The 56,517-nt window shown below is 64.9% G+C and carries 53 protein-coding genes and 1 pseudogene (2 of these 54 running past the window's edge); 35 read left to right on the forward strand and 19 right to left on the reverse strand.

From position 1 onward, the window contains the following. A protein-coding gene (locus tag J2W49_RS21515) for an acyl-CoA-binding protein (protein WP_310320971.1) crosses the window boundary here: on the forward strand, positions 1-163 show its 3' portion. Its footprint begins 92 nt before the window's first position; 163 of the gene's 255 nt are visible here — the last part of the coding sequence; its start codon lies off the left edge, out of view; its stop codon occupies positions 161-163. A 49-nt stretch (positions 164-212) separates the two neighbouring features. On the opposite strand, the gene J2W49_RS21520 is transcribed toward J2W49_RS21515, so the two are convergent. Genes J2W49_RS21520 through J2W49_RS21530 form a run of 3 tightly spaced genes read right to left on the reverse strand, consistent with a single transcriptional unit; the run spans position 213 to position 3,725 of the window. Then, positions 213-548 (reverse strand): polyhydroxyalkanoic acid system family protein, encoded by a 336-nt coding sequence (locus tag J2W49_RS21520; protein WP_310320974.1) that lies wholly within the window; start codon positions 546-548, stop codon positions 213-215. A gap of 22 nt (positions 549-570) precedes the next feature. Beyond that, a complete protein-coding gene (locus tag J2W49_RS21525; protein WP_310320976.1) occupies positions 571-1,680 on the reverse strand; it encodes an aminopeptidase in 1,110 nt (369 codons plus the stop codon). After that, entirely contained in the window at positions 1,680-3,725 is a 2,046-nt protein-coding gene (locus J2W49_RS21530; RefSeq protein ID WP_310320979.1) for a molybdopterin-containing oxidoreductase family protein, read from the reverse strand. Before J2W49_RS21530 ends, J2W49_RS21525 begins: the two co-directional genes overlap by 1 nt. Positions 3,726-3,861: 136 nt before the next feature. Between J2W49_RS21530 and J2W49_RS21535 the strand changes: the two genes are divergently transcribed. From J2W49_RS21535 to J2W49_RS21545, 3 genes are all read left to right on the forward strand, one after another. Next, positions 3,862-5,013 (forward strand): ABC transporter substrate-binding protein, encoded by a 1,152-nt coding sequence (locus J2W49_RS21535; protein WP_310320981.1) that lies wholly within the window; start codon positions 3,862-3,864, stop codon positions 5,011-5,013. 118 nt (positions 5,014-5,131) lie between these two features. Then, the gene (locus J2W49_RS21540) at positions 5,132-6,349 is read left to right on the forward strand and encodes a M20 aminoacylase family protein (RefSeq protein WP_310320983.1); all 1,218 of its coding nucleotides are present in this window, start codon (positions 5,132-5,134) and stop codon (positions 6,347-6,349) included. Beyond that, complete coding sequence (locus J2W49_RS21545; protein ID WP_310320986.1) at positions 6,346-7,446, forward strand: M14 family metallopeptidase; 1,101 nt, start codon at positions 6,346-6,348, stop codon at positions 7,444-7,446. Before J2W49_RS21540 ends, J2W49_RS21545 begins: the two co-directional genes overlap by 4 nt. 132 nt (positions 7,447-7,578) lie before the next feature. On the opposite strand, the gene J2W49_RS21550 is transcribed toward J2W49_RS21545, so the two are convergent. The 4 genes from J2W49_RS21550 to J2W49_RS21565 form a co-directional block, all read right to left on the reverse strand. Next, positions 7,579-8,343 carry a tetratricopeptide repeat protein gene (locus tag J2W49_RS21550; RefSeq protein WP_310320988.1) on the reverse strand — a complete coding sequence of 255 codons (765 nt, stop codon included), beginning with the start codon at positions 8,341-8,343 and terminating at the stop codon, positions 7,579-7,581. A 12-nt stretch (positions 8,344-8,355) separates the two neighbouring features. Next, complete coding sequence (locus J2W49_RS21555; RefSeq protein WP_310320991.1) at positions 8,356-9,015, reverse strand: TetR/AcrR family transcriptional regulator; 660 nt, start codon at positions 9,013-9,015, stop codon at positions 8,356-8,358. Position 9,016: 1 nt separating this feature from the next. Then, positions 9,017-10,282 carry a patatin-like phospholipase family protein gene (locus J2W49_RS21560; RefSeq protein WP_310320994.1) on the reverse strand — a complete coding sequence of 422 codons (1,266 nt, stop codon included), beginning with the start codon at positions 10,280-10,282 and terminating at the stop codon, positions 9,017-9,019. A gap of 121 nt (positions 10,283-10,403) precedes the next feature. Continuing rightward, complete coding sequence (locus tag J2W49_RS21565; protein ID WP_310320997.1) at positions 10,404-10,925, reverse strand: phasin family protein; 522 nt, start codon at positions 10,923-10,925, stop codon at positions 10,404-10,406. A gap of 219 nt (positions 10,926-11,144) precedes the next feature. On the opposite strand from J2W49_RS21565, the gene J2W49_RS21570 reads away from it, so the two are divergent. The 4 genes from J2W49_RS21570 (at position 11,145) to J2W49_RS21585 (ending at position 17,651) form a co-directional block, all read left to right on the forward strand. After that, positions 11,145-13,130 (forward strand): SDR family oxidoreductase, encoded by a 1,986-nt coding sequence (locus tag J2W49_RS21570; RefSeq protein ID WP_310321000.1) that lies wholly within the window; start codon positions 11,145-11,147, stop codon positions 13,128-13,130. 146 nt (positions 13,131-13,276) lie between these two features. Beyond that, a complete protein-coding gene (gene trkA, locus J2W49_RS21575; protein ID WP_310321002.1) occupies positions 13,277-14,668 on the forward strand; it encodes a Trk system potassium transporter TrkA in 1,392 nt (463 codons plus the stop codon). Positions 14,669-14,684: 16 nt separating this feature from the next. Next, positions 14,685-16,157, forward strand: coding sequence for a TrkH family potassium uptake protein (locus J2W49_RS21580; RefSeq protein WP_310321006.1), 1,473 nt, complete (start codon positions 14,685-14,687; stop codon positions 16,155-16,157). 33 nt (positions 16,158-16,190) lie between these two features. Continuing rightward, positions 16,191-17,651, forward strand: coding sequence for a TrkH family potassium uptake protein (locus J2W49_RS21585; RefSeq protein ID WP_310321009.1), 1,461 nt, complete (start codon positions 16,191-16,193; stop codon positions 17,649-17,651). Between the two features lie 159 nt (positions 17,652-17,810). Here the strand turns inward: J2W49_RS21585 and J2W49_RS21590 are convergent, their stop codons facing one another. Beyond that, entirely contained in the window at positions 17,811-18,515 is a 705-nt protein-coding gene (locus J2W49_RS21590) for a glutathione S-transferase N-terminal domain-containing protein (protein WP_310321011.1), read from the reverse strand. Positions 18,516-18,696: 181 nt separating this feature from the next. On the opposite strand from J2W49_RS21590, the gene J2W49_RS21595 reads away from it, so the two are divergent. The 3 genes from J2W49_RS21595 to J2W49_RS21605 are packed head-to-tail and all read left to right on the forward strand — an operon-like array spanning position 18,697 to position 20,237. Beyond that, positions 18,697-19,134: a rhodanese-like domain-containing protein gene (locus tag J2W49_RS21595; protein ID WP_310321013.1), complete on the forward strand. Its 438-nt coding sequence runs from the start codon at positions 18,697-18,699 to the stop codon at positions 19,132-19,134. Beyond that, positions 19,134-19,538 carry a YchJ family protein gene (locus J2W49_RS21600; protein ID WP_310321014.1) on the forward strand — a complete coding sequence of 135 codons (405 nt, stop codon included), beginning with the start codon at positions 19,134-19,136 and terminating at the stop codon, positions 19,536-19,538. Before J2W49_RS21595 ends, J2W49_RS21600 begins: the two co-directional genes overlap by 1 nt. A gap of 42 nt (positions 19,539-19,580) precedes the next feature. Further along, entirely contained in the window at positions 19,581-20,237 is a 657-nt protein-coding gene (locus J2W49_RS21605) for an HAD family hydrolase (protein WP_310321016.1), read from the forward strand. Between the two features lie 99 nt (positions 20,238-20,336). Here J2W49_RS21605 and J2W49_RS21610 read toward each other — a convergent pair whose 3' ends face one another. Together J2W49_RS21610 and J2W49_RS21615 are read right to left on the reverse strand one after the other, a co-directional pair. Continuing rightward, on the reverse strand, positions 20,337-20,801 hold the full coding sequence (locus J2W49_RS21610) for an SRPBCC family protein (protein ID WP_310321018.1): 465 nt from the start codon (positions 20,799-20,801) through the stop codon (positions 20,337-20,339). Positions 20,802-20,931: 130 nt separating this feature from the next. Further along, complete coding sequence (locus J2W49_RS21615; RefSeq protein WP_405001064.1) at positions 20,932-21,960, reverse strand: AraC family transcriptional regulator; 1,029 nt, start codon at positions 21,958-21,960, stop codon at positions 20,932-20,934. Between the two features lie 135 nt (positions 21,961-22,095). On the opposite strand from J2W49_RS21615, the pseudogene J2W49_RS21620 reads away from it, so the two are divergent. The 20 genes and pseudogenes from J2W49_RS21620 (at position 22,096) to J2W49_RS21715 (ending at position 40,559) form a co-directional block, all read left to right on the forward strand. Continuing rightward, positions 22,096-23,826, forward strand: a pseudogene (locus J2W49_RS21620) (AMP-binding protein). Positions 23,827-23,863: 37 nt separating this feature from the next. Continuing rightward, positions 23,864-25,486 (forward strand): carboxyl transferase domain-containing protein, encoded by a 1,623-nt coding sequence (locus J2W49_RS21625; RefSeq protein ID WP_310321020.1) that lies wholly within the window; start codon positions 23,864-23,866, stop codon positions 25,484-25,486. 42 nt (positions 25,487-25,528) lie between these two features. After that, positions 25,529-25,816, forward strand: coding sequence for a type II toxin-antitoxin system VapB family antitoxin (locus J2W49_RS21630; protein ID WP_310321022.1), 288 nt, complete (start codon positions 25,529-25,531; stop codon positions 25,814-25,816). Further along, positions 25,813-26,214, forward strand: coding sequence for a type II toxin-antitoxin system VapC family toxin (gene vapC / locus J2W49_RS21635; protein WP_310321024.1), 402 nt, complete (start codon positions 25,813-25,815; stop codon positions 26,212-26,214). The genes J2W49_RS21630 and vapC overlap by 4 nt, the downstream gene beginning before the upstream one ends. Further along, entirely contained in the window at positions 26,202-26,717 is a 516-nt protein-coding gene (locus J2W49_RS21640; RefSeq protein ID WP_310321026.1) for a DinB family protein, read from the forward strand. Before vapC ends, J2W49_RS21640 begins: the two co-directional genes overlap by 13 nt. A 31-nt stretch (positions 26,718-26,748) precedes the next feature. Beyond that, positions 26,749-27,885, forward strand: coding sequence for an acyl-CoA dehydrogenase family protein (locus J2W49_RS21645; protein ID WP_310321028.1), 1,137 nt, complete (start codon positions 26,749-26,751; stop codon positions 27,883-27,885). Positions 27,886-27,887: 2 nt separating this feature from the next. Further along, on the forward strand, positions 27,888-28,682 hold the full coding sequence (locus J2W49_RS21650) for an enoyl-CoA hydratase/isomerase family protein (protein ID WP_310321030.1): 795 nt from the start codon (positions 27,888-27,890) through the stop codon (positions 28,680-28,682). Continuing rightward, on the forward strand, positions 28,679-29,305 hold the full coding sequence (locus J2W49_RS21655) for a DUF4126 domain-containing protein (protein WP_310321032.1): 627 nt from the start codon (positions 28,679-28,681) through the stop codon (positions 29,303-29,305). Before J2W49_RS21650 ends, J2W49_RS21655 begins: the two co-directional genes overlap by 4 nt. After that, positions 29,302-30,636 (forward strand): adenosylmethionine--8-amino-7-oxononanoate transaminase, encoded by a 1,335-nt coding sequence (bioA, locus tag J2W49_RS21660; RefSeq protein WP_310321034.1) that lies wholly within the window; start codon positions 29,302-29,304, stop codon positions 30,634-30,636. The genes J2W49_RS21655 and bioA overlap by 4 nt, the downstream gene beginning before the upstream one ends. Then, positions 30,626-31,855 (forward strand): aminotransferase class I/II-fold pyridoxal phosphate-dependent enzyme, encoded by a 1,230-nt coding sequence (locus J2W49_RS21665; protein WP_310321037.1) that lies wholly within the window; start codon positions 30,626-30,628, stop codon positions 31,853-31,855. The genes bioA and J2W49_RS21665 overlap by 11 nt, the downstream gene beginning before the upstream one ends. Then, the gene (gene bioD / locus J2W49_RS21670; protein WP_310321040.1) at positions 31,852-32,538 is read left to right on the forward strand and encodes a dethiobiotin synthase; all 687 of its coding nucleotides are present in this window, start codon (positions 31,852-31,854) and stop codon (positions 32,536-32,538) included. The genes J2W49_RS21665 and bioD overlap by 4 nt, the downstream gene beginning before the upstream one ends. Positions 32,539-32,557: 19 nt before the next feature. Next, positions 32,558-34,600 carry an acetyl/propionyl/methylcrotonyl-CoA carboxylase subunit alpha gene (locus tag J2W49_RS21675; RefSeq protein ID WP_310321042.1) on the forward strand — a complete coding sequence of 681 codons (2,043 nt, stop codon included), beginning with the start codon at positions 32,558-32,560 and terminating at the stop codon, positions 34,598-34,600. A 48-nt stretch (positions 34,601-34,648) separates the two neighbouring features. Continuing rightward, positions 34,649-35,569, forward strand: coding sequence for a 2-hydroxyacid dehydrogenase (locus J2W49_RS21680; protein WP_405001067.1), 921 nt, complete (start codon positions 34,649-34,651; stop codon positions 35,567-35,569). Positions 35,570-35,746: 177 nt separating this feature from the next. Next, on the forward strand, positions 35,747-36,097 hold the full coding sequence (locus J2W49_RS21685; protein WP_473092265.1) for a DUF3592 domain-containing protein: 351 nt from the start codon (positions 35,747-35,749) through the stop codon (positions 36,095-36,097). Between the two features lie 34 nt (positions 36,098-36,131). Further along, positions 36,132-37,040: a hydroxymethylglutaryl-CoA lyase gene (locus tag J2W49_RS21690; protein ID WP_310321047.1), complete on the forward strand. Its 909-nt coding sequence runs from the start codon at positions 36,132-36,134 to the stop codon at positions 37,038-37,040. A gap of 16 nt (positions 37,041-37,056) precedes the next feature. Continuing rightward, positions 37,057-38,058 (forward strand): Ldh family oxidoreductase, encoded by a 1,002-nt coding sequence (locus J2W49_RS21695; protein WP_310321050.1) that lies wholly within the window; start codon positions 37,057-37,059, stop codon positions 38,056-38,058. Between the two features lie 134 nt (positions 38,059-38,192). Continuing rightward, positions 38,193-38,843, forward strand: a complete 651-nt coding sequence (locus tag J2W49_RS21700) for a LysE family transporter (protein WP_310321052.1) — start codon at positions 38,193-38,195, stop codon at positions 38,841-38,843. Positions 38,844-39,038: 195 nt separating this feature from the next. After that, complete coding sequence (locus J2W49_RS21705; RefSeq protein WP_310321054.1) at positions 39,039-39,590, forward strand: YbaK/EbsC family protein; 552 nt, start codon at positions 39,039-39,041, stop codon at positions 39,588-39,590. After that, positions 39,583-39,834 carry a DUF1289 domain-containing protein gene (locus J2W49_RS21710; RefSeq protein ID WP_310321056.1) on the forward strand — a complete coding sequence of 84 codons (252 nt, stop codon included), beginning with the start codon at positions 39,583-39,585 and terminating at the stop codon, positions 39,832-39,834. The genes J2W49_RS21705 and J2W49_RS21710 overlap by 8 nt, the downstream gene beginning before the upstream one ends. A gap of 50 nt (positions 39,835-39,884) precedes the next feature. Continuing rightward, on the forward strand, positions 39,885-40,559 hold the full coding sequence (locus J2W49_RS21715; protein WP_310321332.1) for a 2-hydroxychromene-2-carboxylate isomerase: 675 nt from the start codon (positions 39,885-39,887) through the stop codon (positions 40,557-40,559). Positions 40,560-41,035: 476 nt separating this feature from the next. On the opposite strand, the gene ehuA is transcribed toward J2W49_RS21715, so the two are convergent. The 9 genes from ehuA to J2W49_RS21760 form a co-directional block, all read right to left on the reverse strand. Next, the gene (gene ehuA, locus J2W49_RS21720; protein ID WP_310321059.1) at positions 41,036-41,863 is read right to left on the reverse strand and encodes an ectoine/hydroxyectoine ABC transporter ATP-binding protein EhuA; all 828 of its coding nucleotides are present in this window, start codon (positions 41,861-41,863) and stop codon (positions 41,036-41,038) included. Continuing rightward, positions 41,860-42,537 carry an ectoine/hydroxyectoine ABC transporter permease subunit EhuD gene (ehuD, locus tag J2W49_RS21725; RefSeq protein ID WP_310321061.1) on the reverse strand — a complete coding sequence of 226 codons (678 nt, stop codon included), beginning with the start codon at positions 42,535-42,537 and terminating at the stop codon, positions 41,860-41,862. The genes ehuA and ehuD overlap by 4 nt, the downstream gene beginning before the upstream one ends. Before the next feature lie 130 nt (positions 42,538-42,667). Further along, positions 42,668-43,297, reverse strand: a complete 630-nt coding sequence (gene ehuC, locus J2W49_RS21730; protein WP_310321334.1) for an ectoine/hydroxyectoine ABC transporter permease subunit EhuC — start codon at positions 43,295-43,297, stop codon at positions 42,668-42,670. A 271-nt stretch (positions 43,298-43,568) separates the two neighbouring features. Continuing rightward, positions 43,569-44,426: an ectoine/hydroxyectoine ABC transporter substrate-binding protein EhuB gene (gene ehuB / locus J2W49_RS21735; protein ID WP_310321063.1), complete on the reverse strand. Its 858-nt coding sequence runs from the start codon at positions 44,424-44,426 to the stop codon at positions 43,569-43,571. Between the two features lie 21 nt (positions 44,427-44,447). Next, positions 44,448-45,371, reverse strand: a complete 924-nt coding sequence (gene thpD / locus J2W49_RS21740; protein WP_310321065.1) for an ectoine hydroxylase — start codon at positions 45,369-45,371, stop codon at positions 44,448-44,450. Positions 45,372-45,394: 23 nt separating this feature from the next. Continuing rightward, a complete protein-coding gene (locus tag J2W49_RS21745; RefSeq protein ID WP_310321067.1) occupies positions 45,395-45,784 on the reverse strand; it encodes an ectoine synthase in 390 nt (129 codons plus the stop codon). A gap of 38 nt (positions 45,785-45,822) precedes the next feature. Beyond that, positions 45,823-47,088, reverse strand: a complete 1,266-nt coding sequence (ectB, locus tag J2W49_RS21750) for a diaminobutyrate--2-oxoglutarate transaminase (protein WP_310321068.1) — start codon at positions 47,086-47,088, stop codon at positions 45,823-45,825. Between the two features lie 82 nt (positions 47,089-47,170). Further along, positions 47,171-47,710, reverse strand: coding sequence for a diaminobutyrate acetyltransferase (gene ectA, locus J2W49_RS21755; RefSeq protein ID WP_310321070.1), 540 nt, complete (start codon positions 47,708-47,710; stop codon positions 47,171-47,173). Positions 47,711-48,139: 429 nt separating this feature from the next. Then, positions 48,140-49,210 (reverse strand): substrate-binding domain-containing protein, encoded by a 1,071-nt coding sequence (locus tag J2W49_RS21760; protein WP_310321072.1) that lies wholly within the window; start codon positions 49,208-49,210, stop codon positions 48,140-48,142. A 103-nt stretch (positions 49,211-49,313) separates the two neighbouring features. On the opposite strand from J2W49_RS21760, the gene J2W49_RS21765 reads away from it, so the two are divergent. The 4 genes from J2W49_RS21765 to J2W49_RS21780 form a co-directional block, all read left to right on the forward strand. After that, positions 49,314-51,089, forward strand: a complete 1,776-nt coding sequence (locus J2W49_RS21765; protein WP_310321074.1) for an NAD(P)H-dependent oxidoreductase subunit E — start codon at positions 49,314-49,316, stop codon at positions 51,087-51,089. Further along, positions 51,086-53,926, forward strand: coding sequence for a formate dehydrogenase subunit alpha (gene fdhF / locus J2W49_RS21770; protein WP_310321075.1), 2,841 nt, complete (start codon positions 51,086-51,088; stop codon positions 53,924-53,926). Before J2W49_RS21765 ends, fdhF begins: the two co-directional genes overlap by 4 nt. Before the next feature lie 96 nt (positions 53,927-54,022). Then, the gene (locus tag J2W49_RS21775) at positions 54,023-54,463 is read left to right on the forward strand and encodes a universal stress protein (protein WP_310321078.1); all 441 of its coding nucleotides are present in this window, start codon (positions 54,023-54,025) and stop codon (positions 54,461-54,463) included. 135 nt (positions 54,464-54,598) lie between these two features. Then, on the forward strand, positions 54,599-56,517 hold the 5' portion of the coding sequence (locus J2W49_RS21780) for a DUF1800 family protein (RefSeq protein WP_310321080.1). It continues 73 nt past the right edge of the window; 1,919 of the gene's 1,992 nt are visible here — the first part of the coding sequence; the start codon lies at positions 54,599-54,601; its stop codon lies off the right edge, out of view.

The following is a 56,517-nucleotide window of genomic DNA, read 5'->3' on the forward strand; positions in this document are numbered from 1 at the left end:
CGCGCTCTACAAGCAGACGACCGCTGGTGACAACGCCGACAAGAAGCCCGGCTTTGGTGACATGGTGGGGCGCGCCAAGTGGGATGCCTGGAACGGGTTCAAGGGTGTGTCCAGTGAGGACGCCATGCAGCAGTACGTGGACCTGATCGAAAGCCTCAGCTGATCACCCGCACCAGATAGCGCGCTCCGCACAAAGGGCCACCGAGACCATCTCAGGTGGCCTTTTTCTTGGCAGCGGCCTTTTTGGCGGCAGGCTTTTTCGCGGCCAGCAAGGCGTCGAGGTTCTTCACGATCTCGTCCTCGATCCGGTCCTTGAACGCCCCCAGCAGGAAGCCCAGCCGGGCATCCAGTTCGAAGTGGTCGTTCGACACCTTGAGCGTACCGGTGACGCCGGAACGGGTGAACTGCACCTCGTCGCAGGTGTCGCTCTCTTCGTAGGTGCAGCTCATGTCGAATTGCTCTTCGGCCTGCTCGGCCCATTGCCAGGCCACCTTGCGGGCGCCGGTGAGGCCAAGGTGGTGGTTGCGCCGGATGTGGATGTCTGCCATGGGTGCGTCCTGTGTGGCTGGGTCAGAGGTTGGGGTCCGGTAGCGTGGCTGCGGTCTTCAGCGCGGCTGCAGCCATGCGCTTGAGTTGTGCGTGCCGCTCATCCATCGGTTGTTTGCTCAGCGCGCGAACCGCATCGTAAAACCGCGCGAAGTCGCGCCCTTCGCGTTCGAACAACGCCTCGAATCCGGGCACGAGTTCGTCGTAGGCGGCCTGGGTGGCGAACATCGCGTTGTTGGCGCGGGCCACCCAGGCGTCGTAGCCGGGGTAGCCGCCCCAGCGTTGCTTGGTGGCTTCGTATTCCTGACGAAAGTGCGACATGGTCGCCATTTTCTGCCGAAGTTTGGCCGCGTCGTCCAGCGTCGGGTCCGTGTAGATGGCCTGCAGACGCGCGCGTGCTGCGAGGGTCAAAGCGCGGAATTCCCGGCGACGGGCATCGAAGGTGGCGTACTCGGCTTTCGCCTGCTCGCCGGCCTGCTGCGACAGCCAGCGCGCGCCGCCCAGCCGCTCCACCGCGGTGGCGAACGACTCGTTGAACATGGTGTCGTTCTTCGCATACACCACCTGATGGGCCAGCTCATGAAACACAATGCGGGCCAGCTCGCCTTCCGGGTAGCCAATGAAGGTGTTGAGCAAAGGATCGCCACCGGCCCAGTTCATCCAGCCCAGGGTGGAATACGCCGGAACGGGGTAGATGGCCACGTCCAGTTCGCGTGGCAGGCTGTCGGCAAAGGCCCGGGCATCGGCCTCGCTGTAATAGCCCCGGTAGCCCACACACCCCACCACGGGAAAGCACCAAGTGTTCAGGCTGAGTTCCAGCGCAGGCGCTGCGACCACGTTGTAGACTGCGGCACGGCGTTGCAGGTCGGCGTAGCGGCGGTAGCTGGCGTTGTCGGGCAGGGCCAGCTCATGGGCCGCAAATTCCCGGATGCGTTGTGCGGTGGCCAACCGTGACCTGAGTGCTGCAGGCGTCTGTTCGTCATCGATCCAGGTCTGCACCGGCCGCGCGGCCCGCATCAGCTGAAGGTGACCCGTGACCGACTGCCAGTAGTAGCCCACGCCGGTGGTGGGGCTGGCGCAGCCCCCCAGGCTGGCGCTGAGCAACATGGCGGCCAGCACCCGGGGCACGATCATCAGGCAGACTCCGTAAGCGGTTGGACCTCGACCGCGCAGTCGTAGAACACCGGTCCACGGCCCAGGTCGGTGAGGCGCTGGCTGGTGACCTCGTTCACATTGGTGCCGAAGGCACCGAGCTTGCGCCACCAGATGCCCAGGCCATTGACCACGCCCGGGCGCGCCCGGCGCGACACCTCGGCCTTGCAGCGGTATTCGCCCCGGTCGTTGAAGATGCGCACCATGGCGCCGGACGCGATGCCCCTGGCCAGGGCATCGTCGGCGTGCATTTCCAGCACGGGTTCGCCTTCGATGTCGCGCAAGCTCGTCACGTTCACGAAGCTGGAGTTGAGGAAGTTGCGCGCCGGGGGCGAGATCATGGCCAGCGGGTAGGGGTCGCTGGCGGTCGGTGTTTCGTAGTTGGGCAGATGGTCCGGCAGGCCATCCAGGCCTTGGGCTGCCAGGCGTTCACTGAAAAATTCGCAGCGACCCGACGGGGTGGGGAAGTTGCCGTGTGTGAAGGGGGCATCAGGCACCGGCAGCGTGACAAAGCCGGTGTGGAGCAACTGGTCGAAGTCGACCACATCGCCGAACGCCGTGCGGCACAGCGTGAGGTCGTCTTCTTCAAAGCAGGGGTCGTCAAAACCCATGCGCCGGGCCAGGGCGCGGAAGATGTCGGTGTTGGTGCGGGCTTCGCCCAGCGGCTCGACGGCTGGCCGGTTGAGCAGCACGTCGGTGTGGCCATAGCTGGCATGGATGTCCCAGTGTTCGAGCTGGGTGGTGGCCGGCAGGATGTAATCGGCGTGGTCGGCGGTGTCAGTCTGGAAGTGTTCGAGCACCACGGTGAACAGGTCCTCGCGAGCAAAACCCTGGACGACCTTGGATGACTCGGGCGCCACCGCCACCGGGTTGCTGTTGTAGACGATCAGCGCTTCGATCCTGGGGCCGAAGGTCGGCGAGGCTTCGCGCAGCAGATCGTCGCCGATTGTGCTCATGTTGATGGTGCGCGGGGTGCGACCGGCCAGCAGATCGGGGCGCTGCAGCGCCGCGCGCCGGATCGGGAAAAACCCCGAAGACGACAGCAGCAAGCCGCCCGCACGGTGCCGCCAGGCGCCCACCAGGGCCGGCAGGCAGGCGATGGCGCGCACGGCGTTGCCGCCTCCGCGCACGCGCTGCATGCCGTAGTTCAGGCGAATGGCGGCCGGCCGGGTGGTGCCGTAGGCCTGGGCCAGGTCCTTGATCTGTTGCACCGGCACGCCGCAGATGTCGGCCGCGCGCTGCGGCGGCCATTGCAGGGCGCGCTCGCGCAGCCGCTCCCAGCCCAGCGTGTGGCGGCTGATGTAGTCGTGGTCTAGCCAGTCGTGGGTGATGAGTTCGTGCATCACGGCCAGCGCCAGCGCAGCGTCGGTGCCGGGCTTGAGCGCGATGTGCTCGTGGCACTTGTCGGCGGTTTCGCTGCGGCGCGGGTCGATGCAGATGAGGCGCGCGCCGTTGCGCTTGGCTTGCTGCGCGTGGCGCCAGAAGTGCAGGTTGCTGGCGATCGAGTTGCTGCCCCAGATCAGGATCAGGCCGGCCTCGGCGAAATGCTCCACCTTCATGCCGACCTTGCCACCGAGGGTGTGCACCAGGCCTTCGCCGCCGGCATTGGCGCAGATGGTGCGGTCCAGCAACGAAGCGCCCAGGCGGTGAAAGAAGCGCGCCGCCATGCCTTCGCCCTGCACCTGGCCCATGGTGCCGGCGTAGCTGTAAGGCTGGATGGCTTCAGGGTTCCGTGCCGCAATGGCCTGAAGTTTGGAGGCGATGTCGTTCAGTGCGGTGTCCCAGTCCACCCGTTCGAACTGGCCACTGCCCTTGGCGCCCGTGCGGCGCAAGGGGTGCAGCAGCCGCTCGGGGTGGTAGGTGCGTTCGGTGTAGCGCGAAACCTTGGTGCACAGGGCACCGTCGGTATGCGCGTGTTCAGCGTTCCCCTGCACGCGCACGGCCACGCCGTTCTCCACGGTGGTGATCAGGGCGCAGGTGTCGGGGCAATCGTGGGGGCAGGCGCCACGGACGGCGAGGGTGTTCATGGTGGACGTCGGATCGTTGTCGCCGGAGGTCGGGAAAGTGGGGTGGCTCGCGGTTCTTATGTTATATGCTGCATAGGAAACGCCCTTGGGGCGCCCGCGATTCAACAGCTGGAAACCAGCATATCAGGAGATTGCCATGCAGCGTCGTCAAGCGCTTTCCACGGTGTGCAAGCTGGTCGGATCATCGGCGCTGGGCGCATGGACAGGGGCAGCGGTGGCTCAAAGCGCGGGTGTGAGCGACACCCGCATCCTGCTCGGGCAGTCGGCCCCGTTTTCCGGGGCTGCGGAGCAACTGGGTCTGCAGTTCTATCTGGGCGCTCAGCTCTACTTCGAAGCCCTCAATGCCAAGGGTGGCGTCAATGGACGAAGCATTGAAATCAAGCGGCTGGACGATGGGTACGAGCCGGAGCGCTGCGTAGCCAATACCCGTCAGTTGATCGATGAGGGGGTGTTCGCGCTCTTTGGCTACATCGGCACGCCCACGGGCGTGGTCGCGTTGCCACTGGCCACCGAAGCCAAGGTGCCGTTTTTTGCACCGTTCACTGGTGCCGAGGCGCTTCGAACGCCGTTCAACCGTTATGCGATTCACGTGCGTGCGTCGTACTTCGATGAAACTGCCGCCATCGTCCGCCAGACCACATCGACCGGCATCAAGAAGATCGCTGTCTTCTACCAGAATGACGCCTACGGCAAGGCGGGGCTGGAAGGTGTGACCCGCGCCCTGAAAGAGCTGAATTCGGAGCCTGTGTCCACTGGTACGGTCGAGCGCAACACCACCGACGTTGAAAAGGCGGTGAACGACATCATGGCCCAGCGCCCCGAGTCCATCGTGCAGATCAGCGCCTACAAGTCTTGCGCGGCGTTCATCCGCCTGGCCCGCAAGCGTGGGTTTGTTGGCAACTTCTACAACGTGTCTTTCGTGGGCACACAGGCCTTGCTCGACGAACTGGGCGCGGACGCCAGGGGCGTGGTGGTCAGTCAGGTCATGCCATTTCCCTACGCGCCGCTCTCGCCCATTGCCGGTGAGTACCTGGCTGCCTTGAAGGCCAAGACCGGGCAGACACCCAACTACTCCAGCATGGAGGGGTTTGTGGCGGCCAAAGTGTTCACGGAAGGTGTGCGCCGAGCCGGCCGCAACCTGAACCGGGAAGGCTTCATTGGTGCGGTGCAGAGCATCCGCAACCTGGACCTCGGGGGCTTCCCTGTCGACTTTGGCCCCAACAAGCACACCGGGTCCAAGTTCGTGGATCTCACGTTGCTGACCGCCGATGGCCGGATTCGCCGCTGAGGGCTGACACGCCCCAATGTCGGAGGGGTTGTCGCCGAAGAGGCGCCGAGCAAGTGGCCGGGTTGGGTACCATGGGTGATTCTTTATCGCAACTGGCGCTGGTGTGCCGGGAGACCCCATGCAACTCATTGACTCCATCCTGACCCAGGCCGCGTCCATTGCGGCCGTCCGACGTGACATTCACGCCCACCCTGAACTCTGTTTTCAAGAGGTACGCACCGCCGACGTGGTGGCGGGCAAGCTGACCGAATGGGGTATTGAGGTGCATCGCGGGCTGGGCACCACCGGCCTGGTGGGCGTGGTGCATGGCCGCGACGGCGGTGCCTGCGGCCGCGCCATTGGCCTGCGTGCCGACATGGATGCCTTGCCCATGCAGGAGCACAACACCTTCGCCCATGCCAGCCAGCATGCTGGAAAAATGCACGCCTGTGGCCACGACGGCCACACGGCCATGCTGCTGGCCGCCGCACAGCATTTCGCCAGGCACCGCAACTTCGATGGCACGGTGTACCTGATCTTCCAGCCGGCCGAAGAGGGCGGTGGCGGTGCCCGCGAAATGATCAAGGATGGGCTGTTCGACAAGTTTCCGGTGGAGGCGGTGTTTGGCATGCACAACTGGCCCGGCATGCCGGTGGGCACTTTTGCCGCCAGCCCGGGCCCGGTCATGGCGTCGAGCAACGAGTTCCACATCGTGATTCGCGGCAAGGGCGCGCATGCCGCGTTGCCACACAACGGCATCGACCCGATTCCGGTGGCCTGCCAGATGGTGCAGGCCTTCCAGACCATCATCACGCGCAACAAGAAGCCGGTGGATGCCGGGGTGATCTCGGTCACCATGATCCACACCGGCGAGGCCACCAATGTGGTGCCCGACAGCTGCGAGATTCAGGGCACGGTGCGCACCTTCACTTACGAGGTGCTGGACCTGATCGAAAAGCGCATGAAGGAAATCGCCGAACACACTTGCGCCGCCTTCGACGCCACGGTGGAGTTCAAGTTCAAGCGCAACTACCCGCCCACGATCAACCATGCCGTGGAAACCGCCTTTGCGCGCGAGGTGATGGCCGAGATCGTGGGTGCCGATAAGGTGGTCGACCAGGAGCCGACCATGGGTGCCGAAGACTTTGCCTACATGCTGCAGGCGCGCCCCGGCTGCTACGCCTTCATTGCCAACGGCGATGGCGCGCACCGCGAAATGGGGCACGGCGAAGGACCCTGCATGCTGCACAACCCGAGCTACGACTTCAACGACGATCTGATCCCCCTGGGTGCCACCTTCTGGGTGCGCCTTAGCGAGAAGTGGTTGGGCCAGCCACGTGCCGGTGGCGCTGCATGATGGATCTGCACAAAGCGTTCGCCGCTTCGTACGCCCGCGCCCGCGTGCAGTTCCTGGAAGCTGCTGCCACCGCTGGCATGGCCATCACCAGCCACAACCACCCCCTGACCGGGCGCGACGGCGAGGTGCTGGCCATGGACGTGGCGCTGGATGGCTCGCCTGAAGCCGAGCGCCTGCTGGTGATCAGCAGCGCCTGCCATGGCGTGGAAGGCTACTGCGGCTCCGGCGTGCAGGTGTTCGCCGCACACGACGCCGAATGGCGAGCCAAGACCCGCGAAGCTGGCGTGGCGGTGCTCTACATCCACGCGCTGAACCCGCACGGCTTTTCCTGGGTGCGCCGCGTGACCCACGAGAACGTCGACCTGAACCGCAACTTCCAGGACTTCGCCCAGCCCCTGCCGGAGAATCCTGCGTACGCAGAACTGCACCCGTTGCTGTTGCCGGAAACCTGGCCCCCCAGCGAGGCGAACGAGGCCGCCATTGGCCGTTTCATTGCAGAGCGCGGAATCGACCAGTACCAGGCAGCGGTGTCGCAGGGGCAGCACGCCTTTGCCGACGGCCTTTTCTATGGGGGCACCGCGCCCACCTGGAGCAACGGTACGTTGCGCAAGGTGTTGCGCACCCACGGTGCCCGCGCCCGCCACATCGCCTGGATCGACCTGCACACAGGCCTGGGCGAGAGTGGGCTGGGCGAGCGCATTTTTGCCGGTGAGGACGACGCCCTTGCCGTGGCCCGTGCCCGCGCCTGGTGGGACGGCGGCGGTCAGACGCCGGTCACTTCCATCTACGACGGCTCTTCCACCTCAGCCAGACTGACCGGCCTGATGTGGAGCGCGATGCCGCAGGAATGCCCGCAGGCCTCGTACACCGGCATCGCCATGGAGTACGGCACGGTGCCCATCACCGAAGTGGTGAACGCTTTGCGCGCCGACCACTGGCTGCACCTGCACCCCGAGGCCCCCGAGCCCTTGAGAACGGCCATCAAGCAACAGATGCTGGCCGCCTTCTACGTGGACACCGACGAATGGCGCGCCCAGATCATCACCCAGGCCCGCCAGGCCATGTTTCAGGCGGTGGATGGCCTGGCCAGCAGCTGAGCGCGCGCCAGAAAGTGAATAGCGGGCCGAACTGGCGGAGCGAAGTGCCTTCGTCCAGCAACACCCAGGATCCGGCTTTGCCGGTCCGAAGGTGTGCCCCCCTGGGGGGGTGACGCGAAGCGGCGCGGGGGGTCAATCCAATCGCGCAGTCTCCAAATAGAGCTGTTCCATCGCATCCAAGGGTTCGATGGAAGCCGCCCTGTCCTGAAGCTCCGTGGCCGTGCTCAGTTGGCGTCTGCCTTCCAGCATGAGCAAGCCTCTGGCGTGTTCGGTCAGGGTGATGGCGGAGTCCGGGTTGAGGCTGTGTGCTTGCTGGAACAAGGCAAGTCCCGCTTCGGCGGTCGCGCCGTAGGTGATCCGCGCGATCATGCGGCCCACCTTGTCGATCACTTCGGCGTGGAACGTTCCGAGGGCGAGATGGGCATCCGCATGCTGCGGCGCGCGCTCGATCGTCTTTTCCAGTGCGCTCTTGATACGCGCACCGAGCCCGTTGGCCAGTGCCTTGGCCACGCTGATGCCCTGGCTGTACCGCCCCAGCGCATAGGCTTGCCAGTACCAGGCGCCCGGGTTGTCGGGCTGGCGCAACTGCAGCGCCTGCGCCCGGGCGGCGGCCTCCAGCAACAGCGACTCCCGACGCTGCTCGCGCGGTTCGAGGTAGGTGGCGTAGATGCAGGTGGCCTTGTTGGCCAGGTTCATTCCCGCGTCACCCAGCAGCAGACCCGCCTGCGTCGCGCGTTGGAATTCGCCGTTGTGGAAGAGCACCCAGGCTTGCAGCAGATCCGGATCGGTGGGCATCGGTTCGGCATCGCCTTTGTGCAGGCGTTCCCAACTGGCGCTCAGTCGATCGGCGTCGAACCGGACCGGCAAGGGGTGGGGGCAGTCGATCCAGTCGCTCATGGTGGGCAGGCCCTAGTCAGGCGTCTGGTAGGCGCCGGTGAGCTGGAGCAGGTGCTGGCGCTGGCTCTTTTCCAGGTAGGGTGCCAGCAGGTTCAGCACATGTTGCGCGCCACGCAGCAGCGCCTGCTGTGCGTTGTCGGGTTCCAGGGCGTTGCGTGGGTCGCGCACGTATTCGAAGCTCAGCCAGTAGGTCAGCACCACCACCATGCAGTTGGCCGTGGGCTCGACTTCCCGTGCGTCGATGTCCACCGCGCCGCCTCGACTCATGCCCGCAAGCAATTGGCGGATGGCACGTGTCTTGTTTTTCAGAACCGTCTGGAAGTGCATCTCCAGCATCCGGTTCTTGGAGAGCAGGTCGTTCAGGTCGCGGTAGAGGAACCGGTAGCTCCAGATGATTTCGAACAGCGAGTGAAGAAAAAACCAGGCGTCTTCGATGTTGCGAACGTTGTCGCTGGCGCTGAGCAACTCGCCCAGGGCGCGCTCGTACCGCTCGAACAAGGTGTTGATGAGCTCGTCCTTGGCCGGGTAGTGGTAGTAGAGGTTGCCCGGACTGATGCCAAGCTCGGCCGAGATCAGCGTGGTGGAGACATTGGGCTCGCCGAACCGGTTGAACAGCTCCAGCGTGACTTCCAGGATGCGTTCGGCGGTGCGCCTGGGGGCTTTTTTGGCCATGTCAGGTGCCGGCGGGTGAAATGGTCAGGCGGTGCTGCAGTTCGTCCAGCGTGGCGTGAAGGCGCTCCATGGCCTGCATCGATGTTTCGACAGGCAAGTGCTTGTCCGGTGGCAGCAGATGCATGACCTTTGCCAGCGTGGCTTCCCTGTCCAGCGTCACGCCATGCCGTTTCAGGGCAGGTGTCAGTTCATGTGCTCGGGTGCGCAGGGTGACTCGCGTCTGCTGGTAGGCATGCTCGGCCAGCTCGCGTCGCTGGCGGTAGCTGAAGGTGTTGGCAAAGAACAGCTCGGCGTCGCGCTGGTCGGGTTCGATCAGCACGATGTCGGTGTTCGGGTAGACCTGCTCGTAGTGCTTGAAACCCAGCTCCAGGCGCGAATGAATCATCGAGCGGAAAGTCTGGCTCATCACGGTGGGCAGCCCGCCCTCCACCAGCGAGGGGATGCGGTGCCGTTGCCGGGCCAGCGGATCTGCATGAAAAGGCACCAGCGGGTTGAGGCACAGCAGCAGGTCCAGGCCTTCCTCGAGCGCGACGGTGGCGTGAAGGGTTTTCTTCAGGGCGCCGTCGACATAGTGTTTGCCGTCGATCTGGACCGGCGGAAACAGGCCGGGCAGGGCGGCGCTGGCCTGCAGGGCACGCGAGATGGGCACATGATCCCAGCCCGGGCGACCAAAAGGGGCGGCATCGCCGGTGTCAAGCTCGGTGGCGACGAGCGTGAGCCGCGCACGGAGCTGGCGGAAGTCGTTGGTGCGTCCTTCGCGGGCAAACAGCTGTTCGATCTTGCGGTGGATGTCGTCGTTGTCGAAGACGCCGGTGGGCAGGGCGGCGCCCACGCGCTCGAACGCATGGGCCAGTGGCTTGCGCTGCACACCCCAGGCCCACAGCGCGCTGCCCAGCAGCCCGGGCAGGCGCTGAACCCGGCCGCCGATTTCCTGCCAGGCGGGCTTCATCAGCCAGGACGGGTCGAAGTTTTCTTCGGTGGGCCGGTCTTCAATAAAAGCTTCGCAGAGCTGCCTGGGTGTCAGGCCATTGGCCAGTCCGGCGGCGATGAAACCGCCAGCCGAGACGCCCACGTAGTGATCGAGGTCGTTGAAGTCCAGTCCCTTCAGGCACTCGCTGAGTGCACACAGGGCTCCGATTTCATAAATGGCACCGAGCGGTCCGCCACCCGCCAGCGCCAGTGCGATGCGTGGGCGACGGGGTGAGGGGGTGCGCCGTTTTTTTTCTCGACCGGCGCCGCCGCCGGGGATGGAACTCGGTGATCTCATGTGTTCGAGTGTAGACCGGTCAGTAGCTGGCAACTGCTGCATTGCAGCATCCACGGCAGGCACAAAAAAGGGGCGTCAAGCGCCCCTTTTTTGATCTCCCGGCGCAGCGCCATGCGGAGGATCAGGCCGCCTTCGCGCGGCTGGTCTTGCGCGCGGCGGGCTTGGCTGCGGCCTTGGCAGGTGCTGCCTTGCGGGGAGCGGCCTTGGCTGCGGCGACCGGTTTGCCACTGAGGCGCTGCACATGCTGGCTCAGCTCGTCGATGCGGGCGATCAGGGCATCGACGTCGCGGGCGGAAGGCACGCCCAGCTTGTTCAGCGCCTTGGCGACGCGCTCTTCAAACAGGTTCTCCAGCTTGTCCCACTGGCCGGTGGCCTTGGAAGAGATCTCGGTGGCCATGCTGCTCATGCGGCTGGAGGCCTCGGAAATGCGTTCCTCTGCCACCGCCTGCGTCTTGCGCTGGATCGACAGGCCTTCCTTGACCAGCGATTCGAAAGCCTTGCCGCCTTCTTCCTGCGCCTTGGAGAAGGCGCCCAGGCCGGCCAGCCAGATCTGCTGTGCCGAGTCCTTAATGGCGCCTGCCAGAGGAGACGCGGAAGCTGAAGCCTTGGACGAGGCGGTGGATTTCTGGACTTTCTTGACCATGATGTTTCCTTTGAGAGACAGAGGGATGAAGGGACGCACCTGGGTGCAGGCGCGCCAGCGAATCGATGAGGGCAATGTACGGGGATCCATGGGGGCCTGTGTAGGGGCAGACGACTAAAGCGGGCAAACCCACGGGTTTGTGCGGAATGGGTGAGGCGCGAGGCTGGTGAAGAATGCGAAATCGTTTTCACCCGCACTTTTCAACAAAAGGAGATCTCCATGCACTACTTCGTCACCGGTGCGACCGGCTTCATCGGCAAGCGGCTTGTCAAGAAACTGCTGGAGCGCAAGGGGGCGGTGGTGCACTTCCTGATTCGACAGGAAAGCGAAGGCAAGGTGGCGGATTTGCGCAGCTACTGGGGCGTGAGCACGGCGCGCGCGGTGCCGGTGTTCGGTGACCTCACCGCCAAGAAACTCGGCGTGAGTGCCGATGCCACCAAGGCATTGAAGGGCCAGATCGATCACTTCTACCACTTGGCCGCCGTGTACGACCTGGAGGCGGACGCGGAGAGTCAGATCGCCGTGAACGTGGACGGCACACGCAACACCGTGGACTTCGCCAAAGCCATTGGCGCGGGGCATTTCCACCATGTGTCGTCGATTGCAGCGGCCGGTCTGTACGAAGGCGTGTTCCGCGAAGACATGTTCGACGAGGCCGAGGGCCTGGACCACCCGTATTTCATGACCAAGCACGAGAGCGAAAAGATCGTGCGCCAGGAAAGCAAGCTGCCCTGGACGGTGTACCGACCGGCCGCCGTGGTGGGCGACAGCAGCACCGGCGAGATGGACAAGATCGACGGGCCTTATTACTTCTTCAAGCTGATCCAGCGGTTGCGCCAGATCCTGCCGCCCTGGATGCCCAGCGTGGGTCTGGAGGGGGGGCGCATCAACATCGTGCCGGTGGACTTCGTGGTCGACGCCCTCGACCACATCAGCCACCAGAAACGCAGCGGCGGCGCCTGCTTCCACCTGGTGGACCCGATGGGCTACCGCGTGGGCGACGTGCTCGACATCCTGAGCAAGGCGGCGCACGCGCCCAAGATGAACCTCTTCGTGAATGCCGCGCTGATGGGCTTCATCCCCAAAAGCGTGAAGAAGGGACTGATGGCGCTGGCGCCGGTGCGCCGCGTGTACAAGGCCATCATGCAGGATCTCGGTTTGCCCGAGGACATGATGACCTTCGTCAACTACCCCACGCGCTTCGACTGCCGTGAGACGCTGGCCGCGCTCAAGGGCAGCGGCATTGCCTGTCCCAATTTCAAGGACTACGCGTGGCGGCTGTGGGATTACTGGGAACGCCACCTCGACCCCGACCTGCACATCGACCGCAGCCTCAAAGGCACGGTGGCGGGCAAGGTGGTGCTGGTCACGGGCGGCAGTTCCGGTATCGGTCTGGCGGCGGCACACAAGTTTGCCGAGGCAGGCGCCGTGACCATCATCTGCGGGCGCGACCAGGACAAGCTTGACGAGGCCTGCGCAGAAGCCAAGGACAAGGGCTATCAGTTCATCGCCTACCCGGCCGACATCGCCGACATGGCCGACGCCGACCGCTTCGTGAAGCTGCTGATCGACAACCACGGTGGCGTGGATTTCCTGATCAACAACGCTGGCCGCTCGATCCGCCGCGCCATCGAGGGCAGCTACGACCGCTTTCACGACTTCGAGCGCACCATGCAGCTCAACTACTTTGGCTGCCTGCGCGTGACCATGGGCCTGCTGCCCGGCATGGTGGCCAAGCGCAAGGGCCATGTGGTCAACATCAGCTCCATCGGTGTGCTGACCAACGCGCCGCGTTTCAGCGCCTATGTGGCCAGCAAGGCCGCGCTCGATGCCTGGACACGCTGCGCCAGCAGTGAGTTCGCGGACCAGGGCATCAGCTTCACCACCATCAACATGCCGCTGGTGCGCACGCCCATGATCGCGCCCACGCAGATCTACAAGAACGTGCCCACGCTCGCCCCCGAAGAAGCCGCCGACATGATTGCACAGGCCTGCATCTTCAAGCCGGTGCGCATCGCCACCCGCCTGGGCGTGACCGGCCAGGTGTTGCACGCCTTTGTGCCGCGCGTGGCGCAGATCGTGATGAACACCAGCTTCCGCATGTTCCCGGACTCATCCGCCGCCAAGGGGGAGAAGGGTGCCAAGCCCCAGCTGTCAGCCGAGGCCGTGGCCATGCAGCAGATGATGCGTGGCATTCACTTCTGATCGCGGCGTTTCGGCGCGGCAGCCTGGATTGGCCGTGCCTGATCGCGGGCCTGCCCCAGGCTGGTAACAGCGATGATGCATGCCGGACTGCGGGAAGCCTGTCTGGCGCGGACACCGCATGCCGGCAGGCGTATGATTCCGCGACCATGAACATCATCATCCTGGGCGCTGGCCGTGTGGGCGAGAGCGTCGCCGAGAGTCTGGTTTCTGAGCAGAACGACATCACCGTCATCGATCACGACCCTGCGCGGTTGCGGTTGCTGGAAGACCGGCTGGATCTGCGGGGCGTGGTGGGCAATGGCATTCAGCCTTCGGTGCTGCGCGAGGCCGGGGCCAAGGACGCCGACATGGTGATCGCTTGCGCCGCCAACGACGAAGCCAACCTCGTGGTCTGCAAGGTGGCGCACGACATCTTCAACGTGCCCAGCACCATCGCTCGCCTGCGTTCGCCCGAATTCGTGGAAGGCGACGAACTGCTGGGCAAGAACGGCTTCGCGGTGGACCATGTGATCTGCCCGGAAGAGTCGGTCACGCGCTACATCCACCAGCTCATCAGCTACCCCGAAGCCCTGCAGGTGCTGGAGTTTGCCGACGGCCGCGCCAGCCTGATTGCCATGCGAGCGGCCTATGGCGGTGCGCTGGTGGGACACACCATCGGTGAATTTCGCGACCGGTTCCCGCATGCCGAGATGCGCGTGGTGGCACTGTACCGGCTCGATACCGAGATGGAAGCCACCAAGACCACCCGCATCCTCGCGGGTGACGAAGTCTTCGTGCTGGCCGACACACAGAAGATCCGCTACGTGCTCGGCGCCATCCACAACATCGACAAACCGGTGCAGCGCGTCATGATCACAGGCGGTGGCAAGGTGGGCTTGCGACTGGCGCGCAGCCTGGTGGGGCAGTGCGAGGTGAAGATCATCGAGCGCGACAAGAAGCGCTGCGAATACCTGGCCAGCCAGTTGCCGTCGAGCATGCTGATCCTCAGCGGCGACGGTGCCGACGAAGACCTGCTGCTGGAAGAGAACGTCGGCCAGATGGACCTGTTTCTGGCTCTGACCAACGACGACGAAGACAACATCATGTCGGCCATGCTGGCCAAGCGGCTGGGTGCGGGCCGGGTCATGGCGCTGATCAACCGCCGCGCTTATGCCGACATGATGCAGGGCAGCACCATCGACATTGCCATCTCGCCATCGCAGACCGTGATCGGCGAACTGCTCACTCACCTGCGCCGCGGCGACGTGGCGGCGGTGCACAGCCTGCGCCGGGGTGCGGCCGAAGCGCTGGAAGGCATTGCGCGCGGCGATGTGAAAACCAGCAAACTCGTGGGCCGCAAGGTGGAAGAGCTCAAGCTGCCCAAGGGCGCGCGCATCGGCGCCATCGTGCGCGGCGAGGGACGCAAGTCCGAGGTGCTCATGCCCCACCACGACACGGTGATTGAAACCGATGACCACATCATCATGTTCATCCCGAACAAGCGCCTGGTGCGCGAAGTTGAAAAGCTCTTCCAGGTGAGCGCCACGTTCTTCGGCTGACCTGATCAGGTTTTTCATGCCTTTGTTGCGCGTCTTCCCGGTGCTCGGGGTCATCGTGATGGTGTTTTCCGCAACCATGTGTGTGCCGCTGGCCGTGGCCTGGCTGATGCAGGACGGTGCGGTGCGTGCCTTTCCGCTCGCCATCGCCGCCACCTTCGCATTGGGCCTGGCGCTGCGCAGCGCCGTGTTCGTCGTGGGACGCAATGTGGAGTTGCAGACGCGCGACGGCATCTTGCTGGTGGGGCTGGTGTGGACCCTGCTGCCGTTTTGCGCGAGTTTTCCCTTGCTGATCCACTTTGCCCAGGAGGGCACACACTTCAGCTTCACTGATGCCTACTTCGAGGCCATGTCGGGCCTGACCACCACCGGTGCCACGGTGCTCACCGGGCTGGACGCATTGCCGGGGTCGATCAATCTGTGGCGCTGTTTCCTGCAGTGGCTGGGCGGCATGGGCATTCTGGTACTGGCAGTGGCGATCCTGCCGATGCTGGGCGTGGGCGGCAGCCAGGTGTTCCGCGCCGAAGCCACCGGCCCCATGAAGGAAGCGAAGCTCACGCCCCGCATCACCGAGACCGCCAAAGGGCTGTGGAGCGTGTATTGCGGCCTGTCGCTCGCCTGCGCGCTGGCGTATTGGCTGGGTGGCATGTCGGCGCTGGACGCCTGGGCACACATGTTCACGACCATGAGCCTGGGAGGGCTGTCCACGCACGACAACAGCTTCGGGTACTTTGCCTCGCCCACGCTGGAATGGATCGCCATCGTGTTCATGCTGATCGCCAGTGGCAACTTCGCCCTGTACTTCGTGGCGGTGGCCAAGCGCAGCCCGGCCCGCATCGTGCACGATCAGGAGTGGCGTGGCACCCAGGTGCTGCTGGTGGGGGGAAGTGTGTTCGTTGCAATTTTGCTGCTGGCCAGAGGGGTGATCACCGATCCGCTGGACGCATTGCGCACCGCGCTGTTCAATGTGGTGTCCATCGGTTCCACCACAGGCTATGCCACCCTCGACTACACCACCTGGCCGGTATTCGCTCCACTTTTCATGATTCTGTTGTCCGGCATTGCCACCAGCGCGGGCTCCACCGGGGCTGGCATCAAGATGGCGCGCGTGCTGCTCCTGCTCAAGCAGGCACGGCGGGAAATGTCGCGCAGCATTCACCCGCGCATGGTGCGGCCGGTGATGCTCAGTGGCCATGCGGTGGACAACGGCACGCTGTTGTCCGTGCTGGGTTTCATGCTGCTCTATGGCGGCACCATCATCGGCTTGACCATGACGTTGTTGCTCTCCGACATGCCTTTCGACACGGCGTTTTCCGCCGTGGTGGCCAGCGTCAACAACATGGGCCCTGGCCTGGGACCTGTGGGGCCGGCCGGCAACTTTCAGGGTCTGAGCGATTTTCAGACCTGGGTCTGCACCCTCGCCATGCTGCTCGGGCGACTGGAAATCCTTTCTTTTCTAGTGCTGTTCACCCCGGGGTTCTGGCGGCGCTGAGGCCGTCACTCCCCGGAAGGATCCCCTTCTTTCATGTACAGCCTGCTTCCGGTTCTGGCGATTTTTTCCCGCATCCTGCTGGCGTTCTCGCCGGCCTTTTTGGTGCCTCTGGTGTGGGCCTGGTTCCAGGACGCGCAGCAACAGGTGATCATCTGGGCACTGGGGTTCGGATTCACCGCCGCCAGTGGGCTGGTCATCTGGCAGCTCACCCGGCAGTACCGCCGCGAGCTCATGCCCAAGGACGGTTTTCTGCTGGTCAACCTGGTGTGGCTGCTGATGCCGGCCTACGCGGCCGCGCCGCTGATGTTCACCGTGCCGGACATCACCTGGACCAAGGCCTACTTCGAGTCCATGAGCGCACTCACCGCCACCGGATCGACCGCGCTTTCGGGGCTTGATGCGCTGCCGCTGTCGGTCAACATCTGGCGCTGCTTCCTCCAGTTGCTGGGTGGCTTGGGCATCATGCTGCTGGTGGTGGCGGTGCTGCCTCTGCTGGGGCTGGGCGGTGTGCAGCTGTACCGCGCCGAGACGCCCGGGCCCATGAAGGACACCAAGTTCACCCCGCGCATTGCCGAAACGGCGCGCGGCCTCTGGGGGGTGTATGTGCTGTTTTCGGTGGCCTGCATGCTGGCGTACCGCTGGGCCGGCATGAGCTGGGCCGATGCCTTCATGCACATGTGCAGCACCATGGGCCTGGGCGGTTTTTCGTCCCATGATGCGAGTTTTGGTTTCTGGAACTCGCCACAGATCGAGGCGGTGTCCACCGTGTTCATGGCGCTGGCCGGCGTCAGTTTCATGCGCTATTTCATCGTGCTGCGCAGCCGCTCGCTCAAGCCGCTCACTGGTGATCGAGAAATCCGGACCTACGTGAGCGTGCTGCTGGCCTCGATCACCTTGGTGACCGTGTTGCTGATGGGCCATGGCGTGTACGGCACCTGGCTCGAGGCCTTGCGCTCCAGCGCCTTCCATGTGGTGTCGCTGGCCACCACCACAGGCTATGCGTCCACCAACTACGCGGCCTGGCCGGTGTTCGCGCCGGTGCTGCTGATGTTTCTGGGGTGCTTCGTGTCGTGTGCCGGTTCCACGGGGGGCGGCATCAAGCTGGTGCGCATGGTGTTGCTGATCAAGCAGGCACGGCGCGAACTGGTGCGCATCATCCACCCACGTGTGGTGAACCCGGTGACGCTGGGCGGTGCGGTCATGCCCCTGCCCGTGATGACGGCGGTGCTGGGCTACATGCTGATCTATGGCGCCACCACCATGGGGTTCACCATGCTGATGCTGTTCACAGGCGTGGACATCGTGACCGCGTTTTCAGCGGTGGTGGCCACCGTGAACAACATCGGTCCCGGCCTGGGGGAGGTGGGTCCCGCCAGCAATTTTGGCGTGCTGACCGATGTGCAGATCTGGGTACTGACTTTTGCGATGTTGCTGGGGCGGCTGGAGCTGCTGACTGTGCTGGTGCTGTTCACGGGGCATTTCTGGAGGAAGTAGGGGCTCCCCCCTGCGCCGCTTCGCGGCTTCCCCCCTCTCTTGCGCGCCTTCGGCGCTTGGAGGGGGGACGGCAGCTTGGGCCGGCGGAGCCGTCCCTTTCTGCCCCTTGATCAAGACGCCTCGCGCCGGAGGGCGCTCAGAGCTTTCCCCTTTTTCGAACTAACTGCGCGCGGGGATGTTCAGGCCGCGTTGTACGGCGGGTCTGGCTTCGAAGGTTTCCAGTACCCGTTTCAGTTCCGGGAAGTCCTGGAAGCCCACGAGGTCGCCGGCGCCGTAGAAGCCGACGAGGTTGCGGACCCAGGGCCAGGTGGCTATGTCGGCCACGGTGTAGTCGTCGCCCATGAGCCAGGTGCGGCCGGTCATGCGCTGGTTGAGGACGTTGAGCAGGCGCTTGCTTTCGCTCACGTAGCGGTCGCGGGGGCGTTTGTCTTCGTAATCCTTGCCGGCGAATTTGTGGAAAAAGCCGAGCTGGCCGAACATGGGGCCCACGCCGCCCATCTGGAACATCAACCATTGCAGGGTTTCGTAGCGCTGTGCCGGGTCGGCAGGCAGGAACTGACCAGTCTTTTCTGCAAGGTAGATCAGGATGGCACCGGATTCGAACAAGGCCAGTGGCTGGCCGCCCGGGCCGTTGGGGTCGAGGATGGCCGGGATTTTGTTGTTGGGGTTGAGTGACAGGAAGGCCGGCGAGGTCTGGTCGTTCTTCTCGAAACTCACCAGGTGGGGCTCGTAGGGCAGGCCGGTCTCTTCCAGCATGATGGACGCCTTCACGCCGTTCGGCGTGGGCAGTGAGTAGAGTTGCAGGCGGTCCGGATGTTGGGCGGGCCACTTTTGCGTGATCGGAAAAGCAGACAGGTCGTTCATGAGGGCTCCTGGGTGGTGGTGCGTCGTGCGTCGCAGAGGCCTCCATTGAACACCGGCGCGAAATGCCCCTTCGTTGGCAAGTTCATGCGAATCGGCGTATCCAGCCCTTTCCTTGAACGAACTTCTGCCTACCCGATGCTGCGGATAATGGACGCTCATTGTGAGTTCAAAGGAGAACCCCATGCCCATTTCCAAAGGTTCCGCCGCGCTGGTGGCCGAGGCCAACGCCCAGATCACCACCTACAGCGTGGCCCAAGTGCGCGAGCGCCTTGAAAGCGACACCCGCTTGCAGTTGGTGGACATTCGTGACGTACGCGAGCTTGAACGCGAAGGCACGGCGCCCGGCGCGGTGCATGCGCCGCGCGGCATGCTGGAGTTCTGGGTGGACCCGGCGTCACCGTACTTCAAGCCGGTGTTCGGGGACGAAAGCAAGGAGTTCGTGCTGTTCTGCGGCGCCGGCTGGCGCAGCGCGCTGGCCACCAAGGCACTTCAGGACATGGGCATGAACAATGTGGCGCACATCGAAGGCGGTTTCACCGAGTGGCTCAAGCAAGGCGCGCCCACAGAAACACTGGAAGCACACAAGGCGCGTGCTGCGGCCGCCAGGCCCAAGGCCTGATGGGCGCGCTGCCTGAGGCCTGCCCGTGCGGGCAGAGCGATCAGCGGGGGCGTCATCTGGCCTTTGATGCCTGCTGCGGCCGGTACATTGATCAGGGCCTTGTTGCACCCGATGCAGAACACCTCATGCGTTCGCGCTACAGCGCATTCGTGCGAGAGCGTGCCGACCACCTGCTAGCCACCTGGCACCCCAGCACCCGCCCGAGCGACCTCACGCTGGACGCTGGCGTGAAGTGGCTGGGGCTGCTGGTGAAAAGCCATCGCCAGATCGATACAGATCACGCCGAGGTTGAGTTCGCTGCCCGCTCGCGCGTCGGTGGGCGTGGGCAGCGCCTGGAAGAGCGCAGCCAGTTTGTGCGTGAGGACGGGCGCTGGTATTACGTTGATGGAGAGATCAAGTCATGAAGCAGATGAAGCCTTGTGGGCAGGCGCAGCGGAGCGGCTCCGATGTTTAGCGCCGTCTTGTTCGATTGCGATGGCGTGCTCGTGGACAGCGAGCCCATCACCAACGGCGTGCTGCGCGAGGTGCTGAATGAAGCCGGCTGGGCCTTGACCCAGGCCGAGTGCATGCAGATCTTCATTGGCAAGGCCGTGCGCGACGAGCGCGTGCGCATCGAGCGCGAAACCGGCCGGCCCCTGACAGATGAATGGATGCAAGCCTTTTACGCTCGCCGAGACCAACGCCTGCGTGCCGAGTTGCAGACGGTGGCGGGTGCGCTCGGCGCGGTGATGGCCGCCCACGCCCACACCGAAGGCCGCATCGCCTGCGCCTCCGGCGCCGACCGACCCAAGGTGGTGATGCAGATCGAAATGGCAGGCATGTCTCCGTACTTTGGCGATCGCATCTTCAGCGGCCATGACCAGCCGCGCTCAAAGCCCCACCCCGACGTGTACCTGGCTGCCGCCGCCCACCTCGGTGCTGAACCGTCGCGCTGCCTGGTGGTGGAGGACACCGCTACCGGTGCCATGGCCGGTATTGCAGCCGGGGCGACCGTCTGGGGTTACTGCCCGGAAGGGCATGGGCGAGCGTTTGAGGGATTGCCGGTGGCGAGGGTGTTCCGGCACATGGACGAACTGGCGGTGGCGCTGCCTGCGCTTCTGTAAACGCCCACCGCAACGGGTCGCCTCCGAGGTGGATCCGTCGACCTCTTGCCCACGCGATGATCTGGGCCGGCTGCGGTGCCGTCCTTTTATGGACGGTGATCACCGGGGGCAGCCGTCAGGAAACTGGTCGGTCACCAGATTCAGAACCACGCCATGCTCCAGCCATGCCTTCAGGCCGGCCAGTACCATGGTGAATCCACCTTTTGAATCAATCGCTTGCGCCAGCACCTCGTCGTCGCTGCCACGAAAGCCCCAGTTCGATATCCTCACCAGGCTTGCCTGATGTCCACGTGGCTCAAATTGCCATTCAACCGGACACGGTGGGTCATCCCATTCAATGAGTATTCGCTTGTCTTGTTCGATGGCCTTGACATGGACTTCAGTGCCGACGCCGAACATTTCCCAATCCCAGCGGATGTCCTTTCCCGTCTCCAGCCGTCCACTGCTTCTGGTGAACCAGAATCTGGTGGTCGTCTCGGGTTCGATGAAAGCCTCAAAGACCTCAGCGACAGGTCTGTGGATGAGCATTTGCGCCGTAACGGTTGGCGCACTTGGCGTCTGCATTGCCTACCTCCTTGTTGATGGTGGAGCACGGGCGTCTGGAAGCACCACTTTGACGATGCGGCAAACGATGCGAGGCCACCTTTTGATTTTGCCCAGTAAAGACCACTCTGATCAATGCGTCCGCATCGAATCAGCGTGACGCCCGCCATTCCCCAGGCGCCACACCCGTCCAGCCCTTGAACGCGCGGATGAAGCTCTTCTCATTCAAGAACCCGGCCGCCTCAGCCACTTGTTTGATGGGCTTGGCCGTGCGCTGCAGCAGGTCCAGTGCGCGGTCTCGGCGCACCTCGTCTTTCAACGCCTGTAGCGAAGCGCCCTCCAGTTTCAGCTGGCGGTGCAGGGTGCGGGCTGACAGGTTCAGCAGCGCGGCGAGGTCGTCGGCGTTGTGTGCGCCCAGCGGCTGACTCAACAGCACCTGGCGCACGCGCTGCACCAGCAGGCGGTCGCGGCGGTAGGAGCGCACGGTCAGTGGCAGTGCGCGCTGCAGCAACTGGGTCATGGCGACTTCGTCGCGCTGCACCGGCAGGGCCAGGTAGCGCACGTCGAATTCGATGACCGCGTGCCCTGCGTCGAACGTGCACGGGCCGTCGAACAGCACCCGGTAGGCATCCAGGTGCGGCGGCGGCGGGTAAGAAAACTGTGCCCCTTTGAGCGGAATGCGCGAGTCGATGTACCAGCTGGCCAGGCCGTGGATGTTGCGCAGCACAGAGACCACGCAGAATTCCGAAGGCGCTTCCGGGTGGCGGTGCGGGCGCAGCGCGATGCGCGCGGTCTCGCCTTCGGTTTCCACCGTCAGGGCAATGTCGTCCGTCAGCAGGCCGTGGTGACGGCACCAGCGGTGCAGCGCCAGGCCCAGCTGCGGTGCGCTGAGCGAGGCGCGGGCCAGCATGCCGTAGCTGCCCCAGGGCAGGCGGCGGCTGAAACAGCCCAGGCCTTCATCATCCAGCTCGCGCATGGCGGCGTCCGAGATGCGCTCCATCTGCCAGGCGGTGATGCGCGCGTTGGGCCGATGCAATTGAGATGGCGCAATCTGTGCCAGGGCCAGGGCCTTGGCAGAGTCCATGCCACGCTGCTGGTAAGCCAACACCATGGCGCGAACAAAGGCCATGGGGGTGATGGCGGGCGCAGTGGTGGTCGGTGGTGGCGGCAGGGAGGACACGGGGATCAGTGTGCCTGAACACTGGCACGATTTGCAACCAATGTGGCAACCATCCGCAGGCCCATGCTCCTATGCTTGTGCCCTGGTCAGCCACCGGCCACAGGGCGTACGGAATAACCGCAGGAGACAACACTCATGAGCACCGCTAGCATCGCCGCGCCGTTGACACAGAGCCTGGCCGTTGGCGCCACCGACGTGGCGCTGATCGAGCTGACCATCGGCGCGCATTTTGATTCGGTGGTGGCGCAGCGGCCTGATCACGAAGCCCTGGTCAGCGTACACCAGGGCCTGCGCTTCACCTACCGCAGCCTGCAGGCGCAGGCCAACCGCCTGGCCAGCGCACTGCTGCGCCAGGGCTTGCAGCCCGGCGACCGCGTCGGCATCTGGTCGCACAACAACGCCGAATGGGTGCTGATGCAGTTGGCCACAGCCAAGGCCGGCCTGGTGCTGGTCAACATCAACCCGGCCTACCGCACCAGCGAAGTCGAATACGCGCTCAACAAGGTGGGCTGCAGACTGCTGGTGACCATGGCCTAGTTCAAGTCCAGCGATTACCTGGGCATGCTGCGCGAGCTGGCGCCCGAATGGGCCAGCTCAGCGCCCGGTCAGCTGCAGGCGAAACAGCTGCCCAGCCTGCACACCGTGGTGTGGATCGACGGCCCGGCAGACGCGCCTGAACTGGAGACCGCCGGCCTGATGCCGTTTTCTGCGTTGCTGGCACAGGGCGATCAACACGACCCACGCGTGGCGGAAGTGGGCACCACGCTCAAGGCCACCGACCCCATCAACATCCAGTTCACCAGCGGCACCACCGGCTTCCCCAAGGGCGCCACGCTCACGCACCGCAACATCCTCAACAACGGCTTCTTCATCGGCGAATGCATGAAACTCACACCGGCCGACCGGCTCTGCATTCCCGTGCCGCTGTACCACTGCTTCGGCATGGTGCTGGGCAATCTGGCCTGCTTCACACACGGCGCCACCGTGGTGTACCCGAACGACGGATTCGACCCACTCACCGTGCTGCAGACGGTGCAGGCCGAAAAATGCACCGGGCTGCATGGCGTGCCCACCATGTTCATCGCTGAGCTGGACCACTCGCGTTTCAAGGAATTCGACCTGTCCACCCTGCGCACCGGCATCATGGCCGGCTCGCCGTGCCCCATCGAGGTGATGAAGCGCGTGGTCAGCGACATGCACCTGTCCGACATCACCATTGCCTACGGCATGACCGAAACCAGCCCGGTGAGCTGCCAGAGCAGCACCGATACGCCGCTGGACCGCCGCGTGTCCACCGTGGGGGTGGTGCAGCCGCACCTTGAGGTGAAGATCGTTCACCCCGACACCGGCACGGTGGTACCGCCCGGCGAGTCCGGCGAACTGTGCACGCGCGGGTATTCGGTGATGCACGGCTACTGGGATGATGAGGCCAGGACCCGTGAAGCGATCGACGCCGAGGGCTGGATGCACACCGGCGACCTGGCCACCATGGACGCCGAGGGATATGTCAACATCGTCGGCCGCATCAAGGACATGGTGATTCGCGGCGGTGAGAACATCTACCCGCGCGAGATCGAAGAGTTTCTGTACCGCCACCCCGCCGTGCAGGACGTGCAGGTGGTGGGTGTGCCGGATGCCAAGTACGGCGAGGAGCTGTGTGCCTGGATCGTGTTGAAGCCCGGTCAGGCACTGACCGAGTCTGCCGTGCGCGATTTCTGCCAGGGCCGCATTGCACACTACAAGGTGCCGCGCCACATCCGGTTTGTGGAGGGCTTCCCCATGACCGTGACCGGCAAGATCCAGAAATTCAAGATCCGCGATGCGATGAAAGAACAGCTGGGGCTGGCCGAGCAAACGACCGCTTGAATCTTTCCACAGACACCTTTCCCACCGGAACAACGAGATGACGATCCTGGAAACCCAACTCAACGCCCGCTCCGCCGACTTCCAGACCAATGCCGCAGCCATGCGCGCCGTGGTCGAAGACCTGCAGAAGCAGATTGCCCGCAGCGCTCTGGGTGGTGGTGAGGCCGCTCGCGCCAAGCACACCGCGCGTGGCAAGCTGCTGCCGCGCGACCGGGTGCAGATGCTGCTGGACCCCGGCACGCCGTTTCTGGAGCTGAGCCCGCTGGCGGCGATGAACATGTACCCGGACCGCGACGGGAGCGACAGCGCACCCTGCGCCGGCGTGATCACCGGCATCGGTCGTGTGAGCGGCGTGGACTGCCTGATCGTGTGCAACGATGCCACCGTGAAGGGCGGCACCTATTACCCCATGACGGTGAAGAAGCACCTGCGCGCGCAAGAGGTGGCGATGCAGAACAACCTCACCTGCATCTACCTGGTGGACTCGGGTGGCGCCAACCTGCCGAACCAGGACGACGTGTTCCCCGACCGCGACCACTTTGGCCGCATCTTCTACAACCAGGCCAACATGTCGGCCAATGGCATCGCGCAGATCGCGGTGGTGATGGGCTCCTGCACCGCCGGTGGCGCCTATGTGCCCGCCATGAGTGACGAGACCATCATCGTCAAGAACCAGGGCACCATCTTCCTGGGCGGCCCACCATTGGTGAAGGCCGCCATCGGCGAGATCGTCAGCGCCGAAGACCTGGGCGGTGGCGATGTGCACACCCGCCTCTCCGGCGTGGCCGACCACCTGGCGCAGAACGATGCGCACGCCATCGCGCTGGCGCGCCAGGCCGTGGCCACGCTCAACCGCCGCAAACCCGCGCCGCATGCGTTGACCGAACCGCGCGAGCCGCTGTACCCCACCGAAGAGCTGTATGGCGTGATCCCGGCCGACACGCGCAAGCCCTACGACGTGCACGAGATCATCGCGCGCATCGTGGACGGCAGCGAATTCCACGAATTCAAAGCGCGCTACGGCGCCACGCTGGTGTGCGGCTTCGCGCACATCGAAGGCATGCCGATTGGTATCGTGGCCAACAACGGCGTGTTGTTTTCCGAGAGCGCCCAGAAGGGCGCGCACTTCATCGAGCTGTGCTGCCAACGCAAGGTGCCGCTGCTGTTCCTGCAGAACATCACCGGCTTCATGGTCGGCCGCAAATACGAAAGCGAAGGCATCGCCCGCCACGGCGCCAAGATGGTCACGGCCGTGGCCACCGCCAACGTGCCCAAGTTCACCGTGATCATCGGCGGCAGCTACGGCGCCGGCAACTACGGCATGTGCGGCCGCGCCTACAGCCCGCGCTTCCTCTGGATGTGGCCCAACGCGCGCATCTGCGTCATGGGCGGCGAACAGGCCGCGGGCGTGCTGGCCACCGTGAAGCGCGACGGCATCGAGGCCAAGGGCGGCACCTGGAGTGCGGAAGAAGAAGCTGCCTTCAAGCAGCCGGTGCTCGACCAGTTCAGTCACCAGTCGCACCCGTATTACGCCAGCGCCCGCCTGTGGGACGACGGCGTGATCGATCCGGCCGATACGCGCCGTGTGCTTGCGCTGGCTTTGTCGGCCTCCATGAATGCGCCGATTCCCGAGCCGAAGTTTGGTGTGTTTCGCATGTGATGTGTATGATTTGCTATTTTCATACACATTGGAGATGCAGGTATGCGGACCAATATCGTCATTGACGACAAACTCATGGCCGATGTGATGGCCAGTGGTGACTTCAAAACCAAACGCGAGGCAGTGGAGGAGGGCTTGCGCATGCTCAAGCGGCGCAAGGCGTATGCGGCCATCCGCGCTGCCCGCGGCACATTGTTCTGGGACGACTCGGACGAAGCCTGGGCTAAACACAGGACTGAGCTTGCCGAGCAAGCCACATCCAGGCAGTCAGCATCTGCCGTGCAAGAACCTGCTCCGCCGTACAAGGCTGACCCGGGTGAACAGTCATGACCCTGGTGGACTCCAGCGTCTGGATCGACTACTTCAGAGGCGACAAAAATCTCCAGACTGAATACCTGGATATGCTGCTGGAACGATCAGAGGAAGAGTTGGGCGTGGCCGACCTCGTTGTGTTTGAGGTGCTGCGGGGCTTCACCGACGCAAGGGCCCAGCGGAAGGCACAAGCTCTTCTGCTCAATACCACGGTGGTTGACATTGGCGGGTTGGACAACGCGTTGCGTGCGGCCAACGTCTACCGCCGACTGCGTGAACAAGGCCGCACCGTGCGCAGCGCCATTGACGTGCTGCTCGCCAGCTACTGCATGACGCACGGCCACGTGCTGCTGCACCGTGACGCCGATTTCGAATCGCTCAAGACCCTGGGAGACCTGGACACATGGCCGAACTGAACCCCTGGCAAGCCCACTTCACCCAACTCGCCCGCTACAACGTGTGGGCCACCGAACGCCTGCTTCAGGCAATTGAACCGGTCAGCGAACTCGACTACCGGCGCGATCTGCGGCTGTTCTTCAAGAGCATCCACGGCACGCTCAACCACCTGCTGGTGGGTGAGCACATGCTGTGGCAGCGGCGTTTCGCGCGCGGGGAATCACCCATGCTGGCGCTGGACATGGAGGCTGAGCCCGAGCGCGACCGGCTGGCCCAGGCACTCAAGGGCGGCGCCAAGGTGTGGGAGGCGCTGATCGCCGAATGGCCGGCCGAGCGCTTCGACGGCAAGCTCCAGTACACCACCACGCGCGGTCAGGCCATGAGTCTGCCGTTCGCTGCCACGCTGGCCCATGTGTTCAACCACGGTACCCACCACCGCGGTCAGATCACCGCCGCGCTGACTTTTCTGGGCCAACCCGCGCCCGTTCTCGATCTGGTGTACTTCCTGCAGCAGAACCCCTGAGCATCGCCACCAGAACGAAAGAGACAAGTCCATGAGCGCCACCATCTACGACACCCCCGAACACGAACTGCTGCGCGACCAGGTGGCACGCTTCCTGGCGCGTGAGGTGGAGCCGCATGCGGCCGCCTGGGAGGAAACGGGCATGGTGCCGCGCGACGTGCTGCGCCGGATGGGGCAGGCAGGTCTGATGGGCATTGCATTTGAAGGCGAATACGGCGGCGCCGATGCCGACGCGCTGACCAACCTGGTGTTTGCCGAAGCGCTGTCGCAAAGCACCTTCGCCGGGTTCATCATCACCGTGCTCGTGCACACGGACATGGCCGGACCGCATCTGCACCACGCCGGCACGCCCGCGCAGAAGGCCAAGTACCTGCTGAGGGTGACGGCGGGCGAGCTCATCACGGCGGTGGGCATCAGTGAGCCGGGTGCGGGTTCCGACGTGGCGGGCATGCGCACCACCGCACGCCGAGATGGCGATGACTGGGTCATCAACGGCACCAAGATGTTCATCACCAACGGCGTGCACGGCGACCTGTACTTCGTGGCCGCCAAGACCGGCACCGCACGCCACGACATGTCGATGTTCATTGTGGAAAAAGGCACACCGGGATTCACCGTGGGCCGCGCCCTGAAGAAAACTGGCTGGCTCAGCAGCGACACGGCCGAACTGGTGTTCGACAACGTGCGCATCCCCGCCGACAACCTGCTCGGCGAAGAGGGCAAAGGTTTTTATTCGGTGATGAAGAACTTCCAGACCGAACGCGTCGCCCTGGGTGCCATGGCGATTGGCCACTGCACGCAGGCGCTCAAGCTCACGCTGGATTACGTGCGCCAGCGGCAGGCCTTCGGCGCCCCGCTGTGGGACCAGCAGACGATCCGTCAGCGCCTGTCGATGCTGGACGCCAAGGTGCGCGCGGCCCGGCAGTTCATGTACCACTGCGCCTGGAGCGTGACACAGGGCCACGACATCGTGCAGGAGGTGTCGATGTTGAAGGCGTTGACTGGCGAGCTGGTCAACGAAGTGGTGCAGACCTGCCAGCAGTTCCACGGCGGCATGGGCTTCATCCGCGAGACGGCCATTGAGCGCCTGTGGCGCGATGCGCGCGTGCTGGCCATTGGCGGTGGTGCCACCGAAGTGATGCTTGAAGAAGTTGCAAAGAGGTATTGAACATGAGTGATGTACTGGATGTCTCCCGTCCCAATGCCCATGTGGCGCACGTGTGGCTCAATCGCCCGGATGTGCGCAACGCGTTCAACGACGATGTGATCGCCGCGCTCACCGAAACGTTCACGGGCTTGTCGCATGACGAAGACCTGCGCGTGGTGGTGCTGGGCGCGCACGGCAAGGCATTCTGCGCCGGGGCTGACCTGAACTGGATGAAGACCATGGCCGGTTACAGCTGGGATGAAAACCGCGCCGATGCCCAGAAGCTGGCCGACATGCTCTGGACGCTGGACCAGTGCCCGGTGCCGGTAGTGGGCCGTGTGCAGGGCGACTGTTACGCCGGTGGCATGGGGCTGGCCGCCATCTGCGACGTGCTGGTGGCGGTGGAGGGTGCGACCTTCTGCCTGTCCGAAGCGCGGCTGGGTTTGTTGCCCGCCACCATCAGCCCCTATGTGGTGCGGGCGCTGGGCGCACAGGCGTCGCGCCGCTACATGGTCACGGCTGAACGTTTCAGCGCAGTGCGCGCGCACGCCCTGGGCATGGTGCACGAACTGGCCACGCCCGACACGCTCGACGCCAAGGTGAACGAAATCGTGACCACGCTGGTGGCCAATGGCCCGAAGGCGTTGCGCGAATGCAAACGCCTGGTGCGTGACGTGAGCGGTTTGCCCATCACGACCGAGCTGCGGGGCGAGACCGCGCGCCGCATCGCCGACGTCCGCGCCAGCGATGAGGGTCGTGAAGGGCTGGCGTCGTTCCTGAACAAACGCCCCGCCGGCTGGCTGCCGACCTCGCCATGAACGAAGCCCTCGCATCCCTCGGCACCCCGGAGCTGCTGGCGCTGGCCGCCGCGCTCGGCTGGGCCAGCGGCTTCCGCATGTACGCGGTGGTGTTTCTGGTGGGCATGGCCGGGGCCACCGGCTGGATGGAGCTCCCCACCGGTCTGCAGGTGTTGCAACACCCGCTGCTGCTGGTGGCCAGCGGGTTCATGCTGTTCGTGGAGTTTTTCGCCGACAAGATCCCGGTGGTCGATTCGCTCTGGGACATGGTCAACAGCGTGCTGCGCATCCCTGCCGGCGCGGCACTCGCGGCTGGTGTGTTCGGTGCCGACAGCGGCGCCATGGCCCTGGCGGCAGCCCTGTTGGGCGGCTCGCTGGCCGCCACCAGCCAGGCCGCAAAGACCAGCACGCGCGCGGCCATCAACACTTCGCCCGAACCCTTCAGCAACATCGGCGCCAGCCTGGTGGAAGACGGTCTGGTGGTGGGTGCGCTGTGGCTCGCCACCCAGCATCCCATGCTCTTCGCAGTCCTGCTGGCGCTGACCGTGGTCCTGATGTGGATCACCATCTGGGCCTTGTTCAAATTCCTGCGCGCCGTGTTCCGTCGCCTGGGTGGCCGCACTGCTGCATCCACTTCACCATGACCTCTGCCACTCCTTTTGCCGACCCGTCTGGCGTTTCCGCTGACTGGCAGCGCCGCAGTCTCGATGCCATCTGGCACCCCTGCACGCAGATGGCGCGCGCGCAGCACGCGCCGCCGCTGCCAATCGCGCGCGGCCAGGGCGCCTGGCTGTACGACCACGACGGGCGCCGCTACTTTGACGCCATCAGTTCCTGGTGGGTCAACCTGTTCGGCCATGCCGACCCTGGCATCAACGCCGCCATCACCGCACAGCTGGGCACCTTGCCCCACGTGATGCTGGCCGGTTGCACTCACGAACCGGCGGTGCGCCTGGCCGAGCGCCTGCGCGAGCGCACCGGAGGGGCGCTGGGCCATTGCTCGTTCGGCAGCGACGGCGCCAGCGCGGTGGAGATCGCGCTCAAGCAGAGCTTTCACAGCTGGCGCAACCTGGGCCGCGAACACAAGCGCGCCTTCGTCTGCCTGCGCCACAGCTACCACGGTGAAACCATCGGCGCCCTGGCCGTGACAGACGTGGCCGTGTTCCGCGATGCTTATGACCCGATGCTGATGCGCGCGCACATCGTGGAAGCGCCCGATGCCCGCCTGGACAACGAAGCCCATGCACTGGAGGCCATGCGCACGCTGTTGGCAGAGAAGCACGCCGACATCGCGGCCGTGATTGTGGAGCCGCTGGTGCAGGGTGCCGCCGGCATGGTGATGCACTCACCGGACTACCTGCGAGCGCTTCGCCGGCTCTGTCGCGAACACGAAGTGCACCTGATCGCTGACGAGATTGCGGTGGGCTGCGGCCGCACGGGCACCTTCTTCGCCTGGGAACACACCACCCCTGCCAGCGCGCAAGACTGGCCCGATTTTCTGCTGCTCTCCAAAGGCATCACCGGCGGCACGCTGCCGTTGTCGCTGGTGCTCACCACCGACGCGGTGTTCCAGGCGTTCTGGTCCGAAGACCCCGCGCGTGGTTTCCTGCACTCCCATTCCTACACCGGCAATGCGTTGGCCTGTGCCGCCGCCAACGCCGTGCTCGACCGTTTCGACGCCGGACAAACCGAGGACAACGCACAGCAGGCAGCCTGGCTGGCCGAGGCTTTCGCGCCGCTGGCCGCTGACGCCCGCGTGGCGCACTGGCGCCAGCGCGGCACCATCGTGGCGTTTGACGTACCCGACGCCGCCCCCGGTTTTGCCGAGCGCTTCCACATGGCGGGCCGCGCGCGCGAACTGCTCATCCGTCCCATTGGCCGCACGGTGTACCTGATGCCGCCGTACCTCATTGATCCACCCATCGCCGCCTGGCTGGCCCAGGCGGTGCAAGACACCCTCAACGATGTGGTTTGAACACCTTCAATCGCGCCTGGATGCACTGGCGGCCGGCGACCTCACCCGGCGCTTGCGCACCGTGTTGTCCGGCACAGCGCCGCACCAGCGCGTCAGCGGAGCCGACGGCGTTGCGCGCGACCTGCTGCTGTTCTGCAGCAACGACTACCTGGGCCTGGCCGCGCACCCCGCCATCGCGCAGGCACTGGCCGAAGGCGCGCGCCGCTGGGGTGGCGGCTCCGGTGCCTCGCCCCTGGTCAGTGGCCATTCAGCGGCCCACGCGGCGGTGGCCGACTGGCTGGGCCAGGCCTACGCCGCTCACATTCCGCAGGCGCGCGCACTGGGCTTCTGTACCGGCTACATGGCCAACCTGGGCGTGCTCACCGCACTGGGCGATGCCGACACCGAACTGTTCTGCGAAGCCTTGAATCACGCCTCGCTGATCGACGGTGCCCGGCTGGCCCGGGGCCGCGTGACGCGCTACCCCCACCGCGACGTGCAGGCCCTGGCCCACGCACTGGCGGTCAGCACGGCGCCGCGCCGCCTCATCGTCACCGACAGCGTCTTCAGCATGGACGGCGACATCGCGCCCTTGCGCGAACTGCTGGCCCTGGCAGAGGCGCACGATGCGCTGCTGGTGGTCGACGACGCGCACGGCTTTGGTGTGCTGGGCGAACGCGGCCTGGGTGCGGTGGAGGCGCTGGGCTTGCGCAGCCAACGCCTGGTGCTGGTGGGCACGCTGGGCAAGGCCGCGGGTGTGGCCGGTGCCTTTGTGGTGGCGCACACCACCGTCATTGAATTTCTGCTGCAGACGGCGCGCAACCTCATCTTCTCCACCGCTGCGCCGCCGGCCGTGGAGCATGCGGTGCTGGCCGCGCTGCACCTGGTCGACAGCGAAGAAGGCCGCGAGCGCCGCGCCCTGCTGGCGCAGCGTGTGGCACGCCTGCGCAGTGGCATGGCCGACCTGCTGGCCGAGCGTCCTGCCACGCCTTGGCAGCTGCTGCCCTCGGACACGCCCATCCAGCCTCTCATCATTGGCGACAACGCCGCCACCATGGCCTTGTCAGCCCGGCTGGAGCAGCTGGGCCTGCGCGTGCCCGGCATCCGCCCACCCACCGTGCCCGCCGGCACCGCACGCCTGCGCATCACCCTGTGTGCTGCGCACACCGCGCGCGATGTGGACCGGCTGCTGCAAGCCCTGGCCGAATGCGCGGATGAGCGCGTGGGAGCCACGGCATGAAGGGTTGGTTCGTCACCGGCACCGACACCGAGATCGGCAAGACCTGCGTGAGCGCCGGCATGGTCCATCTGCTCGGCCAGCAGGGCTGGCGTGTCGCGGCGGTCAAGCCGCTGGCGGCGGGTCAGGCACAGGACGTCGAGGGGCGCTGGTTCAACGAAGACGTGCGCCTGTTGCACGCCGCGCAGTCCGCCGGTTTGAGCGAGGCCGAGGTGGGCCCGCTGCAATTCCGCGCCGCCTGTGCGCCGCACATTGCCGCGCGCATCGAAGACCGCCCCATCGAACGCGAATGGCTGGTCTCGCAGGTGCGTGCCACCGCCGCGCGCGCCGACCTCAGCGTGGTCGAAGGGGTGGGCGGTTTCCGAGTGCCCTTGTGCGAGGGCTGGGACACCGCCGATCTGGCGCACGACCTGGGCCTGCCGGTGGTGCTGGTGGTGGGCCTGCGCCTGGGCTGCATCAACCACGCTGCGCTCACCGCCGAAGCGGTGCGCGCGCGAGGCCTCACGCTCGCGGGCTGGGTGGCGAACACGCTCGAAGCCCCGCTGCCGCACCTCGGCGACAACCTCTCCGCCCTGCAAACCGTGCTGGGCGCACCTTGCTGGGGCCACGTGCCCCGCCTGCATCCTCCCACCGCCGCCGCCGTGGCGGCCCACCTGAACCCCGACGCCGTGCCTGTGCGTCTTTGACACCCTGAAGGTCCATGCCATGTTCAAAAAAATCCTGATTGCCAACAGGGGCGAAATCGCCTGCCGCGTGGCCGCCACCGCGCGGCGCATGGGCGTGAAGACCGTGGCTGTGTATTCCGATGCCGACGCCAGCGCCAAGCACGTGGCCGCCTGCGATGAAGCCGTGCACATCGGCGGCAGCGCGCCCAAGGAGAGCTACCTGCAGTGGCAGCGCATCCTTGACGCGGCCAAGGCCACCGGCGCACAGGCCGTGCACCCCGGCTACGGCTTCCTCAGTGAAAACGAAGCCTTCGCCAATGCCTGCGCCGAAGCGGGGCTGGTGTTCATCGGCCCGCCGTCTTCCGCCATTGAAGCGATGGGGCTGAAGGCCGAATCCAAGCGACTCATGGAAAAAGCCGGCGTGCCCCTGGTGCCCGGCTACCATGGCGCTGATCAGGACCCGCACATGCTGCAGCACGAGGCCGACCGCATCGGCTACCCGGTGCTCATCAAGGCCAGCGCCGGTGGCGGTGGCAAGGGCATGCGTGTGGTGGAAAAGAGCGAAGACTTCGCCGCCGCGCTGGCGAGTTGCCAGCGCGAGGCGCGCAACAGCTTTGGCAGTGACGCGGTGCTGATCGAAAAATACGTGCTGCGGCCCCGTCACATCGAGATCCAGGTTTTCGGCGACACGCATGGCAATTGCGTCTACCTGTTCGAGCGCGACTGCTCGGTCCAGCGTCGCCATCAGAAGGTGCTGGAAGAAGCCCCTGCGCCCGGCCTCACGTCGGAATTGCGCCAGCAGATGGGCCTGGCCGCGGTGGCGGCGGCCAAGGCGGTGCATTACGTGGGCGCCGGCACGGTGGAGTTCATTGTCGAGCAGCCCGGTGGCTACGAGAAGCCGGAAGACATGCGCTTCTTCTTCATGGAAATGAACACGCGCCTGCAGGTGGAGCACCCGGTGACCGAGGCCATCACCGGCCTGGACCTGGTGGAGTGGCAGCTGCGTGTGGCCAGCGGTGAGCCCTTGCCGCTGCAGCAGCACGAACTGCGCATGCACGGCCACGCCATCGAAGCGCGAATCTGCGCTGAAAACCCCGACAACCAGTTCCTGCCCGCCACCGGCACCTTGCAGGTCTACCGCAAGCCAGCGCACACGGCGTTCCGGCCCCCTCTCCCGCGTGCGGGAGAGGGTTGGGGTGAGGGTGTGCGTTTTGACGACGGCGTGCGCGAGGGCGATGCCATCAGCCCGTTCTACGACTCCATGATCGCCAAGCTGATCGTGCACGGAGACACCCGTGAACAGGCCTTGGCGAGGCTCGATGAAGCGCTGGCCGAAACCCGCATCGTCGGCCTGGCCACCAACGTGCAGTTCCTGCGCCATGTCGCGGCCAGCGATTCATTTGCGCAGGCGAAGCTCGACACCGCACTGATTCCGCGCGAAGCCGCCGTGCTGTTCCAGCAGGACCGCGTGGGCCGCGACCAGGCGGTGGCCGCCGCCGTGGCGCAAACCCTGCTGACCGAACGCGCAGCGGAAGGCGCCGACCCGTTCTCGCGCCGCGACGGCTTCCGCTCCCACGGCCTCACCGTGCGGCGCTTCGACTTCGAATACCTGGGCGAGGGCATGCTGGCTTACCTCACCTACGAACGCGGTGGTGCGCTCACGCTCAAGGTGGACGAGACCACGTCACCGCTGGTGTTTGAAGCGGTGGCCGGCGGCAGCCGTTTCGACCTGCAGTACGCCGGCCAGCGCCAGGTGGTGCAGACCTGGACACAAGGCGAAATGGTGCATGTGTTCACACCGTTTGGCGCCACGCAGATCCTGGAGATCGACGCCCTGGCCCACGCTGGTGAAGCCGCCCACGAAGGCGGCCGACTCACCGCGCCCATGCCGGGCAAGGTGGTGTCCTTCTCTGTGAAGGCGGGCGACGCGGTCACCAAGGGCCAGCCGCTGGCGGTGATGGAAGCCATGAAGATGGAGCACACCATCGCCGCGCCGGCCGACGGCACGGTGGCTGAGCTGTTGTATGCGCCGGGGGATCAGGTCAATGAAGGCGCGGAGTTGCTGCGCCTGGTCACCGCGTGACATCGGCTGCCGGCAAGGGTTGATAAGCTCGCCTGCATGAGCACCTCCTTGAACATCACCCTCTGCATGGCGCAGACCAAGCCCGAACCCTGGGAAACCGGCCTGCGCGCCGCGTTGCCTGGTGCCACCGTGAGCAACTGGCAACCCGGCGATGCGCCTGCCGATTACGCCGTGGTCTGGGCGCCGCCCCAGGCCTTTCTGGACGAGCAGCCCAGGCTCAAGGCCCTGTTCAACATCGGCGCCGGTGTGGACGCGCTCTTGAAGCTGAAGCTGCCACCGGGTTGCCAGATCGTGCGGCTGGACGATGCCGGCATGTCGGTGCAAATGGCCGAATACGTGTGCCACGCCGTGATCCGCCACTTCCGCGAGTTCGATGGTTACGAGGCCGATGTGAAAGCCGGCAAATGGTCTTACCGCAAACCGCGCATGCGCGCGGATTTCCCCGTGGGCGTGATGGGCCTGGGCGTGCTGGGTGAACGCGTGGCGCGGGCTCTGAGCGTGTTCGAATTCCCGGTGCACGGCTGGAGCCGCTCGCCCAAGCAGATTGAGGGCGTGCAGAGCCACAGCGGCAGTGACGGTTTCAACACCTTCCGGTCGTCGTGCCGCGTGCTGGTCAACCTGCTGCCCCTCACGCCAGACACCACGGACATCCTGAACGCCCAGACCCTGTCGCTGCTGCAACCTGGCGGTTACCTCGTCAACGTGGCGCGCGGGGCGCACTTGGTGGAAGAAGACTTGCTGACCTTGATCGACAGCGGCCACCTGGCCGGCGCCACGCTGGACGTGTTCCGCACCGAACCCTTGCCCGCAGGTCATCCGTTCTGGAACCACCCGAAAATCACCGTCACGCCCCACACCTCGGCCCGTACGCTGCGCGAGGAAAGCATCGCGCAGATCGCCGGCAAGATGCTCGCTCTCTCGCGTGGCGAAGCGGTGGCTGGGTTGGTGGACCCCCGGAGCGGGTACTGAAGCCAGAAGCGGCAAGGCGGTCCGACACCGGGAATGGCAGACATGACGACCACGACTTCAACCTCAACCGTCCGGCGCTTTTTCGGTTTGCTCGGCTGGCTCCTTCTGATGCCCAGTGCGTTGACTGCGCTGGGCGCGGCATGGCTTCTGGCTTCCAGCCTCAATACTCTGGATAACATGCAAACCGCACAGGGCCGTGTGGTGGGGCATCAAGACGCCGTCGTGGGCCCTTCCACCCGCCGTGCCTTTGGGCAACAGAGCATCGTGGAGTTTGTGGCCAGTGATGGCCGCAGCTTGCGTTTCACGGACGATGTCGTGCGTCAGCTGCAGGCGGTGCACGACGTCGGCGAAAAGGTTACGGTGCGCTACCCCGCCAACGACCCATCAAAGGCAGAGATCAGCAGCTCCAGCATGGTGAAGGTGTTCATCGGCGCGGTTCTTCTGTTGTTCAGCGGCATTGGCCTGGTGCTGGGTTGGCTGCTGCTGCGCCTGAGCCCCAAGGCCCCCACCGGCACTTCCACGGCTTGATGCCTATCGCCACATTTCAGAATCGGAGACCCCCATGCACCTTCCCACTCGCGTCCGCCTCATCGACGTCGGTCCGCGCGACGGCCTGCAGAACGAAAAGCAGCCGGTGCCTGCCGCCGTGAAGATCGAACTGGTGCACCGCCTGCAGACCGCCGGCCTGAAAGAGATCGAGGTCACCAGCTACGTGAGCCCCAAGTGGGTGCCGCAGATGGCCGACAACCACGAAGTCATGGCCGGCATCACGCGCCTGCCCGGCGTGGCCTATTCGGTGCTCACGCCCAATCTCAAGGGTTTCGAGGCCGCAATGCTCGACCAGCCGAACGAGATCGTCGTGTTCGGTGCCGCCAGCGAAGCCTTCAGCCAGAAGAACATCAACTGCTCCATCGCTGAGAGCATCGAGCGCTTTGCGCCCGTGGTGGAAGCGGCCCTTACAAAAGGCATTGCGGTGCGCGGCGCCATGAGTTGCACCGTGGGATGCCCGTATGAAGGCGACATCGCGCCCGAGCGCGTGGCCTACCTGGCGGGGCTGATGAAAGGCATTGGCGTGCAGCGCGTGGACGTGGCCGACACCATCGGCGTCGGCACGCCCCGGCGCGTGCAGGCCGCCCTCGAGGCCACGCTGCAGCACTTCGGCATCGATCACGTCAGCGGCCACTTTCACGACACCTACGGTCAGGCGCTGTCGAACACGCTGGCGGCACTGGAAGTGGGCGTCTGGAACTTCCAGTCATCGGTGTCCGGCCTGGGCGGCTGTCCCTACGCCAAAGGCGCCACCGGCAACGTGGCGACCGAAGACGTGGTCTACCTGCTGCATGGCATGGGCATAGAGACCGGCATCGACCTGGACGCACTGGTGGATGCGGGTGCCTACATCAGTGAACAGTTGGGCCGACCATCAGGTTCACGCGTGGCGCGGGCATTGCTGGCCAAGCGCGCTGGCTGAAGACCGACCAAACGTTGTGACCCACATCACTCCCAACGAGTTGCTCGAACTCGCGCAGCGGGCCCTGGCCAATTCAGGCGCCAACCCGGACATGGCCCTGAAGACCGCGACCGCGCTGGTCGATGCCGACATGCAGGGGCTCGCTTCGCACGGCGTGGCTCGCGTGCCCACCTATGCCGCTCATCTTCGCAATGGTCGGGCCGATGGCAACGCCGCACCAGTGGTGGTGCGCCGCAGCGGTGCCGTGTTGCTGGTGGATGCCGGCACGGGCCTGGCCTACCCGGCCTGCCACCTGGCCGTGCAGCAAGGCATGGAGCTCGCGCGGCAGCAGGGCGTGGCGTTCGCGGCGGTGGGCAACAGCCACCACTTTGGCGCGGCGGTGTACCACCTGCAACCTGCGGCCGAGGCAGGCCTGGTCGGCATCGCGATGGGCAACGCCCCGGCAGCCATGCCCGCCTGGGGCGGCAAGCGGCCCATGTTCGGCACCAACCCCATTGCGGCTGCGTTTCCGCGAGACGGTCACGCCCCGTTGCTGATCGACCTTTCGCTCTCGGTCGTGGCGCGCGGCAAACTGGTGGTGGCGGCGCGTGAAGGCAAGCCCATTCCGCTGGGCTGGGCGCTGGACGCCGAAGGACAGCCCACGACCGATCCGGTGGCCGGGCTGGCCGGCTCCATGGTGCCGGCCGGCGGTGTGAAGGGAACGTTGCTGTCGCTGATGGTGGACCTGCTGGTGGGCACACTCACGGGTTCGCATTTCGGCTTTGAGGCGGACTCCCTGCTAGAAGAAGAGGGTGGCGTGCCCCGTGTGGGTCAGGTGTTCCTGTTCATTGACCCGGCGGCGCTGGCCGGGCGTGACACCTATGCTGGGCGGATCGAAAGCCTGGTCGAGGCCATGCTGCAGGACGAAGGCGTCCGCCTGCCGGGTGATCAGCGCCCGGCGCGCCGACTGGCCGCCGAGCGCGATGGCCTGGAAGTGCCGGATGCTCTGTTGCAGAAGTTGATGCGACTCGCGGGCTGACCAGTCGGGATTCATCCACTCGCCTTGAGGTGTGGCGGGTGCACCGCCAAGCAAACGAGCCAGGCTGGTGGCATCATCACTGGCTGTTCTCCATTTCTTTCTCCTTCTCTATCTCTGCTTGTTTCGGGTGATTCATGGAACTGCACGTCTGGCTTGCCTTTTTCGCCGCCTCCTGGGTGATTGCCATTTCTCCCGGCTCTGGTGCGGTGCTGTCCATGAGCCATGGGCTCACTTACGGCGTGCGCCAGACCAGCGCCACCATCGTTGGCCTGCAACTGGGCCTGGCGGTGATTTTGCTGGTGGCCGGGGTGGGGGTGGGCGCGCTGCTGCTGGCGTCTGCTACCGCGTTCACCGTGGTCAAGGTGCTGGGGGCGGCCTACCTGATCTGGCTGGGCGTGCAGCAGTGGCGCGCACCCGTGACGATGGCGTCCTCGTCGGCCGGGACAACCGCGGGCGCAGTGGGTGAGCCCGGCCTGCCTTCGGTGCGGCGGCGCATCGCCCTGGGTTTCTTCACCAACGTGACCAACCCCAAGGGCATCGTGTTCATGGTGGCCGTGCTGCCCCAGTTCATCGACCCCACGCGCGCGCTCTGGCTGCAACTGCTGATCTTGCTGGTGACGTCGGTCGGGGTCGACCTGCTGGTCATGCATGGCTACGCTTTCCTGGCGTCGCGTGCCCAGCGCTGGCTGGCTTCTGCACGCGCCCGGCGCGCACAGAACCGCGTGTTCGGTGGCGTGCTGCTGGCCATGGGGGCCAGCCTGCTGATGGTCAAGAGGGTGGCATAGGAACTCCCCCCTGCGCCGCTGATGCGGCTTCCCCCCTCTCTGGCGCGCCTTCGGCGCTTGGAGGGGGGGACGGCATCTTGGGCCGGCGGAGCCGTCCCTTGATGCCCCTTGACCAAGGCATTTCGCTCCGGATGGCTTGTGTACTTTTCTCTTCTGGACTGCATGTAAAGCGCCATGCGACTACCATCCTTAGCCATGTCTGAAGCAACCGTTCCTGAATCATCATCCGCCCTGGCTTGGCCAGCGCCCGTTCGACGCGTGGTCGACACGTTGGCTCGTCTGGGTCACCCGCACAACCCCGTCATGCTCGACGACGCCGCACGCACCGCGCAGCAAGCGGCCGATGCGCTGGGGGTGGCGCTGGGGCAGATTGCCAAGAGCATCATCTTTCGTCGCAAGTCTGACGACGTGGCCGTGCTGGTGGTCACTTCTGGCGATCTGCGTGTGGATGAAAAGAAGGTGCAAGCCCTGGTGTGCGCCGATGGGGGCAAGCTCGGTCGTGCCGATGCAGAGTTCGTGAAGGCCCGCACGGGTTTTTCCATCGGGGGCGTGTCGCCGGTGGCGCATTCCTTGCCGCCGGTCACGCTGATTGACAAAGAGCTGTTCCGGTTTGATACCGTCTGGGCGGCGGCCGGGCACCCGCATGCGGTGTTCCGCCTGAGTCCGGATGAGCTTGTGGTCTTGACCGGTGCGCCGGTGTGCGATGTGACCGTGGCCGCTGCTGCACAGGAACTTCCCCATGGGTGAGCCAGCGGTCAACCTGCGCGCAGCGCGCGTGCGTCATGGCGCTCTGGGCGTACCGTCGCCTTGCCTCTCGGTCTGCCGCATGGATCGCGCCCGTGCGGTCTGTGAAGGTTGCTGTCGCAGCATCGAAGAAATCGCCGCCTGGAGCCGCATGGCCGACGCCGACAAGCTCGTGGTCTGGGAACGCATTGAAGCACGCCAGCGGGAAGCAGCACCCGTATCGACACCACCCGAGCCGCTTGCATGACCCACTCACAGACTTCTGTTGCCGCCGGGTTGCCTTCAGAGGCGGCGCGGCTGCACGACATCGCCTTCTACTTTGACCCCATTTCGCCCTACGCCTACCTGGCGTTCGAGCGACTACCGGAAACACTCATGGGGTTGAGCGTGCGGGTGCGGTACAAACCCGTGCTGTTCGCCGGCTTGCTCAAGGCCCATGGCCAGCGCGGCCCAGCCGAAATCGTGCCGAAGCGCGACTGGACCTACCGTCACGTGGGCTGGCTGGCGCAGCACCACGGACTGCCGTTGGACTTGCCAGCGACACACCCTTTCAACCCGTTAACACTGCTTCGAATGGCGCTGGCCTGCACAACCAGTGATGCGCCGGGCGAGTGCAACCGCTATGTGGCCGAACAGGTGTTTCACCACGTCTGGCGTGGCGGTCAGGACCCCAACGAACCCGCACGCCTGGCTGCGCTGGAAGCGCTGCTGCAAGACCACATGCGGCAGCGCCAGAAACCCTGGCTCGCCCCCGACAGTGAAGAAGTCAAGCAGCGTCTGCGCAGCAACACCGAAGAGGCGCTCGCGCTCGGCCTGTTCGGCGTGCCCGCCATTGTGGTCAATGGGCGCGTCTTCTGGGGTCTGGATGGCCTGCCGATGTTGCGCGACTACCTCGATGATGGCGCCTGGTTCACAAGCGGCGCCTGGGAGGCAGCTGCTGCGTTGCCGGTGGGTGTGCAGCGGCAGCGTTGAGCAGCAGAGATTGTTGACGCTGCGGGCGGCGCGGACGGCTTCTCTCTGCATTCACTTTTCTCTACGGAAGCTTGGCTTGGCCGGGTCTCGCCCCGGCGGGCGACCTACCTTTCTTTGCTTCGCCGAAGAAACGTAGGCCCCAGAAAGGCGAGCCGAAGTCCGGGCCTCTACGGGGTTCCTTGCGCTGCTCGCGTCGAGGGGGGCGGGCTGAACTCGCCTTCGGCTCAGACAACGCCCGCCCTGATCCGCTCGACGCTGCGCGGCTCAGCCCGGCCACACGGCGAAGAGGGGGATCGGGATCGGACTCCCCTCAGGCGAACGTGCCTTCGCTCTTTGAGGGGACTGCATGCTTCCAGCCTGAAGTGTCCCTTATCCAGAGATACCGTCGGGCCGGCTTTGCCGGACGACTGGTATCGCCCTCTTGAGGGGGGATGCGGCTACACGCAGTGAGCAAGCGACGGGGGTGGGCACAATTTCTACACGGCGTCCATCACTGCCCGCAAGAACTGTTGCGTGCGAGCCTCCTGTGGGTTTTCGTAGAACGACTTCGCTGGTCCCTGTTCGGCGATGCGGCCCTGGTCGAAGAAGCACACGCGGTCGGCGAACTCGCGGGCGAAGCCCATCTGGTGGGTGACCATCAACATGGTCAGGTTGTGTTCGCTGCCCAGGGTACGGATCACGCTGAGCACTTCGCCACACAGCTCGGGGTCGAGGGCCGATGTGACTTCGTCGAAGAGCATCACCTTGGGGCGCACCGCCAGGGCGCGTGCGATCGCCACGCGCTGCTGCTGCCCGCCGGAGAGCTGCGCAGGGTAGTGGTCGAGCTTGTCACCCAGCCCCACCATGTTCAGCAGTTCGCCAGCGCGTTCGCGCGCTTCGTCGGTGCTCAGGCCCAGCACGGTCACCGGGGCTTCCATGCAGTTCTTTAGCGCCGTCATGTGGGGAAACAGGTTGAAGTGCTGGAACACCATGCCGATGTGTCCGCGCATGCGCCGCAGGTGCTGCGCGTTCGCGCGCACCAGCCGGTCGCCTTGTTGCATGTGGGTCAGGGGTTCGCCGCCGACGCGGATCACGCCATCGTCGATGCTCTCCAGCGTCATCAGCATGCGCAGCACCGTGGTCTTTCCCGAGCCTGATGGGCCGATGATGGCGACCTTTTCATTCGCCGCCACCGAGAGGTCGAGTCGATCAAGCACGGTGAGATCGCCGTAGCGCTTGGTCACGGCGTCGAACACCACCATGGGAGCAGCATCCACTGGCGCGTCTGATGAGGGCAGGTCGATGTGCGTGGTGGTCGTGGTCATGTGCGTCTCCCTGCGCGTTGTTTGAGTCGCTGTTCCACCCGGCGGATCAGCGCCGCAGACACCAGGCTGAAGACCAGAAAGAACAGGCCCACCAAGGTGATGGGTTCGGTGTATTGAAAACTCTCGGAACCCAGGATCTTGGCGGTCTGCATCAGCTCCAGCACGGCAATGACGGACAGCAGCGGTGTTTCCTTGAACAGCGCCACCAGATAGTTGCCCAGGGCCGGCACGATCGGTGGAATGGCCTGCGGCAGGATCACGTCCTTGAATGTGGTGAGGGGCGAAAGGTTGAGTGCCAGCGAGGCTTCCCACTGCCCCTTGGGCACGTTCTCCAGCCCGGCCCGGTACACCTCTGAACAGTAGGCGCCGTAGTGCAGGCCCAGCGCCAACACGCCGGCCGGCATGGCGTCAATCGTGAGACCGAATTCGGGCATCACGTAGTAAAGGAAAAAGATCTGGATCAGCAGCGGTGTGGACCGCACAAACTCCACCACCCCTGCCACCGCCAGCCGAAGCCACGCCGGCCCGGCCATGCGACCCACTGAAAACACCAGCCCCAGCACCAGCGCCAACACAAAGCCCATCAACGTGGCCTGCAAGGTCACCACCGAAGCCTCGGCAAGAATCGGCAGGATCTCCCAGGCATACGCCCAGTCCCAGATTTGTGTGTTCATGTCAAATGCGCCGCGAGTGAAGGCGCCGAATCCAGGGGCACCGAAGATCCGGCTCCGCTGGTCCAAGGTGCCGCCCCCCTCCCGCCGCAGGCCAGAGAGAGGGGGGTGACGCGAAGCGGCGCGGGGGGTGTCATCTTTTCACTCGGCGTTCTAGCGCCCGAGTACCCACCGTGATCAGCACCGACAACGCCAGGTACATCAGCAGCACGAGGCTGAACACCTCCACCGTGCGCAAGGTGTTCTGGTTCACCTGCTGGGCTTTGAAGGTGAGGTCGGACAGCGTGATCAGCGACACCAGCGAGGTGGCCTTGAGCAGCTCGATCAGCAGATTGCCCCACGGAGGGATCATGGCCACAAACGCCTGCGGCAGCACAATGCGGCGCAGCGCCTGGGTGTGCGTCATGTTCAGCGCCTGCGCCGCCTCCCACTGGCCTTTCGCCACGCCACCGATGGCGCCACGCACCACCTCGGCCCCATACGCGCCCACGTTGAGGCCCAGCGCGACAATGCCCACCGTCATCGGGTTGAGCGTGATACCGAAGTGCGGCAACACGAAGAACAACCAGAACAGCTGGACCAGCGCCGATGTACCGCGAAAGGTTTCGATGTAAGCCACGGCCAGCCAGCGCAATGGCCGTGGCGCATGCAGCTTGGCCAGCCCGGCCAGCAGCGCCATCACCATCGCCAGCAACGAACCACCCAGTGCGACCAGCACGGTGACGCGGACGCCGCGCAGCAACTCAGGCAACAGCTCACCCATCGCAGTGAAGCTGGCCACATGCAATCCCGCCGCGAACGCGACGATGGCGGTGACCAAGAGCAAGGGCAGCGATCGGAACATGTCAGTGGGGCGCAGAGCCATCAGTCAGCCGCGCAGCGGGGAGCGCCACGCCCTCTCCGGAGCAAGTGCCCCCATTCAAGGGCACCCGTGGAACCGGCTTCGCCGGGCCACAGGGTGCGTCCCCCCTCCAAGCGCCGCAGGCGCGCCAGAGAGGGGGGAAGCCGCGAAGCGGCGCAGGGGGAAGTCAGAATCACTCCCCGGCGCAATGCTGCTCAGCCGTCTTCTCAGGCAGGTTCGATTCGTCGAAACCGTACTGCTTCACCATGGCCAGGTGTTCCGGGGTGCCAATGAACTTGGCCAGTTCGGCATTCACCGCGTCGCGCAGGGTGGTGTCCTCCGGGCGGAAGCCGAACGAGCCTTCACCCTTGTAGATCTTGCCGTTGTGGGTAAACGTGAAGGGTTTGGCGCGCTCGATGCCCTCGTCCTTGTTGGCCAGGTCCAGCGCCGTCAAAGATGTGAAGGCGGCAGCCGAAGCGCGGCCGGACTTCACGTTGGCTACTGCTGCAGCGAAGTCGGGCACCGTCACTTCCTGGTCGCGCTTCATGCCGGCCAGTCGAGCGTGCTCGATCTCGGCGGTGCCTGCCACGAAAGCGATCTTGGCACCCTTGTCCACCGCGTCCTGGTAGGTGCTGATGCCATCGGGATTGCCGGTCTTGACCACCAGCGCCTCGCCAATGCCGTAGGTGGGGTTGGCGAAGATGATCTGCTTGCAGCGTGCGGGAGTGATGTACATCGAGGCCACGATGGCATCAAAGCGGCCAGCGCGCAGGCCCGGAATCAGTGAGCCCCATTCGGTCAGCACACCGTCGACCTCCTTGATGCCCAACTGCTTCATGACATGACGGAACACCGTGGGCGATTCGCCGGTGAGCTGGCCCGAGGCGGTGGCGTACGAATACGGGGCTTCGTTGGCGAAGCCCACGCGGATGTAGCCTTGCTCACGCAGCTTCTCCAGCGTGGTCTGGGCGCTGGCCAGACTGGTGGAGAGCAGGGCGGTGGCGCCCAGCAGGGTCAGGATCGTGCGGCGGATGTGGAATCGTGTGGACATGGGTTTCTCCAGAAGTTGCGGTCAACGGGCTTCGGGCAGGCCGGCGGGCGTGAAGTCAATGCGCTCGGCAATGAAGTTCGGGCGTGGCGCCAGACCGCAGAACGGGTCCACCGGGGTGTTGTGCACGCTGTTGTAGACCACGAAGACGTTGCTGCGCGGCAGCGGCGTGATGTTGGAGTTCGAGCCGTGCATGATGTTGCACTCGAAGAACGTGACCGACCCCGCCAGGCCGGTGGGCGCGGTGATGCCAAAGTCGTTCACCAGTTGCGTCAGACTGTCGTCGTCGGGAACGCCCACTTCCTGGCTCTTCAGGGACTTCTTGTAGTGGTTGTCGGGCGTTTCGCCAACGCAGGCCACGAAGCGCTGGTGCGAACCAGGGATGATCATCAGCGGACCGTTGTGCGGCGTGTTGGGCGTGAGGCTGATGGAGCAGCTCACCATGCGCATGGCGGGTACGCCGTCTTCCACGTGCCAGGTTTCGAAGTCGGAGTGCCAATAGAACTCCTTGCCCCGGAACCCGCCCTTGTAGTTGATGCGCGACTGGTGGATGTACACCTCGCTGCCAAGCAACTGACGGGCAATCGCCACCACCTTGGGGTGGTTGCACAGGCGGCGCATCACCTCGCTGCTTTGGTGCACCGCGAAGATGGAGCGCAATTCGCGGCTGCCGGGTTCGATCACGGCTTCGTCGGTGTCTTTCAGGGCTTCATCGCTGCGCAGGCGCTGCAGTTCTGCCAGGCACTCGGTGATCTCGGCGTCGCTGAGCAGTTCGTCGAAGGTGAGGTGGCCGTTGTCTTCATAGAAGTGCAGCTGGTGGGCATTCAGCGGGCCGTCGTCGGCGCTGCCGTGCACCACCGGGTCCTTGCGTGGCGTGACCTGCGCTTGTGGGGCGACGCGGGAAGGGTAGCGGTCCTCGACCGATGTGGCTTGTGAAGCGTTGCTCATGGGGTTCCTCCTTCTTCGTGCGCTCAGTCGGCGAGCGCGTAGGCGCCGGTGGCGTCGTGCACTTCGCGGCCAGTGAGCGGCGGGTTGAACACGCAGACCATGCGCATATGAGTGCCCTTGTTGGCACGCAGGATGTGACGGTCGTGGTTGTTGAGGGCGTAGATGGTGCCGACGCGGATGTCGTGCGTCTGGCCGGTGGCCAGGTCGGTGATCTCGCCCGCGCCTTCGATGCAATACACCGTTTCCAGGTGGTTGCGGTATTCCATCTCCAGCTCGGCACCGGGCTTGATGACGGTGTCGTTGACCGAATAGCCCATGCCGGCGTCCTTGTAGATGAGCCGACGGCTGGTCCAGCCTTCGGTGTCGACGTCGGCAGGGGTGCCCAGAATGTCATCGAGGTGTTTGACGATCATGTGTGTTTCCTTTGTTCTTGGTGTCGGGTCGAGCGGGTTCAGGCGGCCTTGCGCATGCCCTGGCTCATGACCGCGCGCAGGCTGGTTTCAATGATGTCGAGGCCGTGCAGCAGCTCGTCTTCCTTGATGGTCAGGCTGGGCAGCAGCTTGAGCACCTGGTCGTCGATGCCAGCGGTCTCAATGACCAGACCGCGTTCGAAACAGGCCTGCGAGATGCGCGAAGCCAGCCCCGCGTCGGCGAACTCCACACCCTGGATCAGGCCTCGGCCGCGCACCGTGCCGTCAGCGCCTTGCTTGCGAAGCATCTGGGCCAGACGTTCCTGCACGATGACGCTCTTTTGCTCCACGGCTTCCTGCAGCAGGCTGTTGCGCCAGTAGCTCAGCGCGGCGGTGGCGGTGACAAATGACGGGCAGTGACCGCGGAAGGTACCGTTGTGTTCGCCCGGTGCCCACTGGTCCAGCTCCGGCTTGATCAGCACCAGTGCCAGCGGCAGGCCGTAGCCGGAGAGCGATTTGGACAGGGTGATGATGTCGGGCACGATGCCGGCTTCTTCGAAGCTGAAGAAGTGCCCGGTGCGGCCGCAACCCACCTGGATGTCGTCGACGATGAGCACGATGCCATGGCGTTGCGTCATCTCGCGCAGGCGGCGGATCCACGCGGTGCTGGCCACGTTCACGCCACCTTCGGCCTGCACGGTTTCCAGGATCACGGCGGCGGGCAGGTCCATGCCACTGCCGTTGTCCACCAGCATGGATTCGAAATAGTCGAGCGTGTCGGTGTCGGCTCCCATGTAGCCATCAAACGGCATGGAGGCTGCGTTGCCCAGGGGCACGCCGGCACCGGCACGTTTGAAGCCATTGCCGGTGACCGACAGCGAGCCCAGCGTCATGCCGTGAAAGGCGTTGGTGAAGCCCACCACCTGCTCGCGGCCGGTGACCTTGCGCGCCAGTTTGAGCGCGGCTTCCACGGCATTGGTGCCAGTGGGGCCAGGGAACTGGAATTTGTAGGACAGGCCGCGCGGCTGCAGGATCACTTCGTGGAAGTTCTTGATGAAGGCTTCCTTGGCTTCGCTGTACATGTCCAGCGTATGGGTGATGCCGTCGCGCATCAGGTAGGCCATCAGGGCCTGCTTGATCTTGTCGGGGTTGTGGCCGTAGTTGAGCACGCCAGCACCACTGAAGAAGTCGAGGTGGCGACGACCCTGGGTGTCGGTCATCCACGCACCCTTGGCGGATGCAAACACGGCGGGGAAGTTGCGGCAATAACCGCGCACTTCGGATTCGTGTTTTTCAAAGATGTTCATGGGAGTCCTTTCGTCGTTGCAAAAGCGGATGTGCCGCGGTGATGTGCGTGGCCATGGGCCGCGCGGCGACACGCAAAAAAAATCAGTCGGCGCGCGAAGGCGTGCCGCGCGCAAGAGGACCGATGCGGTACAGCGGTTCCGCAGGGTGGTCGTGCGCGAAGTGTTCGGCTGTGAAGTGCGGGCGCACCTCGCAACCGGTTTGAAGCTCGGCGGCCAGTCGTTTGAACAAGGCCTGCGAGGCGGTGTTGTCGTCAGCCACCGTGGCGGTGACCCATTGGCAGTGGGTGTTGGCTGGCAGGGAAAGCCAGGCCATCAGCATCTGCAAGCCAAGACCTTTGCCCTGGTGCTTCGGCAGCAGACCCACCTGCCACACGAAGGCGGTGGCGGGTTCGCGCGGTGGGTGGTAGCCGATCACCATGCCGACCGCCTGCCCGTCGAGTTCCGCGATCAGACAGGTATCGCCGAAGTCGGTGGCCAGCAGCAGGTAGAAGTATTGGGAGTTGAGTTCGAGCGTGCCGGCTGCTTGAACCAGCCGCCACAGCGTGGCGCCATCGGCCGGGCGCGCAGATCGAAAAACGAGGGGAAAGGAAGGGGTGAGCGTGGTCGAGCCTGAGAGGGTCATGCCATGGGTTGTTTGTGGTGAAGACACGCTGCGACGCTGCGCATTCGTGGCTTCTGGCGAACCGGATCAGTCACGCCCGTCAGGGCAATGAAACGAGCCGGTCGGCCCCGGTAAGGGACCTACAAAAGAACTCAAGCGACCTCTTGGCCGTTGAACGAAACAGACTTTTTCCTTTCCCGCGAAGCGGAGGCGTGGGTCTGTGGACCCAGGGCAGTGTTCACCGCCTGGTCCTTTTTTAGTCTAAACGCATACGTAGCGAGATGCAACCCGAGGTGTGCAATTGCGCTTCGCTGTGAGCACACGCAATGGGCTCAAAGCCTTGTGTTGACAGGCGTTGCGCGGCATGACCACCCATCGATTTTTTATCTGCTGGTCTACCGCTGTGCCAATCGAATGGCCGTTCACCCATCATCCGCCTCCCTCGATACCTCAGGTCAGGAAAGCATCTTCAATGCTCAGGATGTCGCCTGTGCGGGCGGCTTCGTAGCCCTTGAGCGCAGCCACTTTGGAACGAAAGGCAGGTGACTGCAACACCGAGAGAATGGGCTTGAATTCCTTGCGTTGCAAAGCATCCGCGGGCATGACAAAGAAGTAGCGTTCCTTGAGCAGGGGAATGAAATGCAAGCCGAAACGGTGGGCCGCCGTCTGCACGCCGATGCCCGCATCGGCCATGCCGCTGGCCACGTAGGCCGCGACCGCTGCGTGCGTGAGTTCGGTGTTGTCGTAGCCGACCACGTGGTGCGATGCAATGCCTTGTTGCTGAAGCAGCAGATCCGTCAACACGCGCGTGCCAGAGCCTTCCGGGCGATTCACGAAGCGAAGGCCTGGCCGAACCAGGTCTGCCAGACCGCGCAGCTTGAGTGGATTGCCCGCGGCAACGAACAGGCCCTGTGTGCGAACCGCCAGATGCAACAGCCGATGCGTATCGGGCTTCAACCAGCGCAGGTAGCGCTGCGCCGCTGCGGCTTCGAAGGGACCCAGCGGCACGTGAAAGCCCGCCAGATCGCAGTCGCCTTGCGCCAGAGCGGCCACAGCCTCCAGGCTGTTGCGGTAGCGCAATTCGAACGGCACCTTGCGCTCGCTCAGCTGTTCGCGCAAGGTGGCCACCGCAAAGCCGTGGCTGGCGTGCAACCGGGGCACGGACCGTTGCCTGCGCTGCACGCGGCCCAGTTCGCCTTCAATTTCCGACGCCAGCGACTCCAGCAAGGGTTGCAGGCGGGCCCCGATCCTCGCGTCCGCCCAGATGAGCGTCTGTCCCAGTTCGGTCAACGACGAACCCTGGCCCCGCCCGCGTGTGAGCAGGGCTTGGCCGAACTGTTGTTCGGCCTGGCGAACCAGGCCCCAGGCATGCCGGTAGGACAGACCCAGTTCTCTGCCGGCCTGCGCGATGCTGCCGGATTCCTTGACGGCAGCAAGCAGTTGCAGCAGCGTGTTGGCAGGCAAGGCCTTGCCGTCGTCATGACCTATCTGCCAGCCGGGTTGCAGGGTGATGCGCAGCATGGGGATGAACCTGATGCAGGTGTGCCATCGGCATGTTGGCGCCGGGCTTATTTATGAACAGAAGAACATATTAAAACCCATGGCCCGGTGCTACGCTGCGGCCATGAAAACGACTTCTCCCGCGATGAGCCCCACCGCCAAGCCCCGCGTGATCCCCATTCAAACCGTGGCCGAAGCTGCCCGCCAACGGCCGCGCTCCACGCCCAAAGGGCGGCAGGTCGATCCAGCCGCCAGCCTGCGTGTGGCCGCCCTCTGTGAAGGACTGGCGCCGCGCGCCGATTTGCTCATCGAACACCTGCACCGGCTGCAGGACGCAGAAGGGGCCTTGCGCCACGGGCATCTGGCGGCGCTGGCAGAACGCCTGCGCCTGAGCCAGGTCGAGGTGTTCGAGGTGGCGAGCTTCTACCACCACTTCGATGTGGTGGACGATGCCGCCCATGTGCCGACCCGCGTGGTGCGCGTGTGCACCAGTCTGTCATGTTCCATGGCGGGCTCGCAGTCACTGCTGAAGGATCTGAAAGACCGCCTGGGCAGCGATGCCAGCGTGCGGGTCGAGGCGGTGCCCTGCATCGGCCAGTGCCATCGCGCACCTGCCGCTTGCGTTGGTCAGCGACAGTTGCCAGAGGCCACGGAACAATCAGTGCTCGATTTGCTGAAAGCGGGGGACACCGGGCCGCGCGAGGTGTTGACGCCTGCGCCGGTTCTTGTTCCCGCGTTGCTGCAGTTCACCCGCCTTCTGGAAGGCGCCCTGACGGCCGACCAGGTACTGGCCGAACTCAAGTCCTCTGGTCTGCGTGGCCTGGGCGGCGCCGGCTTCCCGGCATGGCGCAAGTGGGAGACCGTGCGCGCGCAACCCGGACCACGTCACATGGTGGTCAACATCGACGAAGGCGAGGTGGGCACTTTCAAGGATTGGCAGGTGCTGACCACGGGTGCTGCGCAAGTGCTGGAGGGTATGCTGATTGCGGCCCACGTGACGGGTGTCGAGCGCATCTGGCTCTATCTGCGCGACGAATACCATGATGCGCGCGTGCTGCTGCAGCGCGAACTCGATGCGTTGGCGCTGGCCCTGAGCAGCCTGGCCAATCAGCACCCTGGTTTCACGCCACCAGAAATTGAACTGCGGCGCGGTGCCGGGGCCTATATCTGCGGCGAGGAATCGGCGCTGATCGAGTCGGTGGAGGGCAAGCGCGGCCTGCCGCGACTGAAGCCGCCCATCGTGGCCATGCACGGCGTGTTCGGCCGGCCCACCTTGGCCCACAACCTGGAAACCCTGTGGTGGCTGCCGGAGATTCTGCACAAGGGCGGCGAATGGCTGGCAGGGCAGGGCCTGCGCGGGCGCAGTGGCTTGCGACGCTTTTCCGTGTCGGGACGGGTGAAGAAGCCAGGGGTGCATCTGGCGCCGGCGGGCATCACCTTGCGTGAACTGGTGGACGAGCACGCCGGGGGCATGCTGGAGGGTCATGACCTCTACGCCTACCTGCCGGGTGGCGCTTCGGGCGGCATTCTGCCCGCCGCGTTGGCCGATGTGCCGCTCGATTTCGACACCCTGGTTGAACACGGTTGTTTCATCGGATCGATGGCCGTGGTGGTGATGAGCCAGCACGACAGCGCGCGCGACGCCGCGCTGAACCTGATGCAGTTTTTTGAACACGAATCGTGTGGCCAGTGCACGCCCTGCCGCTCGGGCACCACGAAGTCGGTGCAACTGATGCAGGCACCGGTGTGGGACAGTGAACGGCTGGGCGAGTTGTCCCAGGTGATGCGCGATGCCTCCATCTGCGGATTGGGGCAGGCAGCGCCCAATCCGGTGGATTCGGTGTTGCGCTTTTTTGCGCACGAGGTGGATGGCACATTGAAGGCTGGGGTGACGGTATGAACATCAAGGATTTGCCCCAGGACATGGCGCCCATTTCCTTCACGCTGAACGGCGCGGCGGTGGATGCCGCGCCGGGCGAGAGCCTGCTCAAGGTGGCGCAGCGCGTGGGCGTGGCCATTCCACACCTGTGCCACCAGGACGGCTTGCGCAGCCCCGGCAATTGCCGCGCCTGCGTCGTCGAGATCGAAGGCGAGCGCGTGTTGGCACCTTCGTGTTGCCGGGCACCCGCGCCGGGTATGGTGGTGCAGTCGGCATCGCCGCGCGCCACCCAGGCGAGAAGAACCGTGCTGGAGTTGCTGATCAGTGACGCTCCCGAAACGCAGGTGCTCAAGCACGACAGCGAACTGGCTCAATGGGCCCATGCCGTCGAAGCCCGGCCCGACCGGTTCCCACTGCGCGCTGCGTCAGCGCAAGACGCCAGTCATCCCGCCATGATGGTGAACCTGTCCGCCTGCATCCAGTGCACACGCTGCATCCGCGCCTGCCGCGAAACCCAGGGCAACGATGTGCTGGGCCTGGCGTTCAGGGGAGGGCATGCCCAGATCGTGTTCGACCAGAACGATCCCATGGGCCAGAGCACTTGCGTGGCCTGTGGTGAATGTGTGCAGGCATGCCCCACAGGGGCCATCGCGCCTGCGAACGGCGCATACGCCAATGTCTCGCAGAAGCAGGTGGACTCTGTCTGCCCCTTCTGCGGTGTGGGTTGCCAGATGACCTACCACGTCTCGGACGATCGCATCCAGCATGTCGAAGGCAAGGCTGGTCCCGCCAATGAAGGGCGCCTGTGCGTCAAGGGGCGTTTCGGTTTTGATTACGCCCACAGCCCGGAGCGGCTCACGCGCCCGTTGATCCGACGTGCTGGCGTGCCAAAGCTCGCCGCAGATGTGCGGCAGCGACTCACGCCGGAGCAGATTCGCGAGCAGTTCCGCGAAGCCACCTGGGACGAGGCACTGGACGCTGCAGCGGCCGGGTTCAGTCAGGCCATGGCCAGTACCTCGGCTCGCGGCCGCCTGGGTCCGGTGGCCGGCTTCGGGTCGGCCAAGGGCACCAACGAAGAGGCCTACCTGTTCCAGAAGCTGATCCGCACCGCGTTTGGCACCCACAACGTGGACCATTGCACCCGGCTGTGCCATGCCTCCAGCGTGGCCGCGCTGATGGAAGGGCTGGGCTCGGCCGTGGTCACCAACCCGCTGCGCGACGTGGAGCACGCCGACTTTGTGCTGATCATCGGTGCCAATCCGGCGCAAAACCACCCGGTGGGCGCCACCTGGATCAAGAACGCGGTGAAGCGCGGCACCCGCCTCGTCATGGCCGATCCGCGCCGCACAGAATTGGCACGGCATGCCTGGAAACACCTGGGCTTCAAGGCCGGCACCGACGTGGCCCTACTCAACGCCCTGCTGCACACCATCGTGTTTGAAGGCCTGGCCGACACGGCCTACATCGACAAGCACACGCTGGACTACGCCCAGCTCAAGGCCCATGTGGCCGATTTCAGCCCCGAGGCCATGGCGCCCGTCTGCGGCATCGACGCCGCCACCCTGCGCGAAGTGGCCCGCGCCTACGCCACGGCCGGCAACAGCATGATCCTCTGGGGCATGGGCATCAGCCAGCACACCCACGGCACCGACAACGCGCGCTGCCTCATCGCGCTCTCGCTGATCACCGGTCATATCGGCCGGCCCGGTACTGGTCTGCATCCCTTGCGCGGCCAGAACAACGTGCAGGGCGCCAGCGACGCCGGCCTCATTCCCATGGTGTTGCCCGACTACCAGCGCGTGTCCGAGCCCGCAGTGCGGGAGAAGGCCGAGCAGCTCTGGGGCGTGCCGCCGGGCACGCTGGGCAGCGAGCCGGGATTGACCGTGGTGGAGATCATTGACGCCGCGTTCGATGGCCAGATCCGCGCCATGCTGATCCAGGGCGAAAACCCCGCCATGAGCGACCCCGACGCCAACCACGCCCGCGAGGCCCTGGCCCGGCTGGACCACTTGGTTGTGCAGGACATCTTCCTGACAGAGACCGCCGGCCTGGCCGATGTGATCCTTCCAGCCACTGCCTGGCCCGAGAAGACCGGCAGCGTGACCAACACCGACCGCTGCGTGCAACTGGGCCGCAAGGCCGTGCCGGCACCAGGCGATGCGCGGGCAGACGCCTGGATCACCGAGCAACTGGCGCGTCGGCTCGGACTCGCCTGGACCTACGACATCGCCGCCGACGGCACGGCTTCGGCCGGCGCCGGGCGAGGGATCGGGGCCGTGTTCGAAGAAATGCGCAGCCTCATGCCCAGCATCGCCGGCCTGTCCTGGTCGCGCCTGCAACGGGAAGGCGCGGTCACCTACCCGGTGGCTGACGAAAACGATCCTGGCCATTCCGTGGTGTTCACCGATGGTTTTCCCACCGCCACGGGACGCGCACGGTTGGTGGCGGCTGCGCTCACGCCACCAGACGAATTGCCCGACAGCGATTACCCGATGGTGCTGATCACCGGCCGCCAGCTCGAGCACTGGCACACCGGCAGCATGACGCGTCGCAGCACCGTGCTCGACGCGGTGGAACCCGGACCGGTGCTCAGCCTGCACCCCGACACCGCTGCCAGGCTGGATTTGCAGGCGGGCGATCTGGCACAGGTGCGTTCGCGTCGGGGCGAGGTGCGGCTGGCGGTGCGGCTGGACAGCGGCATGCCTGCCAACACCGCCTTCATTCCGTTTGCCTATGCGGAAGCGGCGGCCAACCTGCTGACGAATCCTGCCCTGGACCCGGTGGGCAAGATTGCCGAGCTCAAGTACTGTGCGGTGCGTGTAGACCGGGCGGGCGTGCTTGACCTGGCGCAACCCTGAACCGGTTGGACTGCGCTAGGATGGAATCCGGTTCGGGCGGAGTGGTCGCTTCCGCGATCGCCCCCCGGTTCCTGCAACGACCAGAGGAGATGGACCATGTTCAAGAAAATTCTCGTTCCCACCGACGGATCCGGCTTGGCAGCCAAGGCAGTTGAAACGGCCGTGCAGCTGGCCAAGACGCAGTCTGCACACGTGGTGGGTGTCTATGTCATCGATCCGTTCCCCTACATCGGCATTGGCGACGCTTCTGCCGTGGGTCTGCAGGCTTACCTGACCGAAGCCAAGAGCGCAGCCACGCGCGCGCTGGATGGCCTGAGCAAGGTGTGCGCGGCGTCTGGCGTACCGTTCTCCGGTGACACCATCGAGCGCAACGTGGTGTACGAAGGCATTCTGGAAACCGCCGAAGCCGAAGGCTGCGATCTGATCGTGATGGGGTCTCATGGGCGCCAGGGCGTCAAGGCCTTGATTCTGGGCAGCGTGGCCCAGAAGGTATTGACGCACGCAAAAGTTCCCGTGTTGGTGGTCAAGGAGCGGTAAATTTGTGGAAAAAGACCGCCTTTGATCATTGAAAAGGCGCCTTTAATCCCCGCAATGTGGGGTTAAGTAACAGATTCCCGGGTTTGTAACTTTTATTTACGTTTGAGCGGGGGCTCAGGACTAAATTCCGCGTCCATGAGCCCTCTACCCACACCCCACCCCCACGTCTCCTTGAGGGCCGTGCTGCGCAAATTTCTGTTTTCATTGTGGATGGGCGGCATCTTGTCGCTGGCCGCATGTGGCGGGAATGACGGCGCGGACGCTGAACCGAAAGCGCTGGCAGACAGCTCGGAAAGCCAGGTGGCGCTCGCGGTGGAGGTGGGTCCGGTCCCGGAAGCCATCCCCGACATCGAAGACACGGAAGGTGATCTGATCGACTATGCCGGGTCCGAGTCCGATGACCAGGAAGTGGCGGAGAAGAGCGCAGAAGCGGGCACAGAAAGAACCGTCTCCGGTGTGAGTGCGCTGTTACTCACCGAACCTGCTGCGGCAACCAGTGGCGCCAAGTCCACCGGTGGCAATATCCGGGCCCTTGCCACGACCCAGAGCGATGCGGTTCGCCTGGCTCACCAGGCCACGTTCGGACCATCTGAGGCGCTGGTCAAAAACATCCGGAAGCAGGGGGCAGCCAGATGGATCTCTTCGCAGATGAAGCTCAACTCCTCTACCTACACCACGGGGGGGTCTGGCGCGATTCACAAACACACGAACCGGAACAGGGACTTCTGCAGTACCCGGAACAACAATTGCTGGCGCGACTGGTACTCGACCACGCCGCTGGTGTGGGACTTCTACCGCAATGCCACGACCAAGCCCGACCAGTTGCGTCAGCGTGTGGCCTTGGCGTTGCAGCAGATCGTGGTGGTTTCCAACCTCGAAGTGTCTGGCACCTACGGGTTCAAGTACTACAACAACACGCTGTTGAAGCAGGCGTTCGGCAACTACCGTGAAGTGCTTCGAAAGGTGATCCTTTCGCCAGTGATGGGTGACTACCTGAACAACGCCAACAACGACAGAAACGAACCCAATGAAAACTTCGCACGCGAACTGCTGCAGCTGTTTTCCGTGGGCACCTGCAACCTCAATGCTGATGGCACGCTGGCAGGGGGTGTCTGCACCCCGACCTACGACAACGAAATTGTGCGGTCGTATGCCTATGCCTTGACGGGGTGGACGTATCCGCGCGGGGGCAAGTCACCTTGGGGCTGCGGGTCTGGTGGTACCAACTGCCGCTATTACCAGGGCGATATGGTGCCGGTGGCTGCTCGCCATAACACCCAGGCATTGACGTTGCTCTCCGGCCAGTTGCTCGCTGAGGGGCACAGCGCGCAACAAGCCCTGGATGCTGTCCTCAACAGCCTGATGGCGCACCCCAACACGGCACCGTTCGTCAGCCGTCAACTCATTCAGCATCTGGTCACCAGCAATCCTAGCCCTGCCTACGTGACCAATGTGGCCAACGCCTTCACCACCGGACGATTCGGTGCCTTCGGAACGGGCCGGCCCGGTGACATGAAGGCTGTGGTGGCGGCCATCCTGCTTGATCCAGAGGCCCGCACCGAAACACCAGCCAACACAGCAGGCCGCCTGCGCGAGCCGGTGCAATTGTTCACAGGCGCGATCCGGGCGCTGAACGGCCGCACCGACGGTGACGCGCTGAGCTGGGGGTGGGGTGAAGAGCTGCGTCAACATGTGTTCCGCTCTCCTTCGGTGTTCAACTTCTACCCGCCCGACTACCCCGTGCCCGGCACCTCGCTCGTGGGCCCAGCCTTTGGCATCCACAATGCCAACGCCGCCCTGCAACGCATGAACTACCTCAACTACCTGGTGTTCTGGGGTGGCTCGCAGAAGGCGAAGGGCGTGCCCAGGGGCATAGGCACTTTTGCCAGGCTCCAGGCGTTCACCGCCGACGCCACCGACCCCGCGCGACTGGTGGACCGCCTGGCACTGCTGAACTTGGGCGAGGTGCTGCCTGAGACCGAACGCACAGCAGTGATCAACGCGGTAACCGCGTTCAGTATTCCGACGTCGGGCACCCGGCAGCAGATTGCCGA

Source organism: Hydrogenophaga palleronii, from assembly GCF_031457455.1.
Taxonomy (GTDB): domain Bacteria; phylum Pseudomonadota; class Gammaproteobacteria; order Burkholderiales; family Burkholderiaceae_C; genus Hydrogenophaga; species Hydrogenophaga palleronii_A.

Bases quoted from the DNA above. Each gene is read 5' to 3' on its own strand.
- J2W49_RS21605 (WP_310321016.1), top strand. From the start codon at position 19,581: ATGTTTAGCGCCGTCTTGTTCGATTGCGATGGCGTGCTCGTGGACAGC.
- J2W49_RS21540 (WP_310320983.1), top strand. From the start codon at position 5,132: ATGCAACTCATTGACTCCATCCTGACCCAGGCCGCGTCCATTGCGGCC.
- J2W49_RS21710 (WP_310321056.1), top strand. From the start codon at position 39,583: ATGGGTGAGCCAGCGGTCAACCTGCGCGCAGCGCGCGTGCGTCATGGC.
- fdhF (WP_310321075.1), top strand. From the start codon at position 51,086: ATGAACATCAAGGATTTGCCCCAGGACATGGCGCCCATTTCCTTCACG.
- J2W49_RS21665 (WP_310321037.1), top strand. From the start codon at position 30,626: ATGTGGTTTGAACACCTTCAATCGCGCCTGGATGCACTGGCGGCCGGC.
- J2W49_RS21630 (WP_310321022.1), top strand. From the start codon at position 25,529: ATGCGGACCAATATCGTCATTGACGACAAACTCATGGCCGATGTGATG.
- J2W49_RS21760 (WP_310321072.1), bottom strand. From the start codon at position 49,210: ATGCTGCGCATCACCCTGCAACCCGGCTGGCAGATAGGTCATGACGAC.
- J2W49_RS21585 (WP_310321009.1), top strand. From the start codon at position 16,191: ATGTACAGCCTGCTTCCGGTTCTGGCGATTTTTTCCCGCATCCTGCTG.
- J2W49_RS21570 (WP_310321000.1), top strand. From the start codon at position 11,145: ATGCACTACTTCGTCACCGGTGCGACCGGCTTCATCGGCAAGCGGCTT.
- ectB (WP_310321068.1), bottom strand. From the start codon at position 47,088: ATGAACATCTTTGAAAAACACGAATCCGAAGTGCGCGGTTATTGCCGC.
- bioD (WP_310321040.1), top strand. From the start codon at position 31,852: ATGAAGGGTTGGTTCGTCACCGGCACCGACACCGAGATCGGCAAGACC.
- ehuA (WP_310321059.1), bottom strand. From the start codon at position 41,863: ATGACCACGACCACCACGCACATCGACCTGCCCTCATCAGACGCGCCA.
- J2W49_RS21565 (WP_310320997.1), bottom strand. From the start codon at position 10,925: ATGGTCAAGAAAGTCCAGAAATCCACCGCCTCGTCCAAGGCTTCAGCT.
- J2W49_RS21765 (WP_310321074.1), top strand. From the start codon at position 49,314: ATGAAAACGACTTCTCCCGCGATGAGCCCCACCGCCAAGCCCCGCGTG.
- J2W49_RS21535 (WP_310320981.1), top strand. From the start codon at position 3,862: ATGCAGCGTCGTCAAGCGCTTTCCACGGTGTGCAAGCTGGTCGGATCA.
- J2W49_RS21700 (WP_310321052.1), top strand. From the start codon at position 38,193: ATGGAACTGCACGTCTGGCTTGCCTTTTTCGCCGCCTCCTGGGTGATT.
- bioA (WP_310321034.1), top strand. From the start codon at position 29,302: ATGACCTCTGCCACTCCTTTTGCCGACCCGTCTGGCGTTTCCGCTGAC.
- ehuB (WP_310321063.1), bottom strand. From the start codon at position 44,426: ATGTCCACACGATTCCACATCCGCCGCACGATCCTGACCCTGCTGGGC.
- J2W49_RS21625 (WP_310321020.1), top strand. From the start codon at position 23,864: ATGACGATCCTGGAAACCCAACTCAACGCCCGCTCCGCCGACTTCCAG.
- ehuC (WP_310321334.1), bottom strand. From the start codon at position 43,297: ATGGGTGAGCTGTTGCCTGAGTTGCTGCGCGGCGTCCGCGTCACCGTG.
- J2W49_RS21530 (WP_310320979.1), bottom strand. From the start codon at position 3,725: ATGAACACCCTCGCCGTCCGTGGCGCCTGCCCCCACGATTGCCCCGAC.
- ectA (WP_310321070.1), bottom strand. From the start codon at position 47,710: ATGACCCTCTCAGGCTCGACCACGCTCACCCCTTCCTTTCCCCTCGTT.
- trkA (WP_310321002.1), top strand. From the start codon at position 13,277: ATGAACATCATCATCCTGGGCGCTGGCCGTGTGGGCGAGAGCGTCGCC.
- J2W49_RS21640 (WP_310321026.1), top strand. From the start codon at position 26,202: ATGGCCGAACTGAACCCCTGGCAAGCCCACTTCACCCAACTCGCCCGC.
- J2W49_RS21705 (WP_310321054.1), top strand. From the start codon at position 39,039: ATGTCTGAAGCAACCGTTCCTGAATCATCATCCGCCCTGGCTTGGCCA.
- ehuD (WP_310321061.1), bottom strand. From the start codon at position 42,537: ATGAACACACAAATCTGGGACTGGGCGTATGCCTGGGAGATCCTGCCG.
- J2W49_RS21650 (WP_310321030.1), top strand. From the start codon at position 27,888: ATGAGTGATGTACTGGATGTCTCCCGTCCCAATGCCCATGTGGCGCAC.
- J2W49_RS21610 (WP_310321018.1), bottom strand. From the start codon at position 20,801: ATGCAGACGCCAAGTGCGCCAACCGTTACGGCGCAAATGCTCATCCAC.
- J2W49_RS21675 (WP_310321042.1), top strand. From the start codon at position 32,558: ATGTTCAAAAAAATCCTGATTGCCAACAGGGGCGAAATCGCCTGCCGC.
- J2W49_RS21545 (WP_310320986.1), top strand. From the start codon at position 6,346: ATGATGGATCTGCACAAAGCGTTCGCCGCTTCGTACGCCCGCGCCCGC.
- J2W49_RS21775 (WP_310321078.1), top strand. From the start codon at position 54,023: ATGTTCAAGAAAATTCTCGTTCCCACCGACGGATCCGGCTTGGCAGCC.
- J2W49_RS21690 (WP_310321047.1), top strand. From the start codon at position 36,132: ATGCACCTTCCCACTCGCGTCCGCCTCATCGACGTCGGTCCGCGCGAC.
- J2W49_RS21595 (WP_310321013.1), top strand. From the start codon at position 18,697: ATGCCCATTTCCAAAGGTTCCGCCGCGCTGGTGGCCGAGGCCAACGCC.
- J2W49_RS21600 (WP_310321014.1), top strand. From the start codon at position 19,134: ATGGGCGCGCTGCCTGAGGCCTGCCCGTGCGGGCAGAGCGATCAGCGG.
- J2W49_RS21590 (WP_310321011.1), bottom strand. From the start codon at position 18,515: ATGAACGACCTGTCTGCTTTTCCGATCACGCAAAAGTGGCCCGCCCAA.
- J2W49_RS21555 (WP_310320991.1), bottom strand. From the start codon at position 9,015: ATGGCCAAAAAAGCCCCCAGGCGCACCGCCGAACGCATCCTGGAAGTC.
- J2W49_RS21745 (WP_310321067.1), bottom strand. From the start codon at position 45,784: ATGATCGTCAAACACCTCGATGACATTCTGGGCACCCCTGCCGACGTC.
- thpD (WP_310321065.1), bottom strand. From the start codon at position 45,371: ATGAGCAACGCTTCACAAGCCACATCGGTCGAGGACCGCTACCCTTCC.
- J2W49_RS21560 (WP_310320994.1), bottom strand. From the start codon at position 10,282: ATGAGATCACCGAGTTCCATCCCCGGCGGCGGCGCCGGTCGAGAAAAA.
- J2W49_RS21685 (WP_473092265.1), top strand. From the start codon at position 35,747: ATGCAAACCGCACAGGGCCGTGTGGTGGGGCATCAAGACGCCGTCGTG.
- J2W49_RS21520 (WP_310320974.1), bottom strand. From the start codon at position 548: ATGGCAGACATCCACATCCGGCGCAACCACCACCTTGGCCTCACCGGC.
- J2W49_RS21655 (WP_310321032.1), top strand. From the start codon at position 28,679: ATGAACGAAGCCCTCGCATCCCTCGGCACCCCGGAGCTGCTGGCGCTG.
- J2W49_RS21580 (WP_310321006.1), top strand. From the start codon at position 14,685: ATGCCTTTGTTGCGCGTCTTCCCGGTGCTCGGGGTCATCGTGATGGTG.
- vapC (WP_310321024.1), top strand. From the start codon at position 25,813: ATGACCCTGGTGGACTCCAGCGTCTGGATCGACTACTTCAGAGGCGAC.
- J2W49_RS21525 (WP_310320976.1), bottom strand. From the start codon at position 1,680: ATGATCGTGCCCCGGGTGCTGGCCGCCATGTTGCTCAGCGCCAGCCTG.
- J2W49_RS21645 (WP_310321028.1), top strand. From the start codon at position 26,749: ATGAGCGCCACCATCTACGACACCCCCGAACACGAACTGCTGCGCGAC.
- J2W49_RS21550 (WP_310320988.1), bottom strand. From the start codon at position 8,343: ATGAGCGACTGGATCGACTGCCCCCACCCCTTGCCGGTCCGGTTCGAC.